Source organism: Pseudomonas sp. MWU16-30317, from assembly GCF_020515695.1.
In the GTDB taxonomy this organism is placed as follows: domain Bacteria; phylum Pseudomonadota; class Gammaproteobacteria; order Pseudomonadales; family Pseudomonadaceae; genus Aquipseudomonas.
In genome coordinates, this window is sequence record NZ_JAIWJA010000004.1 from 459,373 (window position 1) to 516,771 (window position 57,399).

The window sequence follows — 57,399 nt, forward strand, 5'->3', positions numbered from 1 at the left end:
CAGATCAACAGGCTGTTGTCGGCGAAGTGTTCGACGAAGGCCCGGCTGACCGTGTCGCGGTCTTGCTCAAGCCCGCCTTCGGCATTGCGCAGTTGATGACGAGGGAACAGCACCTGGTCGTTGTGGAAGGCCGCGGACTCCGCCGTGATGGGGTCGAACAGGCGCCCCAGCGACGACCACACCCGCCCATGAAAACCATGCAGATGGGCGATGCCGACGACCTCGGGCCGTGCGCGCTGCAGATCGTAGTGCAACTCCAGAGCGCTGGTGTTGAGCACGCCGTCACCCTCCACCACCTGCCCGTGACCATTGACCCGCAGCAGGTGCGACACGGATATCTGCGAGAACGGCACGCCCAGCGGATTGATCCAGTAGTGGTCCGGCTCCAGCGGATCGCGGGCGGTAAAGTGGCCGGCCACGCCAACTTCGAAACCGTAGCGGGCGAACAGCCGATAGGACGCCGCCAGCCGCTCCTTGCGGTGCTGGCGCTCTTGCAGGGGATCGCTATGACGAGGAATGCTGTGCAGGGTCAGACGATGGTTGTCGGACGGCAGCGTGTAGATGCTCTGGGGGAAACGGTGGCTCATGAACAGGCCCTCACAGATAGAAGGGGGATGGTTATCCTCCTCCGTGTGGGGGTCGGGGTGCCTGGCTTTGTAATAAGCCGGACACGACAATATTTGTATAAAAACGCCGTGTAAAATTCTTTTAATGCATAAGCTGATAATTAACAGATCTGATTATAAACCGTGCAAATGATGTGTAGATTGCATCTTCTCCCTTCGAGGTCGAATGGTAGCGTTACCAGCATAAAACCTGCGCTGCCGTGCTTTCGATAACGGTCGCTTATCCCGAATACCGCAAGAGGACCTGTGCTTTTAAACGTCATATCCGGCTATAAGGTTATGCATAAAGGGTATTTAGAAGTAATCCTTTAGAACCATATGCTTGGAATCGCCACTCCTTTATAGCGCTGAGTCCCTATGTCCTAGCGATTGTACAGAGCGGTGCGGATCGACAGGGTGCTGCACAGTCGACGATGAACTTTCGCAGGGAACGCGCTTCACTATTTGTCTTGGAGCCTCCCTCATGAATGCCCGCAAAGTTTTATCGCTGCCCGCTGTATTCGGATCAGCCTTGCTGTTGAGCGCTCTGTGCTCGTTCCCCGCACTGGCAGGGCTGCTGGAAAAGGGTCGGGCCGACGGCCTCACCGCCGGTATCGCCAACGAGCAGCCCTATGCCTACATCGGCACCGACGGCAAGGCCACCGGCGCCAACGTCGAGATATTGAAAGCCGTGCTGGCGCCGCTGGGCATCAACAAGATTGAAACGCCGATCACCGACTTCGGCTCACTGGTCCCTGGGCTTGCGGCCGGACGCTTCGATTTGATCGGCGCCGGGCTGTTCATTAATCCGTCGCGCTGCAAGGTCATCGGTTACTCCAACCCGGTCACCCGCTCCGGCGGTGCGTTTATCGTCAAGGCCGGCAATCCGCTGAAGCTGCACAGCCTCAAGGACGTCGCCGCCAACGGCAAAGCGCGACTGGCCACCCAGCCTGGCAGCAATCAGGTACAGGAAGCCAAGGACAGCGGTATCGCCAGCGCCAATGTGGTGCTGTTCGACAAGGACACCGAGGCCCTGGCCGCCCTGCAAGCCGACCGCGTCGACGTGGTGTACTTTCCGGACGCCGAGATCATCAGCCTGGTGAAAAAGGCCAACAGCCCGACCATCGAGCGGGCGCTGCCGTATGAACAGATCCCCGACGCCCAAGGCAAACCGACCTGGAATTACCACGCCTACGGCCTGCCGAAAAACGACCCTGCATTCACCGCTGCCTTCAACGAGCAACTGGCCAAGCTGCGCGCTTCGGGCGAGCTGCTGAAGATCCTGCAGAAATACGGCTACACCGAGAACGAACTGCCGGACACCAGCGTGACCGCCGAGCAGCGCTGCAGCCTCTGACGCGGCAGTGACCTCGGATGCACAACGAGACCTCTCGATGCCTGCCCTGTACACGCCAAGCCGGGATGAAACCGGCTTTTCAGGCGAATGAATGCTGACCTTCACCCACCCAACACTGGCGGGCCTGGAGCTGATGTGATGGTTTTTGATCCTGCTGTTCTAGACACTGCCGGCTTCATTGCCCGGCAGTTGGCGTCGGGCGCGCTGTTGACCCTGAAAATCACCTTGTTGGCGCAGATCGTCGTGGTGGTGATGTCGTTCATCATTGCCCTGATGCGCCTGTCGCCCTGGCGAGCGCTCCGGTGGCTGGCCACGGTGTACGTCGAAATCCTGCGCGGTATTTCGGCGTTGGTATTGCTGTTTTATCTGTTCTTCATTCTTCCGCTATTCGGTATCAGGCTGTCGCCGATGACCACCGGGGTCATCGGCCTGGGCCTGACCTTCTCGGCCTATGGTTCGGAAATCGTGCGCTCGGCACTGGCTAACGTCAGCCGTGGCCAGCGCGACGCGGTGCGCGCCCTGGACTTCGATTCATTCACGGCGCTGCGGCGGATCATCCTGCCCCAGGCCCTGCCCTTCATGTTGCCGCCCATGGGCAATCAACTGGTCGAGCTGCTGAAGACCACCTCGCTGGTGTCGCTGATCAGCCTGAGCGACCTGACCTTTTCCGGCGCGCAGTTGATTACCACGCTGGGCCAGCAAACCTTGATCTGGTGCATCGTGCTGGTCTGTTATTTCCTCATGGCCTGGCCATTGAGCTGGCTGGTGCGCCGCTATGAGCGGCACATGACCGCCTGGCGTCAGGAGTCGCCGCCATGAATTTCGATTACGCCTTTGCCTGGTCGATCCTGCCGGATTTGCTTCAGGGTTTGCTCGTCACCCTGCAAGTCGTGGTGCTGGGATTTTTGCTGGCCGTGGTGGTGGGGCTGGTGCTGGCGATCGTTCAGCGCTCGAAAGGCGTATGGCTGCAGCGACTGAGCGGCGGCTATCTGAGCTTCTTTCGCCACACGCCCTTGATGGTGCAGCTGTACGTGCTGTTTTTCGCGTTTCCGTTGATCGGTATCACCCTGCCGCCGATCTCCACGGGGGTGATCGGGCTGGGCCTCTATTACGGCGCGTATATCGCCGAAGCCTACCGCGGCGCCATCGAAGGGGTGCCCGCCGGGCAGTGGGAAGCGGCGCGGGCCCTGGATTTTGACACGGCCACGACCTGGCAGCGGATCATCCTGCCCCAGGCACTGAAACCGATGCTGCCCATCCTCGGCAATTACCTGATCGGCATGTTCAAGGAAACGCCCCTGCTGGCGGTCATCACCATCCCCGAGCTGTTCCAGGCAACCAAGCAGATCGCCGGCATGACCTATCGCTACAACGAGCCCTACACGGTCATGGCGTTGATGTTCCTGGCGATCAGCCTGCCCACTTCCCTGCTGTTCAAATTTCTCGAAAGGCGCCGTCATGTCTGATCTCGCACACGGCCTCCCTGGGGCACCGGCACAGATCCTGTTGAAGCAGGTGGTCAAGGACTTTGGCAAGACTCGGGTCATCGATCACCTCGACCTGAGCATTCCCCAGGGCCAGAAGGTCGCCCTGATCGGCCCCAGCGGCTCCGGCAAGTCCACGGTGCTGCGCCTGATCAAGGGCCTGGAAACCTATCAGCAAGGCAGCATCGAAGTAGCCGGTGCCGCAGTGCCCGCCGTGCGTTCAGGCTGGCGCTGGCCGTGGTCGGCCAGAGCCCCGGTGGTGCATCGGGTCGGCATGGTGTTTCAGCAGTTCAACCTGTTCCCGCACCTGACCGTGGAGGAAAACATCACAGAAGCACCCCTGCGGGTGTTGAAACTCAGCCAGGAAGAGGCGCAGCAGCGCGCCCATGAATACCTCGGCTTGGTAGGCCTGCAGCACAAGGCGGCGGCCTACCCCGGCCAGTTGTCCGGCGGTCAGCAGCAGCGTGTCGCTATTGCGCGCGCGCTGGCCATGCGTCCGCAAGTGATGTTGTTCGACGAGGTGACCTCCGCGCTGGACCCGGAGCTGGTGGGCGAAGTGCTGGCCGTGATCCGTGCCATCGCCCACGCACAAAACACCACGCTGTTGCTGGTCACCCATGAGATGAAGTTCGCCGAGGAAATCGCCGACCGGGTGCTGTTCATGGAAGGCGGCAGAATCCTGGCCGACGGCAGCGCCCGCGAGATTCTGGTCGAGCCCGCAGACGAAAGGACCCAGCGCTTCTTGAACCGTGTCGAGCAACGCTGACTGCCCAGCCGTACGGCACTGCGGCCTGGGCAGCGATCGCGTATCATCGCCGTTTGCCCACGCTGCGGATTTCATCATGACAAGCCAGTCACTCCCCTCTTCCACACGCCCCTGGACATTCTGGTGCAAGCCGGCGCTATTCGTGCTGGTGGCCGTGATCGGCCTGTACTACGTGAAGTGGTCGCCGTATTACCTCAAGTCGTTCGTCGCGGCCGACAGCCACAGCATCGGTGGCTCGATCATCAACGATCACCCAGATTCGCCGCTGAGCGCCGCCCTCGCCTACGCCAAGGTGTATTTTCTGGCCATCTGGAAAGCCGCCGTGCTGGCGGTGATCCTCGGGTCGCTGGTGCAGGTGCTGATCCCCCGGGACTGGCTCCTGCGGGCGTTCGGCAAGGCTGGCTTCGGCTCGACGCTGCGCGGTGGCCTGTTCGCCCTGCCGGGCATGATGTGCAGTTGCTGCGCAGCGCCGGTGGCGGCCGGGCTGCGCCGGCAGAACGTATCGGTGGGCGCGGCCCTGGCGTTCTGGATCGCCAATCCGGTGCTCAACCCGGCCACGCTGATTTTCATGGGCTTCGTGCTCGGCTGGCAGTTCACTGCCTTGCGCCTGGTGGCCGGTGTGGCGTTGGTGCTGGGCGTAGCGTTGTTTGCGCAGCGCATCTCGCGACCAGAGGCCTTGCCGGATGCGGCGGTGGAGGCGGTTGAAGTGGCCAGCAATGTCGACACCGGCAGCCTGCTGACGCGCTGGATGCGCACACTGTGGCAGCTGTTCTGGACCACCATCCCGATTTACGTGGTGGCGGTGCTGATTCTCGGCGCGGCGCGCGTCTGGCTGTTCCCCCACGTGGATGGCGCCATGGGCAACGGCTGGCTGTGGCTGGTGCCGCTGGCGATCGTCGGCACGCTGTTCGTGATTCCCACGGCGGCGGAAATCCCCATCGTGCAGACCCTCATGGGCCTAGGCCTGGGGACTGCACCCGCCGTGGCACTGTTGATGACGCTGCCCAGTGTCAGCCTGCCGTCGCTGTTGATGCTGCGTAAATCCTTCGACCGCCAGGTGCTGGTGGCCGTGGCGTTGCTGACCATGCTGGTGGGCATCGTCAGCGGCGCCGTCGGCGCGCTGTTGCTCTGACTTTCGGGCTTGAAACGCCGCCGAGTTCAGGCACGGCGGCGCTGTTGCAGGTACGCTCTGACCGCCGCGTGATCACCGGCAAACTCGATGCGCTTGGCCTTGCTATCGCGCTGATAGGCGTACATTGGGTCGTAGTACTCGTTGAGCAGCACCTCGATCCACTGCCGATGAGCGTCCACCTGCCCGGTGGTCAGTTGTACCGCCAGGGCATCGTCCATCATCGCCGCCAGGCGCTGGTAACGCTCGCCGCCCAGGCGTTTGAGGTTGCTTGCCAAGCTCTGGCGCAGGCGTTCGGCAAAGGCATTGAAACCCTGCTCCATGCCATTGGCGGCGACGAACTCGGCGCACAGGTCGATCACGTAATCCTTGAGAATCCGCTCGACCCGCCGCTCGACGCTGTCCTGCAGCCACACCATCGGCGCGGCTTGCATCTGCCGGAACAGCGACAACGGCACGGCGCGGCTGCCGATGGCGCGCCCTTCATCCTCCAGCACCAGGAACTCCGCACCGCGGTGGCGCTTTTTGAGGATGTCCACGGCCAGGGCGTTTTCGAAATCGATCTGCGCGGGCTGACCGCTGACCCGTTTGCCGAAACTGGAGCCGCGATGGTTGGCGTGGCCTTCGAGGTCGAGGCTGTTGTGCAGCTCGACCAGTACCTCGGTCTTGCCAGACCCGGTCAAGCCGCCGACGAGCACCAGCTCACATGACTGCGCCGCGTCTTCGACCGTGTCGAGCAAAAAGGTCCGCATCGCCTTGTACCCACCCAGCACCCGCGGGTACGGGATACCGGCGACATCCTTGAGCCACTGCTGAGTGATCTGCGAGCGCAGGCCGCCGCGAAAGCAATACAGATAGCCTTCGGGCTGACGCTGGACGAACTCGACCCAGGCCTCGATACGCGCCTGCTGGGTCGCGCCGGACACCAACCGGTGCCCCAACTCGATGGCGGCCTGCTGCCCCTGTTGCTTGTAGGCGGTGCCGACGGCCTCGCGCTCGGCGTCGTTCATCAGCGGCAGGTTGCGCGACTGGCTGAAGGCGCCCTTGGCAAATTCCACCGGCGCGCGAACATCCATCAGCGGGATGTCGTTCAAGAAGATATGCCGCAGATCGGCGCTGTTGTCGCGCATCAGAACACCTCGACGGCATGGGTCTGTCGCTCGACCAGGGTACCGATCGGTTGCAGGTCCAGGCCCAGCTCGGTGGCGGTCTGCAGGAACTGCGCCTGGCCTTCTGGCGTCACCGCCACGAGCAAGCCACCGCTGGTCTGCGGATCGCAGAGCAGGTGTTTTTGCCACTCGGTCAACGGGCCGATACGCCCACCGTAGCTGTCGAAGTTGCGCAGCGTGCCGCCCGGTATGCAGCCTTGCTCCAGGTAGTGATCGACGCTGGCCAGGCGCGGTACGGCATCGGCCTGCAAGCGGGCGGTCAGCTGGCTGCCGTCGGCCATTTCCACCAGGTGACCGAGCAGGCCGAAACCGGTGACGTCGGTCATCGCCGTGACTCCGGCCAGTTTGCCGAAGCGGCTGCCGGGCGTGTTGAGGGTGCACATCTGGTCGCGCGCCAGGCCGATGTCGGCGTCACGCAGCAGGCCCTTTTTCTCGGCGGTGGTGAGGATGCCGATGCCCAGAGGCTTGGTCAGGTACAGGGTGCAGCCAAGGGTGGCGGTGTCGTTGCGCTTCATGAAGCGCTTTTCTACCAGGCCGGTGACCGCCAGGCCAAAGATCGGCTCCGGGGCATCGATCGAGTGCCCGCCCGCCAGGGGGATGCCGGCGGCATCGCACACCGCGCGGCCACCGCGAATCACTTCGCGGGCGATCTCCGGTGCGAGCAGGTTGACCGGCCAGCCGAGAATGGCGATGGCCATGATCGGATCGCCGCCCATGGCGTAGATGTCGCTGATCGCGTTGGTGGCGGCGATACGTCCGAAATCGTAAGGGTCGTCGACGATCGGCATGAAGAAGTCGGTGGTCGAGACCACGCCGCGCTCTTCATCGATGGCATACACCGCCGCGTCATCACGCGAAGCGTTGCCCACCCACAGGCGCGGGTCGAGGTTTTGTGCGCCGCTGCCGGCAAGGATCACTTCCAGCACCTGAGGCGAGATCTTGCAGCCGCAGCCGGCGCCGTGGCTGTACTGGGTCAAGCGGACGGGTTCGCTCATGGGATGCCCTTGTGTCTGTGAAGGGGCAGCAGTCTACCAGAGCACACGAGGCCCACGTGCGGGGCGCGACAGAGGCCAGCGGAGCAATAGACCTATGCACATGCGATTTGGTTATTTCTGTTAGAGCCTTTATGTCAAATATGATCAGCAACATCGTTGCAACTATCCGCCCAGCAACTGTTGCTGGGCGAACAGCTCATCAGCCTGCAGACAGATCGAGGTCCCTGAGCATGACTGCTTCTTTGCAAGACGCCCGCCATTGCCCACTGCACACCGCGCGGGAGCTGGCCACCGAGTTCGCCCGCACCGCCGTTGAGCGTGACGAGCGTGGCGGCACCCCCAAATCCGAACGCGATGCCCTGCGCGCCAGCGGCCTGCTGGCCCTGAGCATTCCGCGCCAGTTCGGCGGCCTGGGCGCGAGCTGGAGCGACACCTTCGAGGTGGTCCGCGAATTCGCCCGAGTCGATAGCTCGATTGCCCATGTGTTCGGCTTTCATCACCTGATGCTGGCCACCGTGCGCCTGTTCGGCAGCGCCGAGCAGTGGCAGCCGTGGTTTGAACTCACCGCCCGCAAGAACTGGTTCTGGGGCAACGCCCTCAATCCATTGGACACCCGCACCACGGTGCGCACCTTCGGCGGCTGGCGGGAATTCTCGGGCAAGAAGAGTTTTTGCTCCGGCGCCAGCGACTCGCAAATGCTCGTCGCCTCGGCGGTGGATGAAAGCGCAGGCGGCAAATTGTTGATCGGCGCGATCCCCACCGCGCGCACCGGCATCACCGTGCACGACGACTGGCAGAACATGGGCCAACGCCAGACCGAAAGCGGCAGCGCCACCTTCGAACGGGTGCGCGTCGAGGAATCCGACCTGCTCCTCGATCCTGGCCCGCTGAGCACCCCGTTCGCCTGCCTGCGGCCCCTGATCGCGCAACTGCACTTCGCCAATATCTTCCTCGGCATCGCCCAGGGCGCGTTCGCTGAAGCGCGCCAGTACACCCTCACCGAGACCCGCCCGTGGTTCAAGTCGGGCGCCTCGAACAGCGGTCAGGACCCATACGTCCTGGCGCACTTCGGCGATTTCTGGGTCGGCCTGGAGAGCGCCCGGCTGCTGGTCGAGCTGGCCGCGCAGCGCCTGGACCAGGCCTGGGCCAAGGGCGCCAGGCTGAGCGCCGACGAGCGCGGGCAACTGGCGGTGACCATCGCCACCGCCAAGGTCGCCGCCCAGCGCCACGGCCTCGAGCTATGCAGCAAGGTGTTTGAAGTCACCGGCGCCCGCTCGACCCATGCATCCGTGGGCCTCGACCGGCACTGGCGCAACCTGCGCACCCAAAGCCTGCACGACCCGCTGGACTACAAACTTCACGAACTGGGTGACTGGGCATTGAACCAGAACCTGCCCACGCCCACGTTCTACTCATAGGGATGCCCATGCAGCTTCTGACCTTACCGCCCTCGCCCGCCTTGGCGACCTCCATCCGCGCCACCGCACAGGTGTTCGAGGACCCGAAATCCAAGGCCTTGCTCGCGCACCTGGAAAAGGTCGCGCCCAGCGAAGCCAGCGTACTGATCATCGGCCAGACCGGCACCGGCAAAGAACTGGTCGCCCGTCACATCCACAACTTGAGCGCGCGGCGCAATCGGCCGTTCGTGGCGGTCAACTGCGGGGCGTTCTCGGAATCGCTGGTGGAGGCCGAGCTGTTCGGCCACGAGAAAGGCGCCTTCACCGGCGCCCTGAGTGCCAAGGCCGGCTGGTTCGAAGAGGCCAACGGCGGCACCCTGTTCCTCGATGAAATCGGTGACCTGCCGATGGGTATCCAGGTCAAGCTGCTGCGCGTGCTGCAAGAGCGCGAAGTGGTGCGACTGGGCTCGCGCAAGAGCATCCCCATCGATGTCCGGGTGCTGGCGGCGACCAATGTGCAGCTGGAAAAAGCCATCAACGCCGGGCACTTTCGCGAGGACCTGTTCTACCGCCTGGACGTCGTCAACCTGGAGCTCAGCCCGTTGCGCGAGCGGCCCGGCGATATCCTGCCGCTGATTCGCCACTTCATCGCCGCCTACAGCGCACGGCTCGGCTATGGCGAGATACGCCTGACCCCGGATGCCGAGCGCAAGCTCACCAGCTATAGCTGGCCGGGCAATATCCGCGAGCTGGAAAACGTCATTCACCACACCTTGTTGGTGTGCCGCGAGGGGCTGATCCAGTGCGACGACTTGCGCCTGTCGAGCCTGCGCATCGAACGCCACGAAGACACTGCACCCAGCGATGACTCGGCCGAAGCCTTGCTGGAGCGGGCGTTCAAGAAGTTGTTCGAAGAACAGGCGGGCGCCCTCCATGAGAAAGTCGAAGATACCCTGCTGCGCGCGGCCTATCGCTTCTGCCATTACAACCAGGTACACACCGCCAATATGCTTGGCCTGAGCCGCAACGTGACCCGTACACGGCTGATCAAGATTGGCGAACTGGCGGTCAACAAGCGCCGCCCGACCGAAAACGTGCAGGGCGAGCGCATGCTCAATCTGTCAATCTGAAGGCTCGGCCCCAGGCCTGTCACTTTAGAAGCCCTGTCACCCCGAGGCCCTCACTCCAGCGCTGCCAAGCGCGCCGCCAGCGCCTTGGCCTGCAGGGCGACATCGGTCACGGCAGTGCTTTCCCACCACATCCCGCGCAGCGGCGGGCCCATGGCGAACAGCCGCCGGGCGGCCAGCGCGGCCGCGTCGAGCACCGCCCCACCGCCGTCCGCGGCGATGCCGAGGCCGAGGTTGCCCGGCGCAATCAAACCATCGCTCAGCAGTTGCCGCGGCAGGGGTTTATCGACGCGCCGCCAGTCGTATTCGATGCCGGTGGAGTTGATCAGTGCATCGCCTTCCACCACCGTGGTCTGCGTCTGCCCACGATACCGCAGGCGAATGCGCTGCTTGCAGTCATCACTGGTCTCCAGCCCCTGCAAGGAGGCGGCGTGGATACTCAGGCGCCCCTCACTCAGCAAGCGTTCGAGCAGCGCGTTGCCCTGGGGTGGCGAGCGATGGTGATGGCTTTCCCACCACGGCCGCGCATGGCGCACGAACTGGCGGCGCTGCCCATCGCTGGCCTGGCTCCACAGCCGCGCGATATGCACCCGCACGGTGTCCAGTGGCGCTTGCCAGTCGATGCCTGCTTGCGCAGCCAGATGGCATTGGCGACGCAGTTCGCGCAGCAGTTGCAGCGGGCTGCGAATCTCGGGGGCCAGGCTGAGGAAGTCTTCCCAGGCCGGCGGTTGACGACGCACCTGCGGCAGCAGGCCGTGGCGCGAGAACACCTCGATCGGCCCGCGGTGGCCGGCCTGATCCAGCGACACCAGGGCGTCGATCATGGTCAGCCCGGAGCCGATGATCAGCACGCTGGCGCGCTTGTCGAGGCGGCGCATCTGCTCGACGTTCCACGGCCCCAGTGCCACGGCATTGAGGCCGCTGGACTGGCGCTGGGCGGTGTGCGCCGCCGCGAACATGCCGGTGGCCAATACTGCCGCCGCGCCGCGCCAGCGCTCACCGCCGCGCAGCGTCAAGGTCACGCCCTGCGCGTCGGTCTGCAGGTCGACGGCTTCGTCGCGCACGTGGCGCAGGCCCGAGCCGCGGGCCTGGGCGAGGGCCAATGCCTCGCTCAGGCGTTGCTGGGCATACACCCCGAACAGCCCGCGCGGGGGAAACAAATGGGCGACGGTGACATCCTGCTCCGCGGCCTCCGGCCAGCCACCGGCGTCGATATGTGCCTGCAGCCAGCGAGTCAGGTCGTCGGCGTCATCGGGATCGACGCTCATGCGCGCCGCATTGCCATTGAGGGTATGACCCAGCTGCGTCGCGCTGTAGGCCTCGCCCCGGCCCAGTTCGGCGCGTGGTTCGAATACCACGATGTGCCGCGCCCCAGGCAGGCGCAGCAACTGCATGGCCAACAAGGTGCCGCTCAGGCCACCCCCAACAATCAGCACATCGGCCTCGCGGATGGCCGGGGTGGCCTGTCCGCCTTGTGGCTCGCTCATGGTTCACTCACTCTCGGATGGATTCAACGTTTGCCCAGGTAGATGTCTTGCAAGTCGCCACGCGCCAGCAGGTCATCCGCCGAGCCAGCAGCGGCCACTCGGCCAGTATCCAGCACATAGGCCCGGGAAGCATATTTGAGCGCGACATTGATATTCTGCTCGGCGATCAGAAAACTCACCTGCTGGTCACGGTTCAGGTGCGCGACGATCTCGAAAATTTCCTGGACGATGATCGGCGCCAGGCCCATCGAAGGCTCGTCGAGCAATACCAAAGTAGGCCGGGTCATCAACGCCCGGCCAATCGCGACCATCTGTTGTTCGCCGCCGGACGTCAACCCGGCCTGGGTCTTGCGTTTGGTCTTGAGCCGCGGGAACCAGGCGTAGATGCGCTCCAGATCTTCCTCCATGCGCTGGCGCGACAGGCGCCGCACGAAACCGCCGCTGCGCAGGTTCTCCTCGACGGTCAACTGGCCGAACACGTGTCGGCCCTCCAGCACGTGCACCATGCCCTGGCGCACCCGTTCGCTGGGCGACAACGGCGCGGCATCGGCACCGAGAAACTCGATGCTGCCACGGGTGACCCGCGCGCGCTCTGCACGGACCAGCCCGGAGATGGCCTTCAAAGTGGTGCTTTTGCCGGCGCCGTTGGCCCCCAGCAGCGCGACGATGGCGCCACGGGGGACCTCCAGCGTGACCCCGGCGATGGCCAGGATCGAAGCATCGTAAATGACCTCGATATCATCGACGCGCAGGATGCTTTCGGCCTGTTCGGTGCCGGGTGATGGGCGCGAAGCAGGCGTCGCGACGGGTTCACTGGTCATGGCTGCAGTCTCTGGGCACGATGTTTTTCTCTTTGGCGAATGCCGCGGATTTTTCGTCGATCAACGGGCGCAACAGGACTCGATCGGCGGCGATCCAGTCGCTGACCAGGGTCCATTGACTGCCGTCCCATTGCTGCACCCGCGCCGCGCCACCGCCTTCGTGGTCCGAGCACGACAGCGTCAGGTTTTGCATCAAGCCCAGGTAGCCCATGGCTTTGAGCCGGGCGTCATCGATGTGCAAATGCTCCAGCCCCCAGCGCCCTTCCTCGCCAGTAAGCGGGCGATGGCCGAACTTGGCCTGGCCGGCGCGTATCGCTTCAACCGCCACGGCGGCGTTCACCAACCCTGAGTTGTAGTACACACTACCGAAATTGCGCTGGTCCTTGAGGTCGCTCTTGCCCTGATCGAGGATGTACTGCTTGAGGCGCTTGTGAATCTCGAAATCGCTGCCGGCCGGGTACGGCGTCAGGGCCAGGTAGCCTTTGGCGGCGGCGCCTGCGGGCAACACGTCTTCACTGGAACTGGCCCAGATGTCACCGACGATATGGTCCACCGGAAAACCGAAGCGCGCGGCGGTCTTCACCGCCACCGGGGTCGACACCCCCCAGGTGCGCAGGAACACCCAGTCAGGCTGCAACTGGTGGATCTGCCGCCACTGGGCAGACTGCTCGCTGCCAGGGTCGGCGACCGGAATCTGGATATTCTCGAAACCGTACTTCTCGGCCAGCAACTTCATCGGCCCGAGGGTTTCGCGGCCATAGGCTGAATCGTGGTAGACGGTGGCGATCTTCTTGCCCTTGAGCTTGTCGAGGCCGCCTTCGCGTTCAGCGACGAAGTTCACGAACGCCGAGGCCTCGCTGTAGAAGGTCAGCATCACCGGGAAGTTGTACGGGAACACGCGCCCGTCGGTGGCCTCGGTACGCCCGTAGCCCATGGTGATCAGCGGGATCTTGTCGACCTCGGCGCGCTCGCTCAAGGCGTAGGCTGCCGGCGCGCCATTGGGCTGGTAGACCGCCACCGGCGCGCCGTCCTGGCCATTCTTGAAGCGCTCGTAGCACTCGATGCCTTTCTCGGCGGTCCACTCGGTCTCGCACTCCTGCCAGACCAGCTTGACGCCGTTGATGCCGCCTTCGACCTCGTTGATGTAGCGCAGGTAATCGATCATCCCGGCCCAGATCTGCACGCCACTGGAGGCGTAGGCTCCAACCCGATAATTGGCCAACGGGAAGAACTGCTGGTCGGCGGCGGCCTGTACCGTGGGCGCCAGCGCCATCAGACCCAGGCCGAGGCTCATCCCCAGACCTATACCCATGCCCAGCAGTGAACGCTTGAATGTGTTTCGCATGAAATGACTCGTCCTCACATGAACATCAGAAACGCAGCGGCCATCGGGCCAGCCGCTCCTGGGCGTTTTTCAACAGGCGAATCAGGCCTTCGGGCTCCTTGATCAGGAACACGATGATAAGCACGCCAAAAATGATTTTTTGCAGGTTCTGCAATTGCCCCGCGTCCACCGCACCGCCGAACAGCGCCTGGCCGGCGTGGTCGAGGAAGATCGGCAGCAGGCAGATAAAGGCCGCGCCGACGAAGTTGCCGGCGATGCTGCCCATGCCGCCGATAATGATGATGAACAGAATCTGGAACGAGCGATTGATGTCGAAACTGCCGGCGCTGGCCGTGCCCAGATAGGCGAACGCCCACGCGCCGGCGATGCCCAGGTAGAACGAACTGATGGCGAAGGCCAGGTGCTTGTAACGCACCACGGCGATGCCGACCACTGCAGCGGCGGTGTCCATGTCGCGAATGGCCATCCAGTTGCGGCCTACCTGGCTCTTGACCAGATTCACCGCAACCCAGGTCAGGATCACCACGGTGACCAGGGTCAGCAGGTAGCGATCCACCGGGTTGTTGAGGTCGTGACCGAGCAGCGTCAGGTGCGGTGCAGAAATGGTCCCCGAGGCGCCGTTGTTGTAGAACCACGGAAACTTGACGAACAGCCACTCCAGAAAAAACTGCGCCGCCAAGGTGGTCACCATCAGGTAGAAGCCCTTGATCCGCGAACTGGGCAAGCCGAACAACCAGCCCACCAGCGCGCTGATCACGCCGGCGCCGAGCAGTGACAACGGCAGCCCCAATTCAGGTACGCGCAGCAACAAGCCATAAGTGGCGAAGGCGCCCACCGCCATGAACCCCGCAGCGCCGACCGAGGTCTGCCCGGTGTAACCGGTCAGCAGGTTCAGGCCCAGCCCGGCCAGGGACAACACCAGAAACGGAATGAAGATCGCATTCAGCCAGTAATCGTTGCCCAGCCCAGGCACCGCAGCAAAGGCGATCAGCAACACGCCCAGCAACGCCCAGGGCACCTTGCGTTTGTGTAGTCGCAGCGGCGCGGTGACCGGCTCTAGGGGCAGGCTGTAAGAGATTTTGCTCATGTCAGACGCGCTCGATGGCCCGCTCGCCGAACAGGCCGGCGGGACGGATATAGAGGAATGCCAAGGCCAGCACATAGGCGAACCATGGGGTGATGCCGCCACCGATCAGCGGGCCGATATAGACCTCGGCGAGGTTTTCCGCAGCGCCGACGATCAGGCCGCCGACGATCGCTCCGCCTATCGAGGTGAACCCACCGATGATCAGCACCGGCAGGGCCTTGAGTACCACCAGCGACAGCGAAAACTGCACGCCTTGGCGAGCCCCCCACAGCAGCCCGGCGAACAGCCCGACCACCCCGGCCACGGACCAGACGATCTGCCACACGCGATTGAGGTTGATACCGATGGACAAGGCCGCCGTAGTGTCGTCGGCCACCGCGCGCAGAGAGATGCCGATGCGGGTCTTGTTGAACAGCAACGCCAGGACCACCACCAGCACCACCGCCGCGCCAGCTGCGATCAGGTCGAACTGGCTGACCATGATGCCGCCGATGAACAGCGGCACATCGTCGATACCCAGGTCCAGCGCCCGTACCTGCGCGCCCATCAACCCCTGGGCCAGGCCCTCGATGACAAACGACAGGCCCAGCGTGGCCATGAACAGGGTGATCTGCGAGCGGTTGACCAGCGGGCGCAGCACCAGGCGCTCGATGAGCAGCGCGCCAACGATCATCACCAGCACCGTCAGCAACAGCGCCAAGGCAAAGGGCACGCCCTGGTCATGCAGGCTGACGAACGTCAGTGCCGCGAACAGCAGCATCGAGCCCTGAGCGAAATTGAACACGCCACTGGCCTTGTAGATCAGCACGAAGCCGATCGCCACCAACGAATACAAGGTCCCGGCCAGCAAGCCGCCGATCAGGGTTTCCAGAAACGCCATCAATGCCCCACCCCCAGGTAAGCCGAAATCACTTGCGGATTGGCCTGCACTTCGGCCGGTGTGCCATCGCCCACCTTGCGCCCGTAGTCGAGCACCACGACGTGATCGGACAGGTCCATGACCACCGCCATGTCGTGCTCGATCAGCACCACCGTGGTCCCCAGCGAGCGATTGATATCGGCGATATAAACGGCCATTTCCTGTTTCTCTTCGGCGTTCATCCCCGCCATCGGCTCGTCGAGCAACAACAACGCGGGCGCGGCGATCAACGCGCGGCCCAGTTCGACGCGCTTCTGCAGCCCGTAGGAGAGGTTGCCGACCAGCACGTCGCGTTGCGCCTGCAGGTCGAGAAACCCGAGGATGCCTTCGGCCTTGGCCCGAGACTGCTCGGCCTCGCGTCGCGCGCTCGGCCACTGCAAGGCCTGGGCGAGAAAATGACTGCGGGTGTGACGCGACAGCCCGGTCAGGATGTTGTCGATGACGCTCATCTTCTTGAACAGCGCGTTGTTCTGAAAGGTCCGCCCAATGCCCTGGCGGGCGGCGCTCAAGGGATCGATCTGGCGAAACCCGCGGCCTTCGAAGATGATTTCGCCGGCATCGAAGCTGTATACGCCGTTGAGGATGTTGAGCAGCGAGCTTTTGCCCGCGCCGTTAGGGCCGATCAGGGCGCAGATTTCGCCGCGGCGCACCTCGAAAGAGAAGTCATTGATGGCCTTGACGCCCTTGAACGCCAGAGAGATGCCGCGCACCTGCAGGATGTTTTCTGCTGGCTGGCTCATGCGACGTCCTTGCCGGATTCGAGGGTCCAGGGGTGATGCGCTTGCGTGTGGTTGGGTGCCTGCCAGATCGAACGCAGGTTTTCGAAACCCAACAGGCGTTGCACGCGTTGTTTCAACAACCGGCGCAGGCCGCGTCGGGGCTGCTCGATGGTCCAGTCGCAGAGCCTTCGGCGCCAGCTGCCTGGGGGCGGCAGGCGGGCTTCGATCTCCTGCGCCAGCACCTGCAATCGCGCACTCGACAGCAGCAGTCCGGTTGGCGCCACTGCCCGCCGATCACGGGCCGCCGAACCTGGGCTCTCGGGAAACGCCAAGGCCTGGCCGCTGCTCAGCCACTGGCCGAGAATCACCTCCAGGCCGGCTTCCCAGTCGGTGCCCTCTTCCACCCAGAGCAACGTCGCGTCGCTGCCGGCGGGAAGGCTGAACAACGTCGTCGGCGATGGCCGCTCACCCAGCAAGCGGCCGATGCCGAGCACCGGCAAAGGGCCGCTGTCGACCAGCGGCGGCTGTGCGGTAATCAACAAGCGCAGGCCCGCGACCCGCTCGTGGCAACCCTGCCAGTGGGGCAGATCGCGGCGATCCTGGACAAAACCGTGAGTCGGCCGCAGTGCCTGCAGCTGCGCCGCCAGTGCGGCGCTCGAGGCTGGCCGCGGTACCCCCACCACCGTGCCGCCGCTGGCCTGGGCCGCCAGGCTCAACAACAGCAGATCGGTCTCGTAGGCGCCGCTCACGGCCAGCCGGGAACGCTCGCTGAAGCCCTGCTGGCGCAGCCCCGCCGCCAATTGCTCTACTTCGCGCAGCACATCGATCCAGCGCCAGGCGTACCACTCGGCCTGACGTCGATGGCGCAAGGCGATCTGCAAGGGTGCCGCCTGCGCCCAATGGGTCAGGCGCTGGGCGGTGGGTGACGGCTCGGGCGACGTCGCCGACGGTACCGCCCGCAGCCGTAATTCATGCAAGGTCATGGCGTCATCCTTTTCATCAAGCGCGATCCTTTTGCCGCGTGCGCTGCCACTCGGCCAGGTTGCGATACGCCGCGCCCGGGTGCCCGGCCGCCAGGCGCGGCCCGTCGCCGAACAGTTTTTCGCGCAGAGTGCCTGGCGCATAGTCCTTCTTGTACACACCGCGCTTCTGCAACTCGGGCACCAGCAGGTCAACGGCGTCGGTGAAGGTTTCGTGAGTGACCGCATAGGCAAGGTTGAAGCCGTCCACGTCGGTGTCGGCGACCCACTCCTCAAGCAAGTCGGCCACGGTTTGCGGACCGCCGACGAACAGCGGACCAAAGCCACCGATACCGACCCACTTGGCCAGTTCGTTGGGCGTCCAGACCGTGTTCGGATCCGCCGTGGAGAAGGTCTCGACCGCCGATTGAATGGCATTGGTGTGCACATGCTTGAGCGGTTCGTCGGGTTTGAACTGACTGAAATCGATGCCCGTCCAGCCCGAAATCAACGCCATGGCGCCTTCATAGCTGACCCAACTTTTGTACTCTTCGAACTTGGCCTTGGCCTTGGCATCGGTTTCGCCCAGGATCACCGTCTGCAGGTTGAAGATGAGGACCTTCGCCGGATCACGGCCGGCTTCAGCGGCGCGGCGGCGGATATCGGCCACCGTTTTTCTCAACAGCACCTTGGAGGGCGCGGCGACGAACACGCACTCGGCCTGCTCGGCGGCGAACTGCTTGCCGCGGCTCGAGGCGCCGGCCTGATAAAGCACCGGGGTGCGCTGCGGCGAGGGTTCGCACAAGTGAATACCCGGCACCTGGAAGTGTTTGCCGAAGTGCTGAATCTCGTGGATCTTGCTCGGGTCGCTGAAAATCCGCCGCTCGCGGTCACGCAGGATGGCGCCCTCTTCCCAGCTGCCCTCCCAGAGTTTGTAGCAAACCTCGAGGTATTCTTCGGCGTAGTCATAGCGCGCGTCGTGCTCGGTCTGGGCTTGCTGGCCCATGTTCTTGGCGCCGCTTTCGAGGTACGAGGTAACGATGTTCCAGCCCGCACGGCCTTTGGTCAGGTGATCGAGGGTCGAGAGGCGCCGGGCGAATGGATACGGGTGCTCGAATGACAGCGAAGCCGTCAGGCCGAAGCCCAGATGCTCGGTGACCAAAGCCATGGGCGTGATCAGTTGCAGCGGATCGTTGACCGGCACCTGGGTGGCTTGACGAATCGCGGCGTCGCCGTTGCCTCGGTAGACGTCATAGATGCCGAGCACGTCGGCAATGAACAAGCCGTCGAACTTGCCGCGCTCGAGGATTTTCGCCAGGTCGGTCCAGTATTCCAGGTCCTTGTACTGCCACGAGCGGTCGCGCGGATGCGCCCAGAGCCCGGGCGACTGGTGGCCGACGCAGTTCATGTCGAAAGCGTTGAGACGAATTTCACGGGACATCGAATTATTCCTCGAGCTGCGGCGGCGCGACGCCATTGAGGCGCTGGTTGCCGATGATCTGGTACTGCCAGCGCAGCGGCTCGCGCGCGGCCAGGGCCGGGTATTCGGAGCGGCTGCCGGTGAGTTCCTGCTGGGCGTTGCCGACCGCTTGCAAGGCGTCGGCACTGGCGATCACCGCTTCGGCCGTCGCCACCAGCGCCTCGGCCGGGCTGCCGACAAAGGCTTGGGCACGCTCATAGAGGGCGGCGGCGACTTCGATGCGAATCTGCAGGTCGCCGAAGCGACTGATGATGTAAGGGTCTTCGACCGCGCGTTGCAAACCGCTGAGCGGCCAAGGCCGGGCGTGTTCGCGAACGAAATCGAGGGTCAGTTGCAGGCCCTGGCGGGCATGCTGCAAGTCGTGGGCGGCCACTGAGAGCTGGCTGGGCAAGGCGATTGCCGGGCTGTTCATAGTCGTGATTCCTCGATCAATTCCAGGCATGGCGTGGCGGCGCGACGCCGTTGAGCAGGCGATTACCGATCAGGTGATACTTCCAGCGCGCCGGATCGTGCAGGGTGTGGGTACGCGCGTTGCGCCAGAAGCGGTCGAGATTGTGCTTGCCCAGTACCGAACGGGTACCGGCCAGTTCGAACAGTTTGCTGCTGGCGAGCAAGGCGATTTCGGCGGACAGCACCTTGGCCTGGGCCACCACCACGGACGCCTCGGCGACGCTCTCCTCGCTCGGCGCGGCCAGGGCGTGGTCTACCGCGCGGCCGGCCTTGGCGAGGATCGCGTCGGTACCGTGCAGGCGCCATTGCAGATCGCCGATGGCCGCGAGAGTGAACGGGTCCTGCCAGCCATGCTGCAACTGGCTGTCGACCCAAGGGCGGGCCAGGCGCGCATGAATCAGCGCCTGCTCGAAGGCACCGTGGGCGATGCCGGTATCGACGGCGGCCTGGATGATCTGCGAGATCGGGCCATCGGCGGTCGGCACGTCATAGGCCCTGTGCGCGGGGATCACCGCGCTCAAGGGTACTCGCACGTCCTTGATCACGGCGCCACCGCTGGCGGTGGTGCGCTGACCGAAGCCGTCCCAGCTATCGATGATGGTCAGGCCGGGGTTGTCCCGCTCGACGAAGGCGATAAAGCCGCGGTTGTGCTCATCGACGCCCACCACCGGGACGATGTGCGCAAACAAGGCGCCCGTGCAGTAGAACTTTTCGCCATTGACCACGGCGTGGTCGCCCTCGAAGCGAATGCGGGTCTCGAAGGCGGTCACGTTTTTACTCTTGGCCTCCGAGAAGGCATTGCCGAAGCGATAGCCCTCGAGCACCTTGGCGAAGTAGTAACGCTTTTGCTCCTCGGTCCCAGTCAGCAGCAGGCCATTGAGCACACCCAGATGATTCTGCGGAATCTGCCCTAGGGACGAGTCGGCGGCGGAGATGATCTTGATCACTTCGGCCACCGTCACGTACGACACCCCGGCACCGCCGTAGGCCTTGGGCACGGTAATGCCCCACAGGCCGCTGGCAGAGAATTCGTCGAGCTCGGCCACCGGCAAGCGCCGGTCACGGTCGCGTACCGAGGCTTCTTCGGCAAAGCGCACAGCCAGCGCCTTGGCCACTTCGATGGCTTCGGCATCCGAGGCGATCACATGGGCCTTGGGCGGTTTTGATGCAGGAACGCTCATGGGCAGACTCCAATTCGGAAAATCACTGTGGAGTCCTTTGCACAGCCCGTGCCTGTTTTATTTATCTATATATATCAGTGGATTGAGTACATTTGATGCGGTGAGCGCCGATGCCAGACCGACAATCTGTCCACTTGCTGTTGCCTGAACAACAGTTGCCCCTATGGCAGCTGCCGCGGGGCATCCCTGGGCCTGGCTGGCGAATGCGTTAGTGAGCGCAGCGCACCGTTGTACGGTTTTTGCACAGGCTGTTGTCGCGCTGCTGCCCCACCAACAGAGGCGATTCATAAAACCAATGGATTCTTTTTTATTTCAATGGGTTATCTGACGGCACAGACTATGCATTCGCAGCGTGACGAGCTTTTCTATTCATTGATGGAGCACTGCCATGAGCCTGACGTCCGCGTTCAACCCGCTGTCCGAAGGGACCCATTACGAGGCCCTCGCCAATCGCTTTCGCCCGCTGTTCCGCCAGATCGCCGCAGGCAACGTCGAGCGTGAACAATCGCGCAGCCTGCCCTATGAGCCAATCCGCTGGCTCAAGCAGGCGGGCTTCGGTGCCGTCAGGGTACCGGTGCAGTACGGTGGCGCAGGGGCCTCGGTCGGCCAGCTGTTCGAACTGCTGATCGAGCTGGCCGAAGCCGATTCCAATATCCCGCAGTCCTTGCGTGCCCACTTCGCCTTTGTCGAGGACCGCCTCAACGCCCCGCCGAGCGCGGATCGGGATAAATGGTTCGCACGCTTTGTGGCCGGCGAACTGGTGGGCAACGGCTGGACCGAAGTCGGCGCGGTCAAGCTCGGCAAGGTGATCACTCAAGTGCGCCCGGACGGCGCGAACTACGTGCTCAATGGCGCCAAGTACTACAGCACTGGGAGCATCTTTGCCGACTGGATCGATGTGTACGCGCAGCGTTCGGACAATGGCGCCGACGTGATTGCCGTGGTGGATGCCCATCACCCTGGCGTGACCCACAGCGATGACTGGGACGGTTTCGGCCAGCGCACCACCGGCAGCGGCACCTCGGTGTATGTCGAGGTGCCGCTGCCCGCCGAGCAGGTGATCCCCTTCGAAACCCGCTTCAAGTACCAGACGGCCTTTTACCAACTGGTGCTGCTCGCGGCGTTGTCCGGCATCGGCCGCGCCATCGAACGGGATATCGCCCAGGAAGTGCGCGAGCGCAAACGCGTCTACAGCCACGGCAATGCCGACAGCGTCAGCGCCGACGCGCAGATCCAGCAAGTGGTCGGGCAGATCAGCGCCCAGGTCTATGCCGCCGAGGCCGCGACCCTGCGCTCGGCCGAGCCCTTGCAGCGCGCTTACGTTGCGCGCTTTGGCGACGACCCGCAGGAGGAACGTCAGGCCAACATCGATGCCGAAATCGAAACCGCCAAGGCGCAAGTGGTGGTGTCGGAACTGATCCTGCGGGCCGCCACCGACCTGTTCAACGCGCTGGGCGCCTCGGGCATCAGTGTCAACAAGGCCCTCGACCGCCACTGGCGCAACGCCCGCACGGTGGCTTCACACAACCCGCTGATCTACAAGGCGCGCATCGTCGGCGACTGGAAAATCAACGGCACCGAGCCCAACTACGTGTGGCAGATCGGCAATGGCAGCAAAGCCGACTGATCGCGCTACCCGCAGGCCAGACGCCGATGCGCCTGGCCTGCGCCCTGCCTGAACATCAGAACGGCTTGCTGCAATCGCGTGGCGTGATGCCCTTTTCCTTGGCATAGGCCGCCGCCCCGGCATCGATCAGCGGACGCAACAACGCGCGGTCGGCCGTCACCCAGTCGCTGACCGTGTGCCACTTTTCGCCATCCCACTGCTGCACGCGCACCGAGCCACCGCCTTCGTGGTCGTTGCAGGTGACGTTGATCGGCTGCAACAAGCCCTCGGCGCCCAACGCCTTGATCTGCGCGGCATCGATCTTGAGGTTTTCCAGGCCCCAGCGGGTCTCTTCGCCGTTGACCACTCGGTGGCCGTACTTCTCTTGGGTCTTGCGCAGCGCCTCGACCATCAGGATGCCTTGGGTCACACCCGAGTTGTAGAACACGCTGCCAAAACTGTTGGGGTCCTTGAGGTTGCTCTTGCCGGTGTCGACTACGTACTTCTTGATGTCTTGCAGAATCTGGAAATCGCGACCGCCCGGATTCGGCGTGATCGCCAGATAGCCCTTGGCGGAGGCGCCGGCAGGCAATACGTCTTCCTCGGACGCGGACCAGATATCACCGATCAGGTGGTCGGCCGGAAAACCGAAGCGCACTGCCGTCTTGATCGCCACGGGGGTCAGCACGCCCCAGCCGCGCAGAAACACCCAATCGGCCTTTTCCTGATGGATCTGCCGCCACACGCCCGTCTGCTCGCTACCCGGCAGAGCGATAGGGATCTGCACATCGATGAAGCCATACTTTTTGGCCAGCAAGGCCATGGACTTGATGGTCTCGCGCCCGGGCGGCGAGTCGTTGTAGGCGGTGACGATCTTCTTGCCTTTGAGTTTGTCGAAGCCGCCTTCCTGCTGGGCGATGTAGTTCACCACCGAAGAGGACTGGCTGTAGAAGTTGGCCATCAGCGGGAAATTCCACGGGTAAATCGCGCCGTCGGTGGCATCGGTGATGCCATAGCCGATGGTCACCAGCGGGATCTTGTCCTGCACGGTACGGTCGTTGACCGCCGCCGCGATCGGCCCCGAGATCGGGAAGAAGAACGGCGTCGGCGAACCGTCGCGACCGTCCTTCATCTGCTCGTAGCACTCCACGCCCTTGTCGGCGGTCCAGCCGGTTTCGCATTCGGACCAACTGAGCTTGACGCCGTTGATGCCGCCCTGGGCTTCGTTGACGTAGGTCAGGTAGTCGATGATGCCGCCGAACAGCGGCACGCCACTGGAGGCGTAAGGCCCGACGCGAAAGCTGGGCAACGGGATGTACTGGTGGGTCGGGGCGGCGGCCGCGACGGTCGGCAGCAGGCAGGCCGCCAAGGCCGTGGCCGCCAGCCACGGCGCCAGGAGGCGATGTTTCAAATCAAGCATGGGTAGAACCTCAGGATGGGAGGTCAGAAAACCGCGCGCTGAGCACGCCGTGGGTCGTGGGCCGCACGGCGGCTATCGTTGAGTGAACGCTCACACCGACTGGTGCGCCAGGCGCCGGCTGCTAAAACTGAAAGCCAGCACCAACAGGATCAACGCGCCCGTGGCGACCTGCTGCCAGTAGAAGTTCCAGCCGATCAGCAGCAAGCCATTGGCGATGACGTTGATGAACAGCACCCCAAGCAGCGTGCCCGGCACATTGGGGCGCCCGGTGCGACTCAAGGTGGTGCCCATGAACACCGCGCCGATGGCGTTGATCAGGTAGGCATTGCCCGACATCGGCACGTAGGCGTTGACCGTCGAACTGAGCACGATGCCCGCCACCGCGCAGGCCAACGCGCTGGCGAGGAAGACCTTGAGGGCGATCAGACGAATCGGCAGCCCGGAATAACGCGCCAGTTGCACCTGGGTACCGACCGCCAGAATCTCGCGCCCCAGGCGGCCACGCGCGAGGATCACCCCGTACACCAGGGCCACGACGGCCACCAGCCACAACACTAACGGCCCCCCCAGCAACGTCACGGCCGTGATGCCAGGCAGCGCGTTCTGGACGATGTAGATCGGCTGGCCACCGTCGGACAGTAACTGCTGCACGCTGGTGCCGATGAACAAAGTGCCCAGAGTGGCCAGGAACGGCGTGATCCGCAGCCCGGCGATCAACAGCGCATTGAAACCTCCAGCCAGCGCTGCGGCCAACAATGCCCCGACGATCGCCAGCACCAGCCCGTGGTCGCCATTGAGCAACACTACGAACGCCAGGCTGGAGAAGTCCAGCGCGGTGCCCACCGACAGGTCGATGCCACCCGCCGCCACGGCCCAGGTCATGCCGATGGCGACGATGGCCAACAGCACGAAGTTATTGAGCAACAGGCTGCTCAGGTTGCCGACGCTGAGAAACCCCGGCGCGGTGGCCGCGAAAAAGCCGACGATGAGCACGATCAGCAACGGCAGGATGGCGCGCAGCACGCGCGCCAGCAGCACAGTGGAGAACGGCGTTGGCGCAAGCGTGATCATTGGCCGCCCTCCTCTTTGCGCAACGCCCCGGACACCGCGACCACCAGCAGAATCAACACCCCCTGCACGCCGTTGACCCAGAAGCTGGAGATGTTCAGCAGCTGGAAACCGTTGACCAGAAACCCCAACAGCAGGGTCGCCAGCAAGGTGCCGGGGATGTTGGCCACCAGGCGCCTGGAGAACACCACGCCCAGGAAGGCGATCGCGACCACCGACAACAGCATTTCCCCGGACCCGGTGGTGCTGCCGCTGAACAACGCCGCCGAACAAAACGCCGCGACCGCAGCGCACAACCCGGCGAGCAGGTAACTGGAAAACACATAGCGGCGCAGGCCCAAGCCGGCAGCCCGCGCCGCCTCGGGGTATTCGCCTACCGCATACAAGCGCAGACCGTAAGGGCTGTGCTGGATCAACAGGCCGAGCAGCAACGCCACGCTTAACAGCACCCAGGCCAGCACTGGCACCTGCAGCCAGGCACCATCGGCCAAGGTGTCGAGCAGAGGCGAGTCGGTGGGCAGCACGGTGTTTTGCGTCAGCACCAGTTCCAGCCCGGCCACCAGGTTCATGCTGGCCAGCGTCGCCAGCAACGGCGGCAGGCGTAACAGCACCACACTCAAGCCATTGAGTACGCCCACCGCCAGGCCGCACAGCAGGGTCAGGCCGATCGCCTGCCAGGCCGGCAATCCGGCGTTGTTCAACCGGCTGTAGACCGCGGCACACAGGCCCAGGTTGGCCGCCAGCGATAGGTCCAGCCCGCCGGAGACCACATTGGAGCCACCGCCGATCACCACGCACGTGAGCCCGAAGGCGAGCACGCCGAGCATCGCCGATTGAGTGAAGACGTTGACCACATTGGTGATGCTGAGGAAGTTCGGCGCGCTCACGGCAAACACCAGCAGGATCAACAGGAACGCCAACAGCGCCCCGCGGCGCAATATCAACAGGGCGAGCCGCCGGGACAGGCCGGGCTGCGCTCGGGCAAAGATTTCAGACGATGACATGGGCAGGCTCGCGCGCGGGCAGATGGGAGATTGATGAGGACTCGCTGGCACCGGTCGCGCAGGCCAGCAGGCGGTCGCTGTCGACTGCGCGCGCGTCGAATTCACCGGCCAGGGCGCCGCGGTGCATGACCAGGATGCGGTCGGTGATGCCGATCAATTCCGGCAAGTCCGAGGACAGCACCAGCACCGCCGCACCGCGCTCGGCCAAGCGGCCGATCAACCGGTAGATCTCGACCTTGGCGCCGATATCGATGCCCACCCCCGGCTCGTCGAGCAGATACAGCGCACAGTCGCGGCTAAGCCATTTGCCCAGCGCGACCTTCTGTTGGTTACCGCCACTGAGTTGCTGCACCATGGCGTCCCGGCCGGCGGTCTTGATGCCCAGCTCGCTGATCAGCCGGTCGCTTTCCCGGGCCTGGGCCGGCCCGTCCAGCAAGCCCCGCCGACTGAAGCGCGCGAGCCCGGCGAGGGTGAGATTTTCGAGCACCGAGAGCAGCGGCGCAACCCCGTGGCTGCGGCGCTCCTCGGGCACCAACGCGACGCCTTGGCGCACCGCGTCGCGGGCCGAGCGAAAACGCGTCAGGCGCCCGTGCAAGGCCAGGCTGCCTTGATCCGGCTGGACCAGCCCGAACAGGCTTTTGAGCAACTCCTTGGCCCCGGAACCGACCAGCCCGGTCAAGCCCACTACCTCGCCCCGGCGCACCTGCAAGTCGATATCGCGGTAGGCACCGCCTGCCCCCAGGCCCTTGAGCTCGAGCAGTACATCACCCGCTGCCACGGTGGGTTTGGGATACATCTCGCCCACCTCGCGATTGACCATCAACCGAGCGATCTGCGCGGTCGAGGTGGTCCGCGGGTCGACCACCGCCACGGCGCGGCCGTTGCGCAACACGGTGACCTGATCGCAGAGGCTTTCGATCTCTTGCAGGTAGTGGGAGATGTACAGGATCGACAGGCCCTGATCGCGCAATCGACGAATGATCGCCAGCAGTTGATCGACCTCGCGCTTGACCAGCGACACGCTGGGCTCGTCGAACACCAGGATTTTCGGCTTGGCCAGCAGCGCGCGAGTGATCTGCAGGATCTGCCGCTGGGCGCTGTCCAGCTCCCCCACCAGCGCGCCCGCCGGGAACTCCAGAGCAAAGTACTCGCGCAACAGCCGCGCGCCCTCGCGGTCCTGGGCGTGACGGTCGATAAACGGCCCGCGCTTGAGTTCATGACCGAAAAACAGCGCCTCACCGACGCTGAAGCTGGGCGGCAACAGCCGTTCCTGATGAATGAAATGCACCCCCAGGGCTTCGATCTGCCTGGGGCTGAGTGCGGTGAAGGATTGCCCATCCACGGCCAGCGTACCGCTGTCGGCACGGTGAATACCGGCCAGCACCTTGATCAGGGTCGACTTGCCCGCACCGTTCTCCCCCACCAGGCCATGCACCGAGCCGCGCTCGACGCGCAGGTCGACACCGTCCAGCGCCTGGGTCGGGCCGAAGCGTTTATGAATGCCCTGCAGGTGCAGGGCCGGGGGCGGCGCGTGACTGTCCGTAGCGTTGCTGCTCATCTCGGGCTCCTTGGGAGGCGGTTGCGTTGTGGCACCAGCGGCCGTTTAGCCGCCAGGGCCTGAGCTCATTGATCCCCCCTGAGTTGTTGTACCTGCTGGGCGTTCGCCGCCGTGGTCAACAACGTCGGCACCTGGGTTTCCTTGGGCAGGTCGTGCTGACCGGCCAGGTAGCGTGCGACGTTCTGCACCGCTGTCTTGCCGATCAGGGCGGGCTGTTGCGCCACCACCGCACCGATAGGTGAATGATCGCGCTTGAGCAGATCCAGCACCTCGGGCGTGCCGTCGACGCCATAGGTCTTGATTTCGCTACGCCCGGCGTCTACCAGCGCTTTGCTGGCCCCCAGCTGGGGAATGTCCCACGCCGACCAGATCGCCGTGACACTGCCTTTGGGGTACTTGTTGAGCAACGCGCTGATCTGGCTGTAGGCGTCCTGCACAGTGTTGGGGATCACATCGCGCAATTCTGGCTGGATGATCTTCAGCTCGGGGTGATCCTTGAGCGCGAGCTTCAACTGGTCATATCGAATGGCGCACACCGGCACCCCGTAAAAACCGTTGAACACCAGAATGTTGCCTTTGCCGCCGCTGTCGGCGATCAGCTGGTCTGCCAATGCCTTGCCCGTGGCGATGTTGTCCGAGGTGGTGTTATTGAGGCTGTATTGCGAGGGCGCATCGATGGTGAACAGCGGGATGCCGGCCTTGCTGATACGCTTGAGCCAGGGATCGATCACGCTCAGGGTGCCGAGGGTCTGGATCACCGCATCGGGTTTCTGGGTGACCACGGTTTGCAACTGCGTCACCAGGTTCTTGTCATTGCGACCGGCATCCAGGGTAATCGGCGTACCGCCCAGGCGCTTGACCTCATCGACTTGTGCCTGAAAGGCCTTGATATCGAAGTAGTGACTGGTACCGGTCATGCTGATAGCGATACGTTTGCCCGCCAGCGATGGCACGCTCGCGTCATCGGCGTGGGCCGAGGCACTCACGCCAATGCTGATGAGGGCCAGCGTCAGTGCTGACCAGACCAGATGCCTGCAGCGCAGGGCGATCCGGCTGCCACGACGGCTGGCGTTGTCCGACAGCGGTACCGCTGCGCGGCTGACAAGCGCAGCAGTCATGCTGGCACCGCCTTGGTATGGCTCGCTTGGGCTGATTCGAGTTCGCGCACCAACGGCAGCACGTGCAGGCCGAAATATTCGACCTCTTCCTGAAAGTGCAGGAACGCCGACAGCACCAGGTCAACGCCAACCGCTTTCAGCGCGACGATCCGTTCGGCGATCTGGCGCGGCGTACCGATCAGATTGGTCTTGAAGCCATCGTTGTATTGCACCAGGTCCTCGAAGCTGGACTTGGCCCAGTTGCCTTCGCCTTCGGGGCTGGCCTTGCCGGCCTGCCTGGCGGCGTCGCCAAACGCGTTGACCGCTTCAGGGTCAGCCTTGTCGATGATCTCGGCGAGCACCGCATGGGCTTGTGCCTCGGTGTCGCGGGCGATGATGAAAGCGTTGACGCCGATCTTCACCGAGTGGCCGTTGGCAGCCGCCTTGGCGTGAATGTCTTCGACCTGGGCCTTGATCCCTTCAACGCTGTTGCCGTTGGTGAAGTACCAGTCCGAGACCCGCGCCGCCATGTCCCTGGCCGCCCGCGAACTGCCGCCCTGGAAGATTTCCGGATGGGGCTGTTGCAGCGGTTTGGGCCGCAGGGTGTAGTCGTGGAAGCGATAGAAATCACCTTTGAAGGTGAAGTTGTCGGTGGTCCAGACACCTTTGAGTACCCGGATGAATTCTTCGGAACGGCGATAGCGTTCGTCATGCTCCAGCCACGGCTCGCCGATGGCGGTGAATTCGCCCTTGAACCAGCCGCTGACGATATTCACCGCGACCCGCCCTGCCGTGAGCTGATCGATCGTCGCCAGTTGCTTGGCCGCAACCGCGGGCGTCCAGGGGCCGGGCAGGATGGCAGCGATGACCTTGAGTTTTTCTGTGGCTGCCAGCAAAGCATGGCTGAAGGCGACCGACTCGTGCTGGAACTCGGCGCCGTAGCCGGCGGTAAAACGGATTTGGGTCAGTGCGTATTCAAAGCCGGAGCGCTCGGCGATCTGCGCCAGCTTGCGGTTGTAATCGATATCCCAACTGGTGCGTTGCTCGATCTTGCTGACCACCAGCCCACCGCTGACATTGGGGACCCAGTAGGCAAATTTCACAGGTTGCTGACTCATATTGACCTCTGTGCACCGCCGAGATGGACATCATCTCGCTGTACAAGAGCAATCGCAGTAATCGTGCCAAATGGTTTTTTCAATAAGTATCAATATCTTGGATGAGCTATTGATACCTGAGACCCACACAGGGCAGTGAACAATCTGCTGAACAACTGTTGCTCCACAGACAACTGACCGTTTTACGGGGCGCCTCGATACAAGCCCCGCACGCCCGTCAAGGATGCCCTGTTTCGATATACCCAAAAGCAAGTGCCCTAGATAAAAAAAGCCGTACCCATGCACCGGTTCAACACGTTCTAATCTCGCCGAATTTTTCGCCCCGGAGTTTGGCTTTGAAACATAACAAATTTTTCCCCATCGGCCTGGCATTGCTGGTGACCTGCTCGCCGGCCTTCGCCGGTGCAACCCTTGATCGGGTCTCGCAAAAGGGCGAACTGACCGAAGTGCTGATGGAAAGCTATCCGCCGTTTTCGTTTCTCAATGACCAGAATCAGCTGGACGGCTTCGATGTCGACGTGGCCAAGGCCGTGGCGGCGCGGCTGGGAGTCAAACTCAAGATCGAAACGCCCTCCTGGGATGTGATTGCGGCGGGCCACTGGAGTGGGCGCTATGACATCTGTATCTGCTCGATGACACCCAGCAAGGCGCGCGCTGAAGTGTTCGATTTCCCGGTGGCTTACTATCAGTCCCCGGCAGTGGTGGTGGTGAATGCCAAGGACACGGCCATCACCGGCGGCAAGGACTTGTCCGGCAAGAAGGTCGGGGTCATCAGTGCCTCTACCTATGAGGCTTACCTCAACAAGGACCTGGTGATCGAGGGCGCCGAAGACAAGCCTATCAGCTACCCTTTCAGCGCCGTGCAAGTGGCTCCCTACGACAACGAAACCGTGGCCTTCCAGGATTTGGCCCTGGGCAGCGGTGTGCGGCTCGATGCCATGGTCACCAACCTGATCACCGCCCACGAGCGCATCGCCCAGGACCCGCGGTTCAAGATTGTCGGTGAGCCGCTGTATGCCGAGCCCAATGTGGTGGCTATCGAAAAAGGCGACCCGCAGTGGCACGCGAAGGTCGTCGAGGTGCTTGGCCAACTGAAGGCGGACGGTACGTTGAGCAAGATCTCGCAGAAGTGGATCGGCTCCGATATCAGCCAATGACAGCCCTCGACCCACGTTCTGCATCTACCCGTCGCGCACCTGAATCGTGGCTGAGCCGCGTGCGCGCACGCATTGGTTTTCGCAGCCGCGTCTACTTGACGTGGGCGGCGCTGCTAGGTGTGTGCGTGCTGTTTTTCATGAGCTTCAATCTGAAGTTCTCGATCATCCTCGACAAGCTGCCGAATCTGGTCGGCGTACACTTGGGCCCGGACGGTTTTCTGCAGGGCGCGGCGTTAACGTTCTTCCTGTGTTTCTGCTCGATCTGGCTGTCGCTGATCCTGGGCTTCGTCACCGCCTTGGCGCGGCTATCGAACAGCGCGGTTGCGTTCGGCATCGCCAGTTTCTACGCGTCGTTCTTTCGCGGCACACCGCTGCTGATCCAGATCCTGCTGATCTACCTGGGCTTGCCGCAGCTGGGCATCGTGCCGGGTGCGATCAGTGCGGGCATCGTTGCGCTGTCGTTGAATTACGGCGCGTACCTGAGCGAGATCTTCCGCGCGGGGATCGTCTCCGTCGCCGCTGGCCAACGCGAAGCGGCTGCGGCGCTAGGCCTCACACCCACGACGACCTTCATCCACATCGTGCTGCCGCAAGCCATGCGCACCATCGTGCCGCCGGCGACCAGTCAGTTCATTTCGATGCTCAAGGATTCATCGCTGGTGTCGGTGATGGGGGTCTGGGAGGTGATGTTTCTGGCACAGTCGTATGGCCGCTCTTCGTATCGCTACATCGAAATGCTCACCACCGCGGCCGTCATCTACTGGCTGCTGTCCATCGGGCTCGAACTGATCCAGCACCGTTTGGAGCGCCACTTCGGCAAGGGTTTCAAAAACCCGCGCTGAATTCATTTCAGGAAATCCCATGTCCGATCCAACACCTCTGTTGTTCGCCCTCTACGAACAGGCCAGCGTGGGCTGCGGTGGCGCCCCGAGCCTGTGGACCCACCCGGCTGACGAGCGCCTGGCCATCAACTCACTGAGCTACTGGACCAACCTGGCACGCGTCGCCGACCAGGCGCATCTGGACCTGATGTTCTTTGGTGACGTGCTGGGGTTTTACGACGTGTTCGGCGCCAATGCCGATGCAGCCATGAAGTGGGCCGTCGAGGCCCCCGCCAATGATCCGCTGATGATCATTCCGGCCCTGGCCGCAGTCACCGAGAACCTCGCGTTCGGGGTCACGGTGAGCACCAGTTACGAGCACCCGTTCAGCCATGCGCGCCGCTTCAGCACCCTCGATCACCTGACCAATGGCCGGGTGGGCTGGAACATCGTCACCTCCTACCTGAGCAGTGCCGCGCGCAATTTCGGGCTGGAGCAAATGATCAAGCATGATGATCGCTATGAGCGCGCCGAGGAGTTCCTCGACGTGGTCTACAAGCTGTGGGAAGGCAGCTGGGCCAATGATGCGGTGGTCGCGGACAAGTCCACGCCGCTGTATGCGCGGGGCGATCGAATCCGCCCGATCAATCACTCAGGTGCGCACTACCGGGTGGCAGGCCCGCACTTGACTGCGCCCTCGCCGCAGCGCACGCCGCTGTTGATCCAGGCCGGCTGGTCGGGCCGTGGCCGAACGTTCGCCGCCAAGCACGCCGAGATGATCTTCACTGCCAAGTCCAATCCCCACGAGATTCGCCAGGGCCTGGAAGACATCTGGGCGCAGGCGCAGGCCCGAGGGCGCAGCGCCGAGGACGTCAAATCCCTGACCGTACTGCGCATCGTCACCGCCAAGACGCAGATCGAGGCGCAGCGCAAATATGACGCCCTGCAAAGCAACTATCACCTGCAAGCGCAACTGGTCAGCTACGCCGGTGATACCGGCATCGACATCAGCCGCTACGCCGACGGTGATCCACTGTCGACGCACACCGAAGGCATGACCTCCTACGTGATGCACCCCGACGGCAGTGGCAAGCCGCTTACCGCCGGCGACGTCAAACAGCGCTTTGCCAACGTCACCCGCGGCACCGATCTGATTCTGGTCGGCACGCCGCAACAGGTGGCCGAGCGCATCGAAGAACACGCGCGTATCAGTGGCACCAGCGGCTACATGCTCAACCCGCTGATCAGTCCCGGCAGCCTGGAAGACTTTGTCGAATGGGTGGTGCCCGAGCTGCAGCGACGCGGGCTGTATCGCACCGAGCCGCACCGTGGGACCTTGCGCTCGCGGTTGCGTGCGGATGGTAGAGACCATCTGCCGGATTCGGCGTATGGGGCTTCGTTTCGGTTTGGCAAGTGAGGTGACGCTGGGAATCGGTCCAGATGGATCATCGGCGGGGGCTGGAAACGGATCTGCGGTTCGCCGTCAATGATCAAAAGGGTTGAGGGTTGGCTCGTCAATCTGCCTCCAACTCGGCATAAGGCTGCGCTGGCAACGGCAGCCACAGCGCGATACAGGTGCCCTTGCCGTCGATCCCCTGATCGACCTCCACACGACCACCATGGGCGCCGACCATACCTTGGCAGATCGCCAGGCCCAGCCCCGTACCCTGTCCGCCTCGATCACCACGGGCCGCGGTATAGAACATGTCGAAGATCTTCGCCCGCTCCTCGTGGGGGATGCCCGGGCCCTCGTCGCTGACGCTGAAGACCATAAACGCCTGATGCACGGCGGCCTCAACTTCGATACGGCCGTTGGGCGGCGAGAACCGTGCGGCGTTCTCGAGCACGTTGACCAAGGCCTGTTCGATCAGCGCGGCATGCACGTAAAGCAGCGGTATCTCGCTCGGTACCTGCACGCGGACCTTGAGACCGGCGAGCACCGTGCGCAGTCGCCCGACGGCACTGCCGACGATATCGGCAGGCGCGACCCAATCGCGTGCCAGTTTCAAGGCGCCATGGCCGAGGCGGGTCATGTCCAGCAGGTTCTGGATGTAGCGGTCCAGGCGCTCGGCTTCGTCGCGGGTGCCTTCCAGCAGTTCGACGCGATCGCTCGGTGGGATGAGATCACCCAGTTCCAACAGGCTATCGATGCTGCCGCGCATCGATGTCAGCGGTGTTCTCAGATCGTGGGACACCGACGCCAGCAGAGCGCTGCGCAGTTGCTCGGTCTCGCCATGCAAACGGGCGGCCTCCAGGTCTTGAACCAGATTGGCCCGCGCCAGGGCCTGGGCCAACGGCTGGCTCAACGCACCGAGCAGCCTGCGTAATTCGCCATTCAGCGCACCTTCGTGGCGCTCGGACACCGCCATCAACGCCAGCACCTGGCCCTCAAGCGATACCGGCCACCACCACCAGCGACCGGCGGGCAAGGTGCCGGTACCTTTGCCGGCGGCCTGGTCGTGGCGCCCCGCCCATTCGCCCGCCGCCCGTTCAGACTCGGAAAATTGCTCGTTGCCGCCATTGGCCACGGTCCAGGTGTCGCCTGACTTTTCTAGCAGGCAGATCTCCAGGCCCGCCCAGCCCTGTAGATGCTGCGATGCGGCATTGAGCACAGCCTGTTGGTCGGTCGAGGCGGCCAGGCTGCGGGACAATTCCAGCAAGCGGGCGGTCTGTGCCTGCGCCTCGCGCAAGGCACTGAGTTGCCGACGCTGGCGCGCAGCCAGATTGCCCGTGAGGGCGGCCATCAGCAGGAAGAACATCAGCGTCAGGACGTCTTCTTCGCGCTGGATGCTTAATGAAAAGGTGGGCGGTATGAACAGGAAGTCATAGGCCAGAAATGACAAGACGGCACTGGCCAGCGCCGGCCCAAGGCTGCTGCGCACCGCCACCAGGAGCACTGCGGCCAGAAACACCAGCGAGATATTGGGCAAGTCCATGACCAGCGATACGCCCCACGCAAAGCCGCTGGCCAGCAGCGTCGCGGCGAGGGCGAGCGAGTAATCACTCCAGCGCCAGCCTTGCGTGACATGGCTGCGCCGCTGCACCGGCGATTCGACGCGGGGCAGCACGTTGATCTCCAGCCCCGAGGGTTCGCGCAGCAACCTGGCCGACAAACCCATGCCGATGATCCGCCGCCGCGATTGGCCCACCAGCAGCAAGCTGGCGCGCCGATCGCTGGCGTGTTGGATCAAGGTGCGAGCGACGCCACTGGCACGCAGCACCACCACTTCGCCGCCCAGGCGTTCGGCCAATTGCTGAGCCTGATGCAAGCGCTGGCGAGCGGTCTCGTCTTTGACATTGCCAGTGTCGATATGCACCACGGACCAGGGCAAATGACGGTTCTGCGCGATGCGGCTGGCATGACGCACCAGCCGTTCGCACTGATCGTCGCTGTCGATGCAGACCAATAGCCGGCCGCGCACCGTGGGGGCATCCTGGCCCAGGCGACGGTAGCCCTGCGCCAGGTCGGCATCAACCTGAGCCGCTGCCGTTTGCATGGCCAATTCGCGCAGTGCGTTGAGGTTGGTCTGGCTGAAAAATGCATCGATGGCCGCACGCGCCTGCTCAGGCACATAGACCTTGCCGTCGCGCAGGCGCTCGAGCAGTTCGCGCGGCGGCAGATCGATCAGCAGCAGTTCATACGCCTCCTGCAAGACCCAGTCGGGCACCGTCTCGCGAACCTGCACGCCGGTGATACCGCGCACCTGGTCGTTGAGGCTTTCCAGGTGCTGGACGTTGACGGTGGTGTAGACATCGATATCGGCCGCCAGCAACTCCTGCACATCTTGCCAACGCTTGGCGTGCCGACTGCCGGGTGCGTTGCTGTGAGCCAGTTCGTCCACCAGCACCAACTGCGGCTTGGCTTTGAGCAGTCCGTCGAGGTCCATTTCTTCGAGCGCCACCTCGCGGTACAGGCTGCGCAACATGGGCTGTTGCGCCAACCCGACCAGCAAGGCTTCGGTTTCAGCCCGGCCATGGGTTTCGACGACACCCGCCAGCAGCCTGACGCCTTGGCGCTGCTGGGTATGGGCCGCCTGCAGCATGGCGTAAGTCTTGCCTACCCCCGGCGCAGCGCCGAGGAACACCTTGAGGCGCCCCCGCCCGCTACGGGGTAAGGCTGCCAGCAAGGCATCGGCGCGGCCGGAGTCACTCATCGGGATTGCTCGCTATCATCGGGAGGCTGTGGGCATCTGTACCAGTGTGGCATTCAACGCTAGCACGTTGACCACCGGCGGGCCTACCAGCGAAGTCTCGGTATGCGCCGCGATCAGGTCTCGCAGGGACTGCTCGGAGACTTGACGGGCCGCCGCTACCCTTGCCACTTGATACGCCGCGGCAGCGGGCGACAGATGGGGATCGAGGCCGCTGCCCGAGGTCGTCAACAGGGCCAGGGGCACCGGACCCTGCCCGTCCACATACAGTTTGGCGGCATCGTCCTTGACGCGCGTCGCCAGCGCCGGATTGCTCGGTGCCAGGTTGCTGGCACCGCTGGCGACGGTGGCGAAGGCCCCCGCCGAGGGGCGCGGATGGAACCACTCGTCGCCGCTGAAATCCTGGGCGATCAAGGACGAGCCGCGTACTTTGCCAGCGCCGTCGCGTACCAGGCTGCCGTTGGCCTGATCGGCGAAGGCCACCTGAGCGATACCCGTGACGACCAGGGGATAGGCTACGCCAGTGATCAGGGTCATCAGGACGACCAGGCTAACCGCCGGACGAATTAAATTGCTCATGTTCGAAGCTCCAGTCAGGTTCATACCAAGTGCAACGCGGTCAGCAGTACGTCGATGGCCTTGATGCCGACAAAGGGCACGATCAGGCCGCCGACGCCGTAGATCAGCAGGTTGCGGCGCAACAGGTGGGCCGCGCTGGCGGCCTTGACGCGTACGCCACGCAAGGCCAGAGGAATCAACACCACGATGATCAAGGCGTTGAACACGATGGCCGAGAGAATCGCGCTCTGCGGGCTGGTCAGGCCCATGACGTTGAGCACGCCCAGCTGCGGATAGATCGCGGCGAACAGCGCCGGCAGGATGGCGAAGTACTTGGCCACGTCGTTGGCGATCGAAAAGGTCGTCAGCGCGCCGCGGGTCACCAGCAGTTCCTTGCCGATACGTACTACGTCGAGCAGCTTGGTGGGGTCGCTGTCGAGGTCGACCATGTTGGCCGCTTCACGTGCCGCCTGGGTACCGTCGTTCATGGCCATGCCGACGTCGGCCTGAGCCAGCGCCGGTGCATCGTTGGCACCGTCGCCGCACATGGCCACCAAGCGGCCGTCTTCCTGCTCCAGGCGGATGCGGGCGAGTTTCTTCTCCGGCGTGGCTTCGGCGATCACATCGTCGACGCCGGCTTCAGCGGCGATCGCTGCGGCGGTCAACGGGTTGTCGCCGGTCACCATCACGGTACGAATACCCAACTGACGCAGCTCTTCGAAACGCTCACGGATACCGGGCTTGACCACGTCCTTGAGGTGGATGGCACCCAGCAGGCGCTTGTCACGGCACACCAGCAGTGGCGTACCGCCGCTTTGCGCGATCTTGTCGATTTCGCGCGCCAATACGGCGGGCAAGTCCAGGCGCTGCATGTCGACGAACTTGAGCAACGAGTCCACGGCGCCTTTGCGGTAGACATGAGCACCATAGTCGACGCCCGACAAGCGGGTTTCGGCACTGAAGGCGACCGGGAGCAGCTGCGAGGTGGCCGGCTCGTTGATCTTGTGCAGCGTGCGCAGGAACTCGACGATCGATTTGCCCTCTGCCGTTTCATCGGCGAGCGATGCCAGCAGCGCGCCCTCGGCCAGTTCCAGTGCCGTTACACCGGGGGCGGCATACAGCGCGCTGCAACGGCGGTTACCGAAGGTGATGGTGCCGGTCTTGTCGAGCAGCAGCACGTGCACGTCACCGGCGGCCTCTACCGCACGGCCGGACTTGGCGATCACGTTCAGGCGCACCAGACGATCCATGCCGGCGATACCGATCGCCGAAAGCAAACCGCCAATGGTGGTGGGGATCAGCGTCACCAGCAAGGCCACCAGGAACACCAGCGGCAGGCTACCGCCAGAGAAGTGCGCAAAGGGTTGCAGGGTGACGACGACCAGCAGGAAGATCAGCGTCAGACCAATCAGCAGTATGTCCAGCGCGACCTCGTTGGGGGTCTTCTGCCGTTTGGCGCCTTCCACCAGAGCGATCATACGGTCCAGAGTGGACTCGCCCGGATCAGCGGTGATTCTGACGATCAACCAGTCCGATACGACCTGCGTATTGCCGGTGACCGCAGAGCGATCACCGCCGGACTCACGAATGACCGGTGCGGATTCGCCGGTGATGGCTGCTTCGTTGACCGCGGCAATGCCTTGGATCACTTCGCCATCGCCGGGGATCATCTGCCCGGCCTGAACGCGCACCACGTCACCTTTGCGCAGACTGCCGGCCGGCACCGTTTCGTAGATATCACCGGACGTGCGCCGGCGTGCTTCAAGCCCTTGGCTGCCGGCCTTGAGGCTGTCCGCACGGGCCTTGCCGCGGCCTTCGGCGAGGGCCTCGGCAAAGTTGGCGAACAATACGGTGAACCACAGCCAGACGGCGATTTGCACCGCGATGAATGTCGGTACTGTCGGGTCCGGTATCGCGCACAGCGCCGTTGTCAGGATCGCTGTCAATTCGACTACGAGCATCACGGGCGAGCGCTTGAGTTCGCGGGGGTTCAGCTTCACGAATGCCTGCACCAGGGCGGGACGCCACAGGGCCGACATCGTCGTCTTGACCGGTTGTTGAACAGCGGGTGTAGCAACAGGAATAGTCATGATCGTCCAGGCCTCAGAAACCCATACTCAGTTGTTCAGCGATCGGCCCCAGGGCCAGCGTCGGCAAGAACGTCAAGCCGCCCACCAGCAGGATGGTCACGGTCAACAGCGCCACGAACAGCGGGCCATGGGTGGGAAAGGTATTGCCGTTGACCGGCGCAGTCTTCTTCATGGCCAGGCTGCCCGCCAAGGCCAGTACCGGCAGGATGTAACCAAAGCGCCCGATCAACATCGCCAGCGACAGCATCAGGTTGTGGAACGGGGTGTTGGCACTGAAGCCACCGAACGCCGAGCCATTGTTGGCGCCTGCCGAGGTGTAGGCGTACAGCAATTGGCTGAAACCATGCGGCCCAGGGTTACTGACCGCCCCGGCAGGACCGGGCAGCGCCGAGGCGATGGCGCCCAGTACCAGCACCGCGACCGGCATCACCAGCAATGTCGCCACCAGCAATTTGACTTCCCGGGCCTGCAGCTTCTTGCCCAGGTATTCGGGGGTGCGACCGATCATCAAGCCGGCCAGGAAGACCGCGATGAGCACGTTGAGCAACATGCCATAGAGCCCCGCACCGACGCCGCCGAATACCACTTCGCCGAGCATCATGTTGACCATGGCCACCATGCCGCTGAGTGGATTGAGGCTGTCGTGCATGGCGTTGACCGAGCCGTTGGAGGCCGCCGTAGTGGTCACTGACCACAGCACGCTAGCGGTCGTGCCGAAGCGGCTTTCCTTGCCTTCGAGCGGCGCCGTCTGCTCGACCATCGGCAGATTGAGAGTCGGGTTGGGCTGATACTCGGCGTACAGCGAAACGGCGCCACCGATCAGGAATAACGTCAACATGCAGGCCATGATCGCCCGGCTCTGACGCAGATCCTTGACGTAGTGGCCAAAGGTGAACACCAGCGCGGCCGGAATCAGAATGATCGACACCAGTTCGAACAGGTTGCTCAGGGCCGTGGGGTTCTCGAACGGATGCGCCGAGTTGACGCCGAAGAAGCCGCCACCGTTGGTGCCCAGCTGCTTGATGGCGATCTGGCTGGCCGCCGGCCCGAGAGGAATGACCTGGTCGGCGCCCTGCAAGGTCAGGCCACCTACATAGTGAGCGAAGGTCTGCGGTACGCCCTGCCATACCAGAAACAGCGCGAGGATCAGGCACAGCGGCAGCAGGCCGTAGAGGGTGGCACGGGTCATGTCGACCCAGAAGTTGCCGATCGAGTTGGCCGAGCGACGACCAATACCGCGGCACAACGCGACCAGCACGGCGATACCGGTGGCAGCGCTGACGAAGTTCTGCACGGTCAAGCCGACCATCTGGCTCAGGTACGACAGCGAAGCCTCACCGCTGTACGACTGCCAGTTGGTATTGGTCATGAAACTGATGGCGGTGTTGAATGCCAGCGTCCATTCCATGCCGGGAAAGTGCTGGTCGTTGAGTGGCAGAGCGCCCTGAAACATCAGCATCAACCACAGCAGCACGAAGCCGGCCAGGTTGAATGTCAGCAGCGCCAAGGTGTAGTGCTGCCAGCTTTGGTCAGCCTTGGCGTCGACCCCGGACAACCGATAGCAAGCGCGCTCTATGGGCGACAGTACCGGCGTCAGGAACGTCCGCTGGCCCTCCATCACCCTGTAATAGAAACGCCCCAGAAACGGCGCGGGCACCAGCACCAACAACAAGAACGCGATGATCAAACCATAGTCATAGCTGTGCATGGCTTACCCCTTGTCCGCGAGCAGCAGCGCGACGAGAAGGTAGGCAAACAGCCCTATGGCGAGCATGAGTGAAATCCCATCCAGAACGTTCATTACCAGAATCTCCAAGGTACGGTGTAGGCCGCGTGATGGAGATTTTCCCGGTGATGCCCGTAAAGTCTCTAGATGGCAGTGGCTGCGAATGCATAAAGAATGTGTAATTTTTTGCCGGCAAACGCACGTGGCCGCAGCGCTATCGACGGGCTGACTACCGCGCGCACCGCGCCATGCGGGTCAAGAACCAGACCATTGCCGCGCCCATCGCAAGCATCGCCAGCAGCAGCAACGGGTAGGCAATCCACCACGGGATAGCGGCGGTCATCATGCTGAACTCGGACATGCCCCCTACGCTGGCGATCAGGTTCAGTGGCAGGAATACCACCGTGATCAAGGTGAGCTTGCGCAGCATGTCATTCATGGTGTTATTCGCCAGATTACCCCGAGCATCCATCAGGCCCGCGAAGACCGTCGAGTAGATCTCGGCTTGTTTGTAGCACTGGGTGTTTTCAATGATGAGGTCGTCGATCAGTGCGATGACCTGGGCGCCGTAGTGATTTTTCTCGGCGTGGTTGCGCAGTCTTGAGAGGACCGTGCCATTGCTGTGGATCGCGTTGATGTAGTAGATCAGGCTTTCGCTGAGATTGAACATCTGCACCAGGTGGTGGTTTTGCATCGAGCTGTTGAAACGCTGCTGCAGCTCCCGCGCGACCATCTTTATCACCTTGAGGTGCCCCAGATAGTGATGCACGTTGCCAAACAGCATATCCAGCAAGACGTCCAGCGGTGTCAGTAAAGGATGGCGCTCGCCCAGCCCGTGCATCTGCGAATCGTCCGGGGCAATCAGTACCAGGCGGTCATCACTTAGCAACAGGCCAAAGGAAGAGACCTCGAACGAGAAGCTGTCACCGCCCGAGTAATTTTGCGGACGTTTCCATATCAGAAAGAGGCTATCGGGGTGGAACTCGATCCGCGAGACTTCATCGGGATCGAGCGCCGAAGCCAAGCCATGTTCGTCGATGTGAAATCGTTTTTTCAGTTGCTCGCATTCCTCGGAATCAGGATCGATGAACAGCAGCACTTCACTGTTGATGTCGTCGACAGGCTGCAAGCCTCGCTGGGTGAGGCGATAACTATTGATCATGATTTTCCCGGACCTTGCTGACGTTCACTACCAAGTCATACCGCGTCGCTTCAGCTCCAGGCGCCGAACGAACTCCTCCAGCACCACGGTATACAGACCATCCTTCAAATGGGCGTCCTCGATACCGGCGTCAAGATTGGGATTGTCGTTGACCTCGATGACCACGACATTGTCGCCGGCCTGCTTGAGGTCCACCCCATAAAGCCCATCGCCGATCAAGCCGGCTGTTTTAACCGCAAGATCCACGACCGTCGCGGGCACATCTTCAATGGCCAAGGTTCGGCATTCACCGATGACATCAGCGCCTTTTGCCTTGTGATTGAAAATTTGCCAGTGCCCCTTGGACATAAAGTATTGGCAAGCAAATATAGGCTTGCGGTTCAATACGCCGATTCGCCAGTCATACTCCGTGTAAAGATACTCCTGAGCGAGCAGCAGCACGGAGTGCTCGAACAACTCCGCCGTTGCCTTGAGCAGCGCCTCCTGGTTCTGCACTTTAATCACTCCGCGAGAAAAACAGCCGTCGGGAATCTTCAACACCAGGGGAAAACCCAATCGCTGTCCCACCTGCTGCACTTCCCGAGGATTGTCCTTGTAAAGAATTTCACTGGCCGGCATCGCTAACTGGTGGCTGCGCATCAAGTCGGTGAGGTACACCTTGTTGGTACATCGCAAGATCGAGGTCGGGTCATCCATGACGACCAGCCCTTCACTTTCTGCCTTTTTGGCAAATCGATACGTATGATCATCGACGCTGGTAGTTTCGCGAATCAGCAAAGCGTCATATTCCGCCAAGCGTGAATAATCTTTACGCTCGATCAACTCGATATCAATCCCCATCCCTTGGCCAACACGGATGAAGTTTTCCAATGCTTTGGCGTTGGACGGCGCCAAGGCTTCGTTGGGGTTATGCAAAATCGCCAGGTCATAGCGAGCCAGGCGTTTGGAGCGAGGCTGACGCCACAGTCGTCGGCTGAAGCCATCCAGCGCGGTAGCGAACTGGCCGGCCTGGTCTTCCCGAAGCTTGTGCAGGGCGCCAGGCTTGATGCCAGCAATCTGCCAAGTAGTGGATTTTCGAAATTCGACCAGCATTATCGGGCATGGAAACGCTTCGAACAGCTGACGTGCAATATCCTGCAATGGCTCCATGTCGGTGCGGCCGAAATAAAGGCTGAGTGTAAAACCCTCGGTGCCCCGATAGGCGTGTTCACCTAGCACTTTCTCGATGTTTTTTTCCAGATCGTCAAGCGCCAGACCATATAACGACTTACGGGCCAGTTCGCTGATGCTTTTTACCGAAGGAATAACTTTATGACCACGCGCCTCGGCCAGCAGCGAGCAGTAGTAACCATGACCCAGGTATTTGAAGCTTCTGCACAAGTTAATGACCTGCACGCGTTTGCCAGGCTGTTTATTACAGGGCTGCTCGAGATATTCCTTGGCGGTCACCAAGTCTTCACTGGGAAAATACTTAGCCCAATCCTCCCTGCGCTCAACGATAATGATCAGCTGACTCTGCCCTTTGCGCTCAGTTTCGATCGCCACTTTTGCCGCACTTGCCGAACTTTCAGTTTTACTCGATACTTCGCGCCAACCAACTTGTGCCGATGTCATTTCTCTTTGACCTGATGAGGAACACGTGCATTACTATTAATCACGAACCTTTGAAAAAGTCTCGTTTCTTTACGAAAGTTTTACGGCGCCCAACATGAACTTTATATTCCGTACCGCTACGTCCCAGGACCTTCCAGCACTGCTCGCGCTGGAAGAACAGTGTTTTACACTTGACCGCATGACACCACGCAGTTTTCAGTGGATGTTGAGCCGCGCCAACGCCAGCCTGATCGTTGCCGAGGCGCAAGGACACTTGATGGGCTATGCCCTGCTGCTGTTCCACCGCGGGACCTCACTGGCCAGGCTTTATTCTATTGCGATATCCCCGCTCGGCCGCGGCCAGGGGCTAGGCATACGTCTGCTCGAGCAGGCGGAAAATAACGCCCGAGCGCATGACTGCGCCTATGTGCGACTCGAGGTTCGCGCCGATAATGCCGTCGCTATCAGGCTTTACGAGAAGACCGGGTATCGCCCGTTTGCAGTGGTCAGCGACTACTACGAGGACCATAGCGAAGCCCTCCGATTCGAGAAACGCATCATCCAGCGGCCGGAGGGCAAAGTCCGGGAGGTGCCCTATTACCAACAGACCACCGAGTTCACCTGTGGCCCGGCATGCTTGCTGATGGCCATGGCCGCATTGGCACGGGGTCGCCCGCTGGCTCGACGTGAAGAAGTCCAACTTTGGCGCGAAGCCACGACGGTATTCATGACATCGGGCCACGGCGGTTGCAGCCCCCAGGGTCTGGCGTTAGCGGCCTGGCGGCGGGGTTTCAAAGTGCGCTTGCAAGTCAGCATCGACGGTCCTTTGTTCCTCAGCGGCGTGCGCAGCGAGGAAAAAAAAGAAGTCATGCGTCTGGTCCACCAGGAATTTTGCAGCCAATTGCAAGAGAGCGCCGTGCAACAGGTGCGCAGCAGCCAACTCGACATACACCGCCTTTTGGCTGATGGCGGTCAGCCTCTGGTGTTGATCAGCAATTACCGGCTGACGCGCACCAAGGCGCCACACTGGGTGTTGGTGACCGGTTGCGATGAGGACTTCATCTACCTCCACGACCCCGACATCGATCACAGCCGCCATCGTGAAGCCTTGGACTGCCAGTACTTGCCGGTGAGCCACGAAGAGTTTCAACGAATGAGCCTGTTCGGCGGCAGCAAACTGCGAGCTTCGGTGACCTTGTTCACTAACGAGTAGCAACGGATAAGCTGCTGCCTACGACCCCAGTTGCCATGGCAATGAACGCGTCGGCGCGATCATCAACGTGGCTTGGCCGCGCACTACGAATCCAGTTTACCCAATCTCCTCTGGCTGTCTCGGCTAGCCTGCTGGTATTTGGCGAATGGTATGTTCCGCAAGGAACAGCCGCGCGTGGGAAACGACTAGCATAGTGGCAACGCCCCCCATCCAGGGACGGCAACAGCCAATATCAAGGAGATCAGCATGAGCCAAATTCTTTCTGTGGATCAGCAACTCGATAGCGCCAAACATTTCTTTCGGCCCAGCCCAAGTGGCCTGCTGATGCTCGATTCGGATCCAACGCCATCAGGCACCGCGAACGTACCGCAAATGTTCCAACCAAACGGAAGTACCACGGGTTCGGTGATGCAGTTCAACGGCACGTTACCCGATAGCGTGACCGATGCTCAGCGAGCAGCGTTTGCCGATTTGCTCAAACAACACCAATTTTATTTGCAATCAGGCATTGGGCTAGTCACCGCCTGGATGACTGATAAATACCAGCGGGTGCCAGTGTCCTGGGCCGACCCTGCCAATTGGCAAGACCCGCTCAGTAATCTTCCTTCCGAGTTTTATACTCCGACCGCGATTACCCAATACCAATTCAGCCAAAGCATGAAGGGTATAGAGGTTGCCACCAGTTTTATTAACACAATGGTGGGCTGGGCGTCGGGCGCGGGCATCGTCTCAGCCTTCTCGGATTTTCTCGGCACCATCGGCAAGCAAATCGGGGCTGGCGTCCAGAGCAAGCAAACCAGTATGGACACCTATAACATCTCGCTGGGCTACCAGCCTGTTCAGGATAGCGCCGGGAACTGGCAACTGGTCAGCACGGCCGAGTACTACTTCATCAGTTTTAACGAGTCGAACAGTAAAGTTTATAGCAGCTGCGGATCGGCAGAGAGTTACAACTTTGATTTCAAATACCAGAAAGGTCAGCTGTTACTTAATTGGGCAACCTTGGGTGCCGATGCCAGTAGAAAAGCGCGTAACAACTGGGACAACGTGATCAACAAAACGACGGTGGACGACGTGTCCAAGGCCAAGAATTTCTTCGGCACCCCGGTGGCGTCTAAATAGAGTCAGTCCCTGTTTCGCCTCTCAGGAGAATGTCATGCAGACACATTCTAGCGTCCCTGCACAGGCGATCACTCTCTATGTGGAGCTCGTTTCATCCGCGCAAGCGGATGAAACGCCTTCGCCAGCGAGGGATTTCCTGAGTGTAGTAGCCAATTATATGGACAAGAACCAAAATGCCGACGCCTTGGTTGCACTACAGCAACTTCCCGAATTGCTGGTCGCTGCTGGGGTCATCAACATATTCACCGCCGTGGCTGAAAAAAACGATTTACCGGCTATTACCCAGCTCTTGCTAAGCAGTTTTCAAAGCAGTCTGCCAGCAAATCTCTCGGCCCCCTTGAGCCAAACATTGGCGAAGCAAATATCGCCCCTGCTGCGGACCGACGATTCGTTGAGACTTGTGTTGTTGCTGGCCAACTCGACCCAGTCACAACCCCCAGCGATAGCCGGTTTGGAAGCGACACTGACGCGTACGGCCGCACCTCCCACGGACAACAATTTACCGACGGCCAACGTCACGCTGACATTCAACGTAGACCTTGTGACCTACCAGTGGCTCAGTAACAGCACAGCCACAGCACAATCATTCGGCAAGGACATGCGCGCCCAGGGTCAATACCTTGACCTCACCGGGACCAGCAACTTCGTGCAAATTATCTGTTGATTTTACCCGCCACCTGCAACAGCAGGTGGTGTCCTGTGGAACATTCACTTGGATATAAATCACATGGATGAGCCTACTGAGTGTCTGTCGACTTCAATCACCTGCAAGACGCCTCACAACGACTATTCATCCGCGCGCGGTCATGCCCTGCGTGCCTGCCCTGTCTTCGCCCAACTCTGTGATGAAGAAATCACCCTGCTGGCAAGCCATACCAATACCGTTCATTACAACAGTGGCCAGTTCTTAATGCGGCGTGGAGAACCCAGTACCCACGTGCTGTTGATAACCAATGGGGTCGCGCAAATGTCGGTCAGCGCACTCAATGGCCAAGAGTTCATCATCGGTATGGTTGGCCGTAATACGTTGCTGGGTGACTGCCTGCGCGAACTTGAGCCCCAGCCAATGGACGTGATGGCTCATGAGCCCCTTAGCGCGCTGAGAATAGCGCGCCACATCCTCCAGATACTGGACCCGCTCGTGCTGAGCACTGGCTTCAACCTCCTGCTGAACGAACGTCTGCAGGGCACCTTGGAAACCCTCCAGGATTTGGCCTTGTTCAACCTGCGCCCACGGCTGGCACGTCTGCTGACACGCATGCATAACAATGAAGAAAAGAACCCGGCCGGCCGTTTGACCCGGTACAACCAGGGAACGCTTGCCTCCATGGTAGGGGCCAGTCGGCCGCGGGTTAATGAGCACTTGCAGTATTTCCGCCAGATTGGCGCGATTGAAATACAGGCAGGGCTGGTGCTGATTCGCCAAGTGGGTTTGCTCGAGCAACAGGTTTTGGCTCCAGAGCGTATCGCCCCCCTTATACGCAGTACCTCATACACCAATAGGCAGCAGATCAGCGCCCCGTGAGTTGGAAACTCCCGATAGGGTGGGCCTGTCGGGTATCAGTGATGCAAATGGAGCTCAATCATGAACACACGTCTACATCCCCTGTACCGCTGTGCAGTTGCAATGCTTGGAGCCACTGCCCTGGTGGGCAGTCTGGCAGTCCATGCCGATGACCAGGTACCCTTGGGTATTACGGTTGTGCGGGGCGATTCCTATGGCGCGTCAGCCAATGAAGCGGGTAACTACGAGCACGAACCGACTAACGCCAATGATCAACTTGAAGATGTTTCTGCACTCTGCGGGAAAAAAACCGGCGATACAGCTGCGAGCTTGGTAGGCACTGATAAATCTTGTACGTGGGGCCATTACATGACCACTCTTTCAACGACGGTGATCAACCTCAAAGGGCATATCGCACGCACACCCCTGCCGAAAAACCCGAATCATTGTTCGATCCGCGGGCTGACAGTCAAACAAATCAAGGGGGTCTGGAGTCAGTGACGGTTCAGGTCGCCTTCTGGAGCTAAAAGCGTCGTTGTCGAATGCGCTGGCGGTGCATTCGACAAGTCGCTCCAGCCGGCGGTCTTGCCGACGTCTACGCAGGTGCACGCAGAGTGCCTGGTTAAGCTACCGGTCGCGGGGCTCTGCTCAATGCTTGCCACGCGGAGAACGCGAGGTCACAACGCATCACGCGGTATGCCATTCGACACCCGCAAAATATCCGCCATTACCGCCATGGCGATCTCCGCCGGCGTCTTGCTGCCCAGCCGCAAGCCGATTGGCGCATGAATACGTTGCAAGGTTGCCTCATCGAGCCCGCCAATACGCGCCAGGCGTTCGAAGCGCTTGCTGCTGGTGCGTTGCGAGCCCATGGCGCCGATATAGAACGCCGGCGTGCGCACCGCCTCGAGCAGCGTGAGGTCGTCGAGGCGTGGATCGTGGGTCAGGGCCACGACCGCGGTGGATGCGTGGCAGCCACCGTTGGCGATGTACACCGCCGGCAACACCTCCAGCACCTCGATGCCCGGCAACGAGAACGCGCTGGTGACCTCCTTGCGGGGGTCGCAGACGATCACTTCGTAACCCAGCGACAGCGCGAAGCTGGCACAGAATTGCGCGACCGGCGACAGCCCGGCGAGCAATAGCCGCTGTACCGCGCCAATGCGTATCGCAACCTGCTCGGTATCCACTTCGACCTTGGCCGCCGCCATGCTCCCAGGCGTGATGCTGCGCTGGTCGGTACCCAGCAACACCCGACGGACGATCAATGACGAGCCGGCAAACGCACTTTCGATGGCGTGCAGATGGGCTTCTGATTCGGCGCTCGGCGCCAGATGCTCGACGAGCACATCCAGCACGCCACCGCACGGCAATGCCCGCGTGGGTGCCAGGCCGCCCTCCCCGTAGCGCACCACCTGGCTGACGGGCGGGAAGAACCCCTCACCCACGCGCTCGAGAAAATCATCTTCGACACAGCCGCCCGACAACGAGCCGCAATGCTCGCCGCTGCCCAGGCACACCAACATCGCACCCGGCCCGCGCGGCGCCGAGCCGAATGTGGTGATGACGGTGCAGAGCCAGATCGGCCGCCCCTCGGCAATCCATGCTCTGGCCTGCTGAATCACTTGAAGATCAAGCTGTTTCATTACCCCAAACCCTCAAGTCAACATCAGGCCCAAGCCTGACCGCACTCAGTGCAGCCCCAGCGCTCGGCTTTTGGCAACGTCTTGCGGTGTGATACGCGCACCCGACTGGCCGAAGCGGCTGAGCAAGTAGGTACTGACCGCAGCCAGCTCTTCGTTGCTGTAGCCCTTGGCGAAATCCGGCATGCGTTGATCACTGCGCACCGCATCATTGTGACCGCCCAGCAGCACCCCTATCAGGTTGGTACCCTCGGGGTCGTTGACGGTCTTGAGTCCTGAGAGTGTCGCGATCGGGCTATTGTTCCCTTGCCCGTCTGCCCGGTGACATGCCGCACAAGCATCGTTGAACACCTTCAAGCCCAGGCCATCCCCCGCCACGGGCACCGGCTCGCGCACTTCAGCGCTGGGCCGGGGCACACCGGTGGCGCGCGCCGGGGTACTTTTGAGGTACACCGCCATCGCCAGCTGATCTTCAGGGGTGAGGTAGCGCAGGCTGTGCTCGATCACGTCGCTCATCGGCCCACCCGCCATGCCGAAGCCAGGTGCCTGGCCGGTGGCGAAGTACTTGACCAGGGTTTCCTGCGGCCAGGCGCCGATGCCGTACTGGGCATCGGAGCTGATGTTGTAGGCGCGCCAGTTGCCCAGCAGGGTACCGGCCAGCGACTCGCTCGGTTTGACCGCTTGGGCGAAGTTGCGCGGCGAGTGGCACTCGCCACAGTGCCCCGGCCCTTCGACCAGGTAGGCACCACGGTTCCACTGGGCGGACTGCTGTGGGTCGGCGACGAAGGGTTTGTTGTCGAGGAACACGGTGTTCCAGAACCACATGCCCCAGCGCTGATTGAAGGGGAACGAAATATCGTTTTCCTTCGACGCCTGTTTGACCGGCGTCAGGCTGAACAAGTAGCCCTTGATGGCCAGAATCTCGTCACGCGGCATCTTGCTGTAGGAGGTGTACGGGAAGGCCGGGTAGTAGTGCTTGCCGTCCTTGCCCACGCCCCGCTGCACGGCGTTGACGAAATCATCGTCGCTCCACTTGCCGATACCGGTGTCCGGGTCGGCGGTGATGTTGGGCGAGTACAGCGTGCCGAACGGCAGCTTGAACGCCAGGCCACCGGCGAAGGGCTTGCCGCCTGCCGTGGTGTGGCAGGCGACGCAATCGGCGGCGCGGGTCAGGTACTCGCCGTTGCTCATGGGGGTGCTGTCGTCGGCCTGGGCGGCGTGCCACAGGCTGGCGCCGAACAGTGCCAAGGCGATCTGGTAGGCCTTCATGCCATCGCTCCTTGTACGGTGAAGTAGCCGGAACGGCTCAAGGGCAAGCGTCGCACCCGCGCGTGCGAGGCGGCGTGCAGGGCGTTGACCAGCGCGGCCGCGATCGGCACCGCGCCGGTTTCGCCAACGCCACCGGGGGTTTCGAGGCTGTTGATCACATGCACCTCCACTGGCGGCGCATCACTCATGCGGATCTGCCGGTATTGATGGAAGTTGTTTTGCATGACCTGGCCTTTTTCGATGAGCACTTCGTTGAACAGCGCCGCCGACAGGCCGAACAAGGTGCCGCCTTCGATCTGCGAGTGCACCGAGGTCGGGTTGGTGACGAAACCGCAGTCGATCACCGATACCAGTCGATTGATGCGCAGGCCACGCTCGCCGTGCATTTGCAGCTCGACCACGGTAGCGATGTAACTGCCGAACACGTTGGCCACCGAGACGCCACGGCCGGTACCGGCGGGCAACGGTTGGTCCCAGCCGACTTTCTCGGCCGCCAGTTTGAGCACGGCCTGGGCGCGCGGCTGGGCCTGCAGCAAATCCATACGGTAAGCGACGGGATCGGCACTGGCGTTGTGCGCCAGTTCGTCGATAAAGCTTTCCAGCGCATAGGTCGCCCGCAACGGGCCAACGCCGCGCCACCAGGAAACCGGAATGACCTTGGGCTCTTCGCGTACGTAGCGCACTTGCAAGTGCTTGAGGGCGTAAATCGGCTCGATGGACGTTTCTACCGCATCGGCATCGATGCCGTTGTCCGGCAGTTTGCCGATGAATTGCGCGATCACCGAGGCACCGGCGATCCGATGATCCCAGCCGACCGGTCGCAGAGTGTCGTCGAGCGCGGCATTGAGGCGGTCGACGTAGTGCGGCCGGTAGCGGTCGTGGGTCATGTCCTCTTCACGGCTCCAGATCAGCTTGATCGGGTAGTCCACCTGACGGGCGATATCGACGGCCTGGAAGATGAAGTCCGACTCCAGCCGCCGCCCGAAAGCGCCACCGATGAGCTGGTTGTGAATGATCACCTGCTCGGCCTTGAGGCCGCTGATCTTGGCGGCTCCGGCCTGGGCGAACATCGGCGCCTGGGTGCCGACCCACAGCTCGCAGGCATCGCTGCGCACATGGGCGACGCAGGTCATCGGTTCGAGCGGCGAATGGGACAGGAACGGCTGCTCGTAGACCGCTTCGAATTGGCTCTTGGCGTTGCCCAGCGCCGCTACGATGTCGCCTTCGTGCTTGGCCACCACGCCGTCGCCGGAGCTGGCCGCCAGCAGTGCTTTGTCCAATTGCAGCGAGTCACCGGTGGCGTGTTCGCCCAGGTCCCACTCGATGCGCAGGGCCTTGAGGCCCTGCTGGCAGGCCCAGAAGTTGCTGGCCGTGACCGCCACGGCATTGGCCAGTTTGATCACATCGCGCACGCCCGGCACTTGCCGCGCCGCGCCTTCGTCGACGCTACGCAAGGTGCCGCCGTAGACCGGGCAGGTCAGCGACGAGGCAACCAGCATGCCGGGGATCTGCAGATCGATGGTAAAGCGCGCCTTGCCGTTGACCTTGTCCGGGGTATCGAGGCGCGGTGTCGGCTTGCCGAGCAGTTTGAAATCTTCGATGCGCTTGAGTACTACTTCGGTTGGCAGCGGCAGCGCGGCGGCCGCGTCGACCAGCGAACCATAGTCGGCGGTCTGCCCGGCAGGGCCGAAGACCACGCCACGTTCGGCATGGCACTGGCTGGGCGCGACGTTCCAGCGAATCGCGGCGGCCTGGATCAGCACTGTCCGCGCGCTGGCACCGGCCTTGCGCAGGGGCTCCCAGGTAAAGCGGGTCGAGGACGAACCACCCGTGGCCTGGAACTGCAGCAGCGAATCGATATACAGCGCGCTGGGCGGTGCTTCCTCGATGCTGACCTGATCCATACCGACTTCCAGCTCTTCGGCGACCATCATCGCGATGCCCGTCTGCACGCCTTGGCCCATCTCGATCTTGGGTGAAATCACGGTGACGTGGCCATCGTGGCCGACCCGCACAAAGGCGCCAAAACCGCCCCCGGCATCCGCCGCACCACGGCCGGCGGCCACCGCATCGGCGGCCGCACTGCGGGGCACCAGCGGCGGCAACCAGGCAGAGATCAGCAGGCCGGCGAAAGCGCCCGTGCCACCTTTGAGCACGCCACGACGGGACACACCGTCAGGCGTCTTGTTGACTGTCGACATGGGTAATCCTCAGGCTTTGCTGACGCTTTTGATCGCCGCGCGGATGCGCGTATAGGTGGCGCATCGGCACATGTTGCCGGACATGCCGTTGACGATCTGCTGATCGTCCGCGTCGGGATGAGTCTGCAGCAAAGCCACCGCAGCCATGATCTGGCCCGACTGGCAGTAGCCACATTGCACCACTTCGTGCGCCAGCCAGGCGCTCTGCACAGCCTGGCCGACCGGCGTCTGGTCGATGGCTTCGATGGTGGTGATCTGGTGCCCGACCGCATTGCTGACCGGCAGCACGCACGAGCGCACCGCCTTGCCATCCAGGTGCACCGTGCAGACACCGCACTGCGCGATACCGCAGCCATATTTGGTACCGGTCAAACCCAGCACGTCGCGCAGTACCCAGAGCAGCGGCATGTCCTCGGGGACATCCACGACCTGGTCCTGGCCGTTGATCGATAGTGTCTGCATGTCAGCCTCAAGCATAAATCACGGGGGCTCGTGGGTGGCCGGGAACAGCGCCGCCAGCACGAACAACGGCCGGCCCGTACATGCGGGCTGGCCTTGGAATATTTTGTAATACTTGAGAATAGTGTAACGCTTGCAGACGATATACAACCCGCCAATGCAAGATCGGGGCAATTTGCCGCGCACGGCTGTGCGCGGCGGCAACGAGCGCGGCAGGAAACAGACGCCGGCAGTTAAATAAAGCTTCATCGTCGCCGGCTGAATATCTGTGCACGCCAAGCCCCGCTTTGACCTGGTTTTGACTTGGTCCCCAGCACACTCGCCACACGGCCCCACGTTAGAGGGCCAGCGTCGTAGTCATCGGGGACAAGATGGAAGCACTCAATCGCTCACTGTATCTAATGTTCAATGCCGGGGATCACCCCTCCTTCGCCGTCCTCTGCCTGGCGAAAGTGCTGGCGCAGCAGGCAATCATCCTGTTACCCCTGCTACTGGTCTTGCTTTGGTTGCGGGGTGCGCGCACAGCCGCTGTGACCGCAGTGCTGTGCGTACTGCTGGCCTTGCTGGGCAATCTGCTCATCGGGCTGTCGTTCATGCATCCGCGGCCATTCATGGTCCCGCTGGGGCATAGCTGGATATCCCACAAGGCTGAAACCTCGTTCCCCAGCGACCACGCGACGATCTTCTTTGCCTTCGGCCTGGCATTGTGTGCTGCCGGCCCGCGTCGGCTGGGGGCGGTGGTCGCGGCACTGGGCGTAGCTGTGGGCTGGTCGCGGGTGTATCTGGGCGTGCACTTTCCGTTCGATATCATCGGTGGGTTGCTGGTCGCGATCGCCAGCACCTGGGCCATGGTCATCTTACTGGCCTGGAGGAATCTGGGCACACGCCTGGTCGACAGACTCGAACAGGCGCATCGAGCCCTTTTGAACATGCCCCTGGGCAGGCAACGAAAGTGAACGACTGTTCGCGGGCAGAGCCCGTTCCCAAGAGCGCAAGGCTGTGCAATGCAGCCTCGCCAGCACTTGGCTGCAACGATGGCGGCGAATTAGACTCTCAGGTGGTATGGCAGCAAATCGCTGCCGAGGAGAATCTGCATGCCAGGACGCAACCCTGCCGAGCCACCTGAAAGGCTCCCCCCGGACCCCCAAGACGCCGATGCGCCTGCGGGCAGCTCCACGGCGATCATTCGGCCGACCGTGTGGTTTATCGCGCTGGTCATCTGCATGTTCGTCGGCATTGAAGGCTGGCGCGCCTGGCGGGACTACCAACAGGCCTTCGCCTCGGCCAACGATTCGGTGACCAACCTGGTACGGGCCACCGCCCAGCATGCTGAGGACGCCATCCGCCAGGTCGATGCCCTTACCGATGCACTGGGTGAGCGTATCGAGGGTGACGGCCTGGCGAATCTGGATGTCGTGCGTATCCACGGGCTGCTGGTTCAGCAAGCCAGGATCATGCCTCAGCTCGACGGCCTGTTCGTGTACGGCCCGAATGGCCAATGGATAGTGACCGACAAAACGGCCACCCCCCCCGGCGTCAACAACGCCGACCGAGACTATTTCATCTATCACCGTACTCACACCGATAGACGCGTGCGCATCGGCGAGGTCATCACCAGCCGCTCCACGGGCGAGCTGATCATCCCTGTCTCGCGGCGCCTGGACAATCCCGACGGCTCGTTTGCAGGGGTACTGCTGGGCACCCTCAAGGTCCGTTATTTCGTCGACTACTACGGCGACTTCAAGATCGATGACAAAGGCACGCTGGTGCTTGCCTTGCGCAGCGGCCGAATATTGGTCAGGCGCCCGTTCGTCAATGGCGTCACCGAGAAAAGCCTGGCCGAGGGCGACGTCTTCAAGCGCTACCTGCCGACCTCCGACACCGGGACGGTGGAAACCAAGGCCATTGTCGATGGTACCGAGCGGCTTTACGGCTACAGGGCCCTGTCCAGTTATCCGCTGGTGGCCGAAGCGGGCCTGTCGCGCGACTCCATCATCGGGCCGTGGCGCCAGGATGTGATCAAGACCAGCATGTATTCACTGGTGTTGATCGCCGGACTGCTGGTGTTTGGGCTGATTCTGATCAAACAGCTGCGCAAGCGCATCAGCGCGGAAGACGACCTGCGCCGCGCCCACCTGGCGATGCGGGAAATGGCCCTGACGGACAGCCTGACCGGCCTGGGCAACCGGCGCAAACTGGACATGGTCTTGAGCCAGGAAATCAGCCGCGCCAGACGCGAAGGCGCGGCCGTCGCGCTGATCATGCTCGACGTCGATTACTTCAAGCGCTTCAACGACATGTACGGGCATGCGGCGGGTGACGATTGCTTGCGCAGCATCGCCGGCGCCATTGGGCGAACACTCAAAAGGCCCGCTGACCTGGCGGTGCGCTACGGCGGCGAGGAATTCTGCGTGCTGCTGCCTAATACCAGCAGCGAGGGCGCCAACCGGCTGGCCGAAGAAATCCTCGACGCGATCCGCGAATTGAACATCGAACACCGCGACCACCCGCTCGGTTTCGTCACAGTCAGTGCAGGCATTGGTACCTGTTTGCCGACCTCCGACGATGTCACCGCGGGTGGCCTTATCAAGGCCGCCGATGCCTTCATGTACCTGGCAAAGAACAGCGGACGAAACCGCTGGCATTCAGCGATAGGCAACAGCACGCTGGAAGTGTTCGTGCGCCCGCGCAACCGGGGCTGATCCGGCGAGGCTGTGCCCGGCACGCTTGCAGCGCGCCGGCCCAGCCTGCGGCGCCACGTTCGGCAACGTCAGGACGCAGGTCGGATCAACTGTTGCAGGTGCGAGAGGATCGAAGCCGCGTCGTAGGGTTTGCGCACCACCGGAGCGTGCTTCAAGTGACTGGGGATGCTGATGCTGTCGCCGTAGCCGGTGGCGAACAGGAACGGGATGTTGCGCCGTGCCAGTTCTTCGGCCACGGCAATCGAGGTCCCCGTGCCCAGATTGACATCCAGCACCGCGACATCGGGCCTGCGCTGAGCGAGCACCCTGGTGGTCTCGGCCTCGGAGCTGGTGGTAAGCACATCGTCGACGCCCGCACCGGCCAGAATCTGCTCGAGCCCGACCGCGATGACCAACTGGTCCTCGAGGATCATCACGCAGGCATCGGCCAGATCGCTGAAATCCTCGCCCAGTTGAGCGATCTCCACTGCCGAGCTCACGGCCTCCAGCGGTTCAGCCACCGTGAGGTGCCGAGCCGGAATCCTGAAGAACCCCTGCATGCCGTCCGGCAGGTACTCGACCGTGCTGGTCCCGCCAAGGTCGAAGGGGATGCTGCGATCGATCAGCACCGAGCCGAAGCCGCTTCGGCTCGGTGGGCGAACCGTCGGGCCGCCGCTCTCAAGCCAGGCGATGTCACAGGCGCCGCCAGCGTCGATCGTCCACTTGATCGAGAGCTTGCCGCCGGCCCGCGACAACGCGCCGTACTTCGCGGCGTTGGTTGCCAATTCGTGCAGCACCAACGCCATGACCGAATAGGCACGGGCATCGAGCACCACGTTCGGCCCGGTCAGCTCTATGGTGCTGGACGGCGCGCGATAAGGCAGCAGTTCGGCGTCCAGCAACGCCAACAGCCCGCCGCCGCCGTCGCCCCGCACGACTTGATCGTGGGCCAGCGACAGCGCCTGGATGCGCCCCTTCAGGGTGGCCACGTAGCCGTTGAGCGTTTGCCCTTCGGCGGTGGGATGGGCCACCAGCGCACCGATGAGCGCGAGGATATTCTTGACCCGATGGTTGAGCTCTTCGTTGAGCATGCGCTGGCGCACGTCTGCCTTCGCGCGTTCGCTGGCCAGCAGTTCGCTGTTGTGCAGCGCCACCTCGACGATCGCGGCGCGGATAGCTTCGCCGAACTGGCGGTCCTGCTCGGTCCAGGGCAATGACTGCTGGTGCACCGTCTCCTTCCAGATCGCAAAGCTCTTGCGCGGGGTCAGGCGTTCGCCCAGCGGGCCGCTATCGTAGGTCTTGTGCGGATCGCCGGCCCAGTCGAGGGTCTCGACCACCTCCTTGCGGAACAGCAGCAGGTAATCCCTGGGGTGCTGCGACATCGGAATGACCAACATGCCCGAGACGTCGACGGCGTAGTCGGCGGCAGGGACATGGACCATCGACAGGCGATTGGACGCCCAGGTCCGGCCCTCTGCTACGCCCTCGGCGAAGCGCAGCAAATCCGGCATCGCCCCCTTGGGCGGCGTCAATTGTTCCGCGCTCCAGCGGCCATCCAGCGCCATGCCGATGCCATCGCATGGGATCAGCGCTTTGAAGTCCGCCAGCCGCGAACGCAAGAATTCTTCGATATCCATGGCATGGCTGGCGTCGCGCAGCAAGGCGTCGAGCACCTGCCGAGCGTGGGCGGCGTACTCCAGCGCTTGCCGGGCGCGCAGGGTCTCGATGTGCAGCGAGATAAATTCGCCGAACATCTCGGCGGCAACCCTCTGACCCATGGTCAGCGCCCGTGGTCCGTAATGGTGGCAGGCGATCAGCCCCCACAGCACGCCGTTGACGATGATCGAGATCGACATCGAGGCGCCCACGCCCATATTGCTCAGGTACTCGCAGTGCACCGGCGAAACGCTGCGCAGGTGAGCGTAGGACAGGTCCAGTGGTTCGCCTGACAAGTCCAGTACGGGCACGATTGGCGTGGTGCCGAGCGAGATGTCCGAGATGACCCGAATAGGGTTGCGCAGATACAGCGCACGCGCCTGCTGGGGGATATCGGAGCCTGGGAAATACTGCCCCAGAAAGCTTTCGAGATCGCCGCGCTTGGACTCGGCAATCACCTTGCCGGCGCCGTCCGGCCCAAGCTGGTAGATCATCACCCGGTCGTAGCCGAGCATGGCCCGGGCGAAACGCGCCGCATCGCGAAACAGCTTGTCGGTATGGTCGATCTCGCGAACCTGGGCGATCACGGTGCGGGCGAGCTCGATCGGCTCGGCGACGCTGGCGCCGCACGGCTCGAATTCGATGACGACGGTGCCTTTGAACAGATGGGCGGCGACGTCGAACGCCTGCCCCGACGCGAGCATTACCGCGAACGTCAATGCCGGCCGGGACGCCTCCTTGGTGCGTGCCAGTGAATTGCGCAGGGTATGAGCGACCTCCTCGCCGAGCAACTCGTCCAGGCGCCGACCATTCACGTCACTCGGCAGGCCCAGCATGTCCGCTGCATTGGCCGAATGGCGCAGGACGATACTCGCCGAGGCGTCGCAAGCGAGCAGGCAACCGTGTGACTGGATACTGCCGGGGATCTGGATCGGCTCGCGATCACAGTTGGTCAGATTGACGTGCGTTTCAGAAGTCATTGGCCCTGCCGACTGACAAAAGACCGGCTGCCTGAATGACCGCCGAGGATATTAGGACCTGCAAA

The 57,399-nt window shown here is 62.6% G+C and carries 49 protein-coding genes (1 of these 49 only partly in view); 18 read left to right on the top strand and 31 right to left on the bottom strand.

Translation table 11 applies throughout. The annotated features are described in order from the left end of the window. Window positions 1-587, bottom strand: partial view of a class II aldolase/adducin family protein gene (locus tag LIX93_RS14900; protein WP_226504822.1) — the 5' portion only. 241 nt of this gene lie to the left of the window's left edge; the window shows 587 of its 828 coding nt (coding positions 1-587); its start codon is at window positions 585-587; its stop codon lies beyond the left edge, outside the window. 502 nt (window positions 588-1,089) lie between these two features. Between LIX93_RS14900 and ehuB the strand changes: the two genes are divergently transcribed. The 5 genes from ehuB (at window position 1,090) to LIX93_RS14925 (ending at window position 5,344) form a co-directional block, all read left to right on the top strand. Continuing rightward, complete coding sequence (ehuB, locus tag LIX93_RS14905; protein ID WP_226504823.1) at window positions 1,090-1,962, top strand: ectoine/hydroxyectoine ABC transporter substrate-binding protein EhuB; 873 nt, start codon at window positions 1,090-1,092, stop codon at window positions 1,960-1,962. Between the two features lie 138 nt (window positions 1,963-2,100). Continuing rightward, entirely contained in the window at window positions 2,101-2,781 is a 681-nt protein-coding gene (ehuC, locus tag LIX93_RS14910; protein WP_226504824.1) for an ectoine/hydroxyectoine ABC transporter permease subunit EhuC, read from the top strand. After that, on the top strand, window positions 2,778-3,428 hold the full coding sequence (gene ehuD, locus LIX93_RS14915) for an ectoine/hydroxyectoine ABC transporter permease subunit EhuD (protein WP_226504825.1): 651 nt from the start codon (window positions 2,778-2,780) through the stop codon (window positions 3,426-3,428). Before ehuC ends, ehuD begins: the two co-directional genes overlap by 4 nt. After that, window positions 3,421-4,212: an amino acid ABC transporter ATP-binding protein gene (locus LIX93_RS14920; protein ID WP_226504826.1), complete on the top strand. Its 792-nt coding sequence runs from the start codon at window positions 3,421-3,423 to the stop codon at window positions 4,210-4,212. Before ehuD ends, LIX93_RS14920 begins: the two co-directional genes overlap by 8 nt. 76 nt (window positions 4,213-4,288) lie before the next feature. Then, window positions 4,289-5,344, top strand: a complete 1,056-nt coding sequence (locus LIX93_RS14925; protein WP_226504827.1) for a permease — start codon at window positions 4,289-4,291, stop codon at window positions 5,342-5,344. A gap of 26 nt (window positions 5,345-5,370) precedes the next feature. On the opposite strand, the gene mnmH is transcribed toward LIX93_RS14925, so the two are convergent. Both mnmH and selD read right to left on the bottom strand, forming a co-directional pair. Beyond that, window positions 5,371-6,471, bottom strand: a complete 1,101-nt coding sequence (mnmH, locus tag LIX93_RS14930; RefSeq protein WP_226504828.1) for a tRNA 2-selenouridine(34) synthase MnmH — start codon at window positions 6,469-6,471, stop codon at window positions 5,371-5,373. Continuing rightward, window positions 6,471-7,505 (bottom strand): selenide, water dikinase SelD, encoded by a 1,035-nt coding sequence (selD, locus tag LIX93_RS14935; RefSeq protein WP_226504829.1) that lies wholly within the window; start codon window positions 7,503-7,505, stop codon window positions 6,471-6,473. The genes mnmH and selD overlap by 1 nt, the downstream gene beginning before the upstream one ends. A gap of 230 nt (window positions 7,506-7,735) precedes the next feature. On the opposite strand from selD, the gene LIX93_RS14940 reads away from it, so the two are divergent. Continuing rightward, entirely contained in the window at window positions 7,736-8,923 is a 1,188-nt protein-coding gene (locus tag LIX93_RS14940) for an acyl-CoA dehydrogenase family protein (RefSeq protein ID WP_226504830.1), read from the top strand. Window positions 8,924-8,931: 8 nt separating this feature from the next. Then, window positions 8,932-10,032 (top strand): sigma-54 dependent transcriptional regulator, encoded by a 1,101-nt coding sequence (locus LIX93_RS14945; protein ID WP_226504831.1) that lies wholly within the window; start codon window positions 8,932-8,934, stop codon window positions 10,030-10,032. A gap of 50 nt (window positions 10,033-10,082) precedes the next feature. On the opposite strand, the gene LIX93_RS14950 is transcribed toward LIX93_RS14945, so the two are convergent. Genes LIX93_RS14950 through LIX93_RS14995 form a run of 10 tightly spaced genes read right to left on the bottom strand, consistent with a single transcriptional unit; the run spans window position 10,083 to window position 20,477 of the window. Next, window positions 10,083-11,516, bottom strand: a complete 1,434-nt coding sequence (locus tag LIX93_RS14950; RefSeq protein ID WP_226504832.1) for an FAD/NAD(P)-binding protein — start codon at window positions 11,514-11,516, stop codon at window positions 10,083-10,085. A 23-nt stretch (window positions 11,517-11,539) separates the two neighbouring features. Continuing rightward, entirely contained in the window at window positions 11,540-12,337 is a 798-nt protein-coding gene (locus LIX93_RS14955) for an ABC transporter ATP-binding protein (RefSeq protein WP_226504833.1), read from the bottom strand. Continuing rightward, window positions 12,327-13,682 carry an ABC transporter substrate-binding protein gene (locus LIX93_RS14960; RefSeq protein ID WP_226504834.1) on the bottom strand — a complete coding sequence of 452 codons (1,356 nt, stop codon included), beginning with the start codon at window positions 13,680-13,682 and terminating at the stop codon, window positions 12,327-12,329. Before LIX93_RS14960 ends, LIX93_RS14955 begins: the two co-directional genes overlap by 11 nt. 25 nt (window positions 13,683-13,707) lie before the next feature. Continuing rightward, window positions 13,708-14,769, bottom strand: coding sequence for a branched-chain amino acid ABC transporter permease (locus LIX93_RS14965; protein ID WP_226504835.1), 1,062 nt, complete (start codon window positions 14,767-14,769; stop codon window positions 13,708-13,710). Between the two features lies 1 nt (window position 14,770). Then, on the bottom strand, window positions 14,771-15,652 hold the full coding sequence (locus LIX93_RS14970; protein WP_226504836.1) for a branched-chain amino acid ABC transporter permease: 882 nt from the start codon (window positions 15,650-15,652) through the stop codon (window positions 14,771-14,773). Next, the gene (locus tag LIX93_RS14975; RefSeq protein ID WP_226504837.1) at window positions 15,649-16,428 is read right to left on the bottom strand and encodes an ABC transporter ATP-binding protein; all 780 of its coding nucleotides are present in this window, start codon (window positions 16,426-16,428) and stop codon (window positions 15,649-15,651) included. Before LIX93_RS14975 ends, LIX93_RS14970 begins: the two co-directional genes overlap by 4 nt. Further along, a complete protein-coding gene (locus LIX93_RS14980; protein WP_226504838.1) occupies window positions 16,425-17,390 on the bottom strand; it encodes an acyl-CoA synthetase in 966 nt (321 codons plus the stop codon). Before LIX93_RS14980 ends, LIX93_RS14975 begins: the two co-directional genes overlap by 4 nt. Window positions 17,391-17,406: 16 nt before the next feature. Further along, window positions 17,407-18,807 (bottom strand): LLM class flavin-dependent oxidoreductase, encoded by a 1,401-nt coding sequence (locus tag LIX93_RS14985; protein ID WP_226504839.1) that lies wholly within the window; start codon window positions 18,805-18,807, stop codon window positions 17,407-17,409. Window positions 18,808-18,811: 4 nt separating this feature from the next. Beyond that, on the bottom strand, window positions 18,812-19,258 hold the full coding sequence (locus LIX93_RS14990) for an acyl-CoA dehydrogenase (RefSeq protein ID WP_226504840.1): 447 nt from the start codon (window positions 19,256-19,258) through the stop codon (window positions 18,812-18,814). A 16-nt stretch (window positions 19,259-19,274) separates the two neighbouring features. After that, the gene (locus LIX93_RS14995) at window positions 19,275-20,477 is read right to left on the bottom strand and encodes an SfnB family sulfur acquisition oxidoreductase (protein WP_226504841.1); all 1,203 of its coding nucleotides are present in this window, start codon (window positions 20,475-20,477) and stop codon (window positions 19,275-19,277) included. Between the two features lie 388 nt (window positions 20,478-20,865). Between LIX93_RS14995 and LIX93_RS15000 the strand changes: the two genes are divergently transcribed. Beyond that, complete coding sequence (locus LIX93_RS15000; RefSeq protein WP_226504842.1) at window positions 20,866-22,104, top strand: acyl-CoA dehydrogenase family protein; 1,239 nt, start codon at window positions 20,866-20,868, stop codon at window positions 22,102-22,104. Window positions 22,105-22,159: 55 nt separating this feature from the next. Here LIX93_RS15000 and LIX93_RS15005 read toward each other — a convergent pair whose 3' ends face one another. From LIX93_RS15005 to sfnG, 6 genes are all read right to left on the bottom strand, one after another. Further along, window positions 22,160-23,503, bottom strand: coding sequence for an ABC transporter substrate-binding protein (locus LIX93_RS15005; RefSeq protein ID WP_226504843.1), 1,344 nt, complete (start codon window positions 23,501-23,503; stop codon window positions 22,160-22,162). 90 nt (window positions 23,504-23,593) lie between these two features. Further along, window positions 23,594-24,574 carry an ABC transporter permease gene (locus tag LIX93_RS15010; protein WP_226504844.1) on the bottom strand — a complete coding sequence of 327 codons (981 nt, stop codon included), beginning with the start codon at window positions 24,572-24,574 and terminating at the stop codon, window positions 23,594-23,596. Further along, a complete protein-coding gene (locus LIX93_RS15015; RefSeq protein ID WP_226504845.1) occupies window positions 24,571-25,575 on the bottom strand; it encodes an ABC transporter permease in 1,005 nt (334 codons plus the stop codon). Before LIX93_RS15015 ends, LIX93_RS15010 begins: the two co-directional genes overlap by 4 nt. Further along, complete coding sequence (locus tag LIX93_RS15020; protein WP_226504846.1) at window positions 25,562-27,133, bottom strand: sugar ABC transporter ATP-binding protein; 1,572 nt, start codon at window positions 27,131-27,133, stop codon at window positions 25,562-25,564. The genes LIX93_RS15015 and LIX93_RS15020 overlap by 14 nt, the downstream gene beginning before the upstream one ends. A gap of 65 nt (window positions 27,134-27,198) precedes the next feature. Then, a complete protein-coding gene (locus tag LIX93_RS15025) occupies window positions 27,199-28,251 on the bottom strand; it encodes a sugar ABC transporter substrate-binding protein (protein WP_226504847.1) in 1,053 nt (350 codons plus the stop codon). Then, complete coding sequence (sfnG, locus tag LIX93_RS15030) at window positions 28,248-29,348, bottom strand: dimethylsulfone monooxygenase SfnG (RefSeq protein ID WP_226504848.1); 1,101 nt, start codon at window positions 29,346-29,348, stop codon at window positions 28,248-28,250. The genes LIX93_RS15025 and sfnG overlap by 4 nt, the downstream gene beginning before the upstream one ends. 452 nt (window positions 29,349-29,800) lie before the next feature. Here sfnG and LIX93_RS15035 point away from each other — a divergent pair, with 452 nt between their 5' ends. From LIX93_RS15035 to LIX93_RS15045, 3 genes are read left to right on the top strand one after another with little or no spacing between them, the layout of a single operon-like run. Then, complete coding sequence (locus LIX93_RS15035; RefSeq protein ID WP_226504907.1) at window positions 29,801-30,505, top strand: transporter substrate-binding domain-containing protein; 705 nt, start codon at window positions 29,801-29,803, stop codon at window positions 30,503-30,505. After that, complete coding sequence (locus LIX93_RS15040; protein WP_226504849.1) at window positions 30,502-31,347, top strand: amino acid ABC transporter permease; 846 nt, start codon at window positions 30,502-30,504, stop codon at window positions 31,345-31,347. Before LIX93_RS15035 ends, LIX93_RS15040 begins: the two co-directional genes overlap by 4 nt. A gap of 19 nt (window positions 31,348-31,366) precedes the next feature. Continuing rightward, on the top strand, window positions 31,367-32,743 hold the full coding sequence (locus LIX93_RS15045; protein WP_226504850.1) for an LLM class flavin-dependent oxidoreductase: 1,377 nt from the start codon (window positions 31,367-31,369) through the stop codon (window positions 32,741-32,743). A gap of 97 nt (window positions 32,744-32,840) precedes the next feature. Here the strand turns inward: LIX93_RS15045 and LIX93_RS15050 are convergent, their stop codons facing one another. The 7 genes from LIX93_RS15050 to LIX93_RS15080 form a co-directional block, all read right to left on the bottom strand. Then, window positions 32,841-35,480 carry a sensor histidine kinase KdpD gene (locus LIX93_RS15050; protein ID WP_226504851.1) on the bottom strand — a complete coding sequence of 880 codons (2,640 nt, stop codon included), beginning with the start codon at window positions 35,478-35,480 and terminating at the stop codon, window positions 32,841-32,843. A gap of 15 nt (window positions 35,481-35,495) precedes the next feature. After that, window positions 35,496-36,056 (bottom strand): potassium-transporting ATPase subunit KdpC, encoded by a 561-nt coding sequence (gene kdpC / locus LIX93_RS15055; RefSeq protein WP_226504852.1) that lies wholly within the window; start codon window positions 36,054-36,056, stop codon window positions 35,496-35,498. 20 nt (window positions 36,057-36,076) lie between these two features. Next, window positions 36,077-38,125 (bottom strand): potassium-transporting ATPase subunit KdpB, encoded by a 2,049-nt coding sequence (gene kdpB / locus LIX93_RS15060; RefSeq protein WP_226504853.1) that lies wholly within the window; start codon window positions 38,123-38,125, stop codon window positions 36,077-36,079. Window positions 38,126-38,138: 13 nt separating this feature from the next. Continuing rightward, window positions 38,139-39,833: a potassium-transporting ATPase subunit KdpA gene (gene kdpA, locus LIX93_RS15065; protein ID WP_226504854.1), complete on the bottom strand. Its 1,695-nt coding sequence runs from the start codon at window positions 39,831-39,833 to the stop codon at window positions 38,139-38,141. Window positions 39,834-39,836: 3 nt separating this feature from the next. Further along, window positions 39,837-39,926 carry a K(+)-transporting ATPase subunit F gene (gene kdpF, locus LIX93_RS15070; RefSeq protein WP_226504855.1) on the bottom strand — a complete coding sequence of 30 codons (90 nt, stop codon included), beginning with the start codon at window positions 39,924-39,926 and terminating at the stop codon, window positions 39,837-39,839. 154 nt (window positions 39,927-40,080) lie between these two features. Then, a complete protein-coding gene (locus tag LIX93_RS15075; protein WP_226504856.1) occupies window positions 40,081-41,013 on the bottom strand; it encodes a magnesium transporter CorA family protein in 933 nt (310 codons plus the stop codon). 27 nt (window positions 41,014-41,040) lie between these two features. Next, window positions 41,041-42,627, bottom strand: a complete 1,587-nt coding sequence (locus LIX93_RS15080; RefSeq protein WP_226504857.1) for a RimK family protein — start codon at window positions 42,625-42,627, stop codon at window positions 41,041-41,043. 94 nt (window positions 42,628-42,721) lie between these two features. Between LIX93_RS15080 and rimI the strand changes: the two genes are divergently transcribed. The 5 genes from rimI (at window position 42,722) to LIX93_RS15105 (ending at window position 46,946) form a co-directional block, all read left to right on the top strand. Then, entirely contained in the window at window positions 42,722-43,819 is a 1,098-nt protein-coding gene (rimI, locus tag LIX93_RS15085; protein WP_226504858.1) for a ribosomal protein S18-alanine N-acetyltransferase, read from the top strand. A gap of 246 nt (window positions 43,820-44,065) precedes the next feature. Beyond that, a complete protein-coding gene (locus LIX93_RS15090) occupies window positions 44,066-44,941 on the top strand; it encodes a hypothetical protein (protein WP_226504859.1) in 876 nt (291 codons plus the stop codon). A 34-nt stretch (window positions 44,942-44,975) separates the two neighbouring features. Then, the gene (locus LIX93_RS15095) at window positions 44,976-45,605 is read left to right on the top strand and encodes a hypothetical protein (RefSeq protein WP_226504860.1); all 630 of its coding nucleotides are present in this window, start codon (window positions 44,976-44,978) and stop codon (window positions 45,603-45,605) included. A gap of 63 nt (window positions 45,606-45,668) precedes the next feature. Further along, window positions 45,669-46,466 (top strand): Crp/Fnr family transcriptional regulator, encoded by a 798-nt coding sequence (locus LIX93_RS15100; protein WP_226504861.1) that lies wholly within the window; start codon window positions 45,669-45,671, stop codon window positions 46,464-46,466. Between the two features lie 60 nt (window positions 46,467-46,526). Further along, a complete protein-coding gene (locus tag LIX93_RS15105; protein ID WP_226504862.1) occupies window positions 46,527-46,946 on the top strand; it encodes a hypothetical protein in 420 nt (139 codons plus the stop codon). Between the two features lie 176 nt (window positions 46,947-47,122). Here LIX93_RS15105 and LIX93_RS15110 read toward each other — a convergent pair whose 3' ends face one another. Genes LIX93_RS15110 through LIX93_RS15125 form a run of 4 tightly spaced genes read right to left on the bottom strand, consistent with a single transcriptional unit; the run spans window position 47,123 to window position 52,020 of the window. After that, window positions 47,123-48,091 (bottom strand): XdhC family protein, encoded by a 969-nt coding sequence (locus LIX93_RS15110; protein WP_226504863.1) that lies wholly within the window; start codon window positions 48,089-48,091, stop codon window positions 47,123-47,125. Between the two features lie 45 nt (window positions 48,092-48,136). Next, the gene (locus LIX93_RS15115; protein WP_226504864.1) at window positions 48,137-49,357 is read right to left on the bottom strand and encodes a c-type cytochrome; all 1,221 of its coding nucleotides are present in this window, start codon (window positions 49,355-49,357) and stop codon (window positions 48,137-48,139) included. Continuing rightward, entirely contained in the window at window positions 49,354-51,558 is a 2,205-nt protein-coding gene (locus tag LIX93_RS15120; protein ID WP_226504865.1) for a molybdopterin cofactor-binding domain-containing protein, read from the bottom strand. Before LIX93_RS15120 ends, LIX93_RS15115 begins: the two co-directional genes overlap by 4 nt. 9 nt (window positions 51,559-51,567) lie before the next feature. Then, on the bottom strand, window positions 51,568-52,020 hold the full coding sequence (locus LIX93_RS15125; protein ID WP_226504866.1) for a (2Fe-2S)-binding protein: 453 nt from the start codon (window positions 52,018-52,020) through the stop codon (window positions 51,568-51,570). Window positions 52,021-52,388: 368 nt separating this feature from the next. Here LIX93_RS15125 and LIX93_RS15130 point away from each other — a divergent pair, with 368 nt between their 5' ends. Together LIX93_RS15130 and LIX93_RS15135 are read left to right on the top strand one after the other, a co-directional pair. Next, a complete protein-coding gene (locus LIX93_RS15130; protein ID WP_226504867.1) occupies window positions 52,389-52,973 on the top strand; it encodes a phosphatase PAP2 family protein in 585 nt (194 codons plus the stop codon). 138 nt (window positions 52,974-53,111) lie between these two features. Next, a complete protein-coding gene (locus LIX93_RS15135; protein WP_226504868.1) occupies window positions 53,112-54,719 on the top strand; it encodes a sensor domain-containing diguanylate cyclase in 1,608 nt (535 codons plus the stop codon). A 68-nt stretch (window positions 54,720-54,787) separates the two neighbouring features. Here the strand turns inward: LIX93_RS15135 and LIX93_RS15140 are convergent, their stop codons facing one another. Further along, on the bottom strand, window positions 54,788-57,334 hold the full coding sequence (locus LIX93_RS15140) for an HWE histidine kinase domain-containing protein (protein WP_226504869.1): 2,547 nt from the start codon (window positions 57,332-57,334) through the stop codon (window positions 54,788-54,790). Window positions 57,335-57,399 lie beyond the last annotated feature (65 nt).

Coding starts and splice junctions, on each gene's coding strand:
- ehuB (WP_226504823.1), top strand. CDS start 1,090: ATGAATGCCCGCAAAGTTTTATCGCTGCCCGCTGTATTCGGATCAGCC.
- ehuC (WP_226504824.1), top strand. CDS start 2,101: ATGGTTTTTGATCCTGCTGTTCTAGACACTGCCGGCTTCATTGCCCGG.
- ehuD (WP_226504825.1), top strand. CDS start 2,778: ATGAATTTCGATTACGCCTTTGCCTGGTCGATCCTGCCGGATTTGCTT.
- LIX93_RS14920 (WP_226504826.1), top strand. CDS start 3,421: ATGTCTGATCTCGCACACGGCCTCCCTGGGGCACCGGCACAGATCCTG.
- LIX93_RS14925 (WP_226504827.1), top strand. CDS start 4,289: ATGACAAGCCAGTCACTCCCCTCTTCCACACGCCCCTGGACATTCTGG.
- mnmH (WP_226504828.1), bottom strand. CDS start 6,471: ATGCGCGACAACAGCGCCGATCTGCGGCATATCTTCTTGAACGACATC.
- selD (WP_226504829.1), bottom strand. CDS start 7,505: ATGAGCGAACCCGTCCGCTTGACCCAGTACAGCCACGGCGCCGGCTGC.
- LIX93_RS14940 (WP_226504830.1), top strand. CDS start 7,736: ATGACTGCTTCTTTGCAAGACGCCCGCCATTGCCCACTGCACACCGCG.
- LIX93_RS14945 (WP_226504831.1), top strand. CDS start 8,932: ATGCAGCTTCTGACCTTACCGCCCTCGCCCGCCTTGGCGACCTCCATC.
- LIX93_RS14950 (WP_226504832.1), bottom strand. CDS start 11,516: ATGAGCGAGCCACAAGGCGGACAGGCCACCCCGGCCATCCGCGAGGCC.
- LIX93_RS14955 (WP_226504833.1), bottom strand. CDS start 12,337: ATGACCAGTGAACCCGTCGCGACGCCTGCTTCGCGCCCATCACCCGGC.
- LIX93_RS14960 (WP_226504834.1), bottom strand. CDS start 13,682: ATGCGAAACACATTCAAGCGTTCACTGCTGGGCATGGGTATAGGTCTG.
- LIX93_RS14965 (WP_226504835.1), bottom strand. CDS start 14,769: ATGAGCAAAATCTCTTACAGCCTGCCCCTAGAGCCGGTCACCGCGCCG.
- LIX93_RS14975 (WP_226504837.1), bottom strand. CDS start 16,428: ATGAGCCAGCCAGCAGAAAACATCCTGCAGGTGCGCGGCATCTCTCTG.
- LIX93_RS14980 (WP_226504838.1), bottom strand. CDS start 17,390: ATGACCTTGCATGAATTACGGCTGCGGGCGGTACCGTCGGCGACGTCG.
- LIX93_RS14985 (WP_226504839.1), bottom strand. CDS start 18,807: ATGTCCCGTGAAATTCGTCTCAACGCTTTCGACATGAACTGCGTCGGC.
- LIX93_RS14990 (WP_226504840.1), bottom strand. CDS start 19,258: ATGAACAGCCCGGCAATCGCCTTGCCCAGCCAGCTCTCAGTGGCCGCC.
- LIX93_RS14995 (WP_226504841.1), bottom strand. CDS start 20,477: ATGAGCGTTCCTGCATCAAAACCGCCCAAGGCCCATGTGATCGCCTCG.
- LIX93_RS15000 (WP_226504842.1), top strand. CDS start 20,866: ATGAGCCTGACGTCCGCGTTCAACCCGCTGTCCGAAGGGACCCATTAC.
- LIX93_RS15005 (WP_226504843.1), bottom strand. CDS start 23,503: ATGCTTGATTTGAAACATCGCCTCCTGGCGCCGTGGCTGGCGGCCACG.
- LIX93_RS15010 (WP_226504844.1), bottom strand. CDS start 24,574: ATGATCACGCTTGCGCCAACGCCGTTCTCCACTGTGCTGCTGGCGCGC.
- LIX93_RS15015 (WP_226504845.1), bottom strand. CDS start 25,575: ATGTCATCGTCTGAAATCTTTGCCCGAGCGCAGCCCGGCCTGTCCCGG.
- LIX93_RS15020 (WP_226504846.1), bottom strand. CDS start 27,133: ATGAGCAGCAACGCTACGGACAGTCACGCGCCGCCCCCGGCCCTGCAC.
- LIX93_RS15025 (WP_226504847.1), bottom strand. CDS start 28,251: ATGACTGCTGCGCTTGTCAGCCGCGCAGCGGTACCGCTGTCGGACAAC.
- sfnG (WP_226504848.1), bottom strand. CDS start 29,348: ATGAGTCAGCAACCTGTGAAATTTGCCTACTGGGTCCCCAATGTCAGC.
- LIX93_RS15035 (WP_226504907.1), top strand. CDS start 29,801: ATGGAAAGCTATCCGCCGTTTTCGTTTCTCAATGACCAGAATCAGCTG.
- LIX93_RS15040 (WP_226504849.1), top strand. CDS start 30,502: ATGACAGCCCTCGACCCACGTTCTGCATCTACCCGTCGCGCACCTGAA.
- LIX93_RS15045 (WP_226504850.1), top strand. CDS start 31,367: ATGTCCGATCCAACACCTCTGTTGTTCGCCCTCTACGAACAGGCCAGC.
- LIX93_RS15050 (WP_226504851.1), bottom strand. CDS start 35,480: ATGAGTGACTCCGGCCGCGCCGATGCCTTGCTGGCAGCCTTACCCCGT.
- kdpC (WP_226504852.1), bottom strand. CDS start 36,056: ATGAGCAATTTAATTCGTCCGGCGGTTAGCCTGGTCGTCCTGATGACC.
- kdpB (WP_226504853.1), bottom strand. CDS start 38,125: ATGACTATTCCTGTTGCTACACCCGCTGTTCAACAACCGGTCAAGACG.
- kdpA (WP_226504854.1), bottom strand. CDS start 39,833: ATGCACAGCTATGACTATGGTTTGATCATCGCGTTCTTGTTGTTGGTG.
- kdpF (WP_226504855.1), bottom strand. CDS start 39,926: ATGAACGTTCTGGATGGGATTTCACTCATGCTCGCCATAGGGCTGTTT.
- LIX93_RS15075 (WP_226504856.1), bottom strand. CDS start 41,013: ATGATCAATAGTTATCGCCTCACCCAGCGAGGCTTGCAGCCTGTCGAC.
- LIX93_RS15080 (WP_226504857.1), bottom strand. CDS start 42,627: ATGACATCGGCACAAGTTGGTTGGCGCGAAGTATCGAGTAAAACTGAA.
- rimI (WP_226504858.1), top strand. CDS start 42,722: ATGAACTTTATATTCCGTACCGCTACGTCCCAGGACCTTCCAGCACTG.
- LIX93_RS15090 (WP_226504859.1), top strand. CDS start 44,066: ATGAGCCAAATTCTTTCTGTGGATCAGCAACTCGATAGCGCCAAACAT.
- LIX93_RS15095 (WP_226504860.1), top strand. CDS start 44,976: ATGCAGACACATTCTAGCGTCCCTGCACAGGCGATCACTCTCTATGTG.
- LIX93_RS15100 (WP_226504861.1), top strand. CDS start 45,669: ATGGATGAGCCTACTGAGTGTCTGTCGACTTCAATCACCTGCAAGACG.
- LIX93_RS15105 (WP_226504862.1), top strand. CDS start 46,527: ATGAACACACGTCTACATCCCCTGTACCGCTGTGCAGTTGCAATGCTT.
- LIX93_RS15110 (WP_226504863.1), bottom strand. CDS start 48,091: ATGAAACAGCTTGATCTTCAAGTGATTCAGCAGGCCAGAGCATGGATT.
- LIX93_RS15115 (WP_226504864.1), bottom strand. CDS start 49,357: ATGAAGGCCTACCAGATCGCCTTGGCACTGTTCGGCGCCAGCCTGTGG.
- LIX93_RS15120 (WP_226504865.1), bottom strand. CDS start 51,558: ATGTCGACAGTCAACAAGACGCCTGACGGTGTGTCCCGTCGTGGCGTG.
- LIX93_RS15125 (WP_226504866.1), bottom strand. CDS start 52,020: ATGCAGACACTATCGATCAACGGCCAGGACCAGGTCGTGGATGTCCCC.
- LIX93_RS15130 (WP_226504867.1), top strand. CDS start 52,389: ATGGAAGCACTCAATCGCTCACTGTATCTAATGTTCAATGCCGGGGAT.
- LIX93_RS15135 (WP_226504868.1), top strand. CDS start 53,112: ATGCCAGGACGCAACCCTGCCGAGCCACCTGAAAGGCTCCCCCCGGAC.
- LIX93_RS15140 (WP_226504869.1), bottom strand. CDS start 57,334: ATGACTTCTGAAACGCACGTCAATCTGACCAACTGTGATCGCGAGCCG.